Here is a 55,748-nt window from a genome sequence, read left to right as displayed (position 1 = left end):
GTGATCGGCGACTACCTGACCGAGATCAACGTCACCTCGCCCACCGGCATCCAGGAATTGGAACGCTTCGACGGCGTGAACATCGCCGAAAAGATCTGGGAGGCGATCGAGGCGAAATTGGCATGAGCCTGCGCGCGCGGCTTCTCAACGGCTGGCTGCGGCGGGTCGAGAAACCGTTCCTCGCCCGATGTGAAGACCCCAAGCTGCTGCGCAATCGCTTTGAAACGACGGCCAGGCTCCTTTTCCACCCGCCGCGCGGGACGCAGATGCAGTGGCATGTGCTGGAACATGGCCAACGGCGGATCGAGGTGCTCGACGTGGTGCCCCGCGAGTTGGAGAGCGATGGCGTCATCCTCTACCTGCACGGCGGCGGCTTCGTTTTCGGCAGCCCACGCGTCTATGCCGCCATGGCCGCACAGATCGGCAAGCGCCTGAAGGCGCGTGCGGTGCTGCCGAAATACCGTCTGGCGCCGGAGGCCCCGTTTCCGGCTGCATTCGAGGACGTGCGGCTGGCCTGGGATGGCCTGATCGGCAGCGGTGTGCAGCCCGGGCAGATCGTCATCGGCGGGGACAGCGCGGGCGGGGCGCTGGCGCTGGGATTGCTCGGTCAGCTTGTCGCCGAGAAGATGCCGTTGCCCGCTGGCGTTTTCTGTTTCTCCCCGCTGACCGACATGACCTATTCCGGGGAGAGCTTTGCCAAGAACGCCGAAGCAGAGGTGCTTCTCGCCGCAGAGCGGGCGTCGCATATGGCCGAACTCTATCTTGCCGGGCATTCTCACACCGACCCGAGGGTCAGCCCGTTGTTCGCCGATTTTCAAGTTGCGCCGCCGGTCTGGATCAGCGTGGGCGACACGGAGATCCTCTACGACGACGCGCGCCGCATGGCCGCGCGGCTGAAGGAGCAGGGTGTCGCGGCAACCCTGCACGAAGGTCGCGACCTGCCTCATGTCTGGCCGATGTTCCACAACACCCTGCCCGAGGCGCGCGAGACGCTGGATGCGCTTGCCGCCTGTCTCAGGCAACGACTGGCTGCGCCAGCCTGAAGCTCACGGCCTCGGCGACATGCGGTCTTGCCACGGTTCCTGCCCCTTCGAGGTCGGCGATGGTTCGTGCCACCCGCAGCACCCGGTGGTAGCCGCGCGCAGAGAGGTGAAAGCGTTCGGCCACCTTGTTCAGGAGCGCACGGCCCTCACCGTCCGGTGTCGCGATCTCTTCGAGGCAGTCGCCTTCCGCATCGGCGTTGACCTTCGCGCCCTCAACCCCTTCAAAGCGGATCCGTTGCACCTCGCGCGCGGTGGCCACACGGGCCGCCACTTCCGCTGAACTTGGCCCACTCGCGGGCAGGTCGAGGTCGGAGAAGGCCACCGGTGGCACGTCGACGCGCAGATCGAAGCGGTCCATCAGCGGGCCCGAGATGCGGCCCATGTAATCCTCGCCGCACTGGGGCACGCGGGCGCAAGCCCGTTCAGGGTCTGACAAGTATCCGCATTTGCAGGGGTTCGCAGCGGCCACCAGCATGAAACGGCAGGGGTATTTCACGTGCGCGTTGGCCCGCGCGATCATCACCTCGCCCGTCTCTATGGGCTGGCGCAGGGTTTCCAGCACCATGCGCGGAAATTCGGGGAACTCGTCCATGAAAAGCACGCCGTTGTGCGCCAGGCTCACCTCGCCCGGTTTCGCCTGCCGTCCGCCGCCGATGATCGCGGCCATGGACGCGGTGTGGTGCGGTTCGCGAAAGGGGCGCGCGCGGGAAATGCCGCCTTCGTCCAGAAGCCCGGCGAGCGAGTGGATCATCGAGGTCTCGAGCGCCTCGGCCGGGGTGAGCGGTGGCAGGATCGAGGGCAGGCGCGCCGCCAGCATCGACTTGCCCGACCCCGGTGTGCCCACGAACATCAGGTGATGCCGCCCGGCGGCCGCGATCTCAAGCGCGCGTTTGGCGCGTTCCTGTCCCTTGACCTCGCGCAGATCGCGCGCACTGGGGTCAAGCGTGACCTCGCCCGGCTCGGCGGGGGCAAGCGGGTTCTGCCCGGTGTAGTGCCGCACGACATCTCCGAGAGAGGCCGCCGCGATCACCTCTGCCTTGCCGACCCAGGCGGCCTCGGCCCCCGATCCCAGCGGGCAGAGCAGGCTGCGGTTGTGCGTCGCTGCCGCCATCGCGGCGGGCAGGGCACCGACCACCGGCACCAGCGTGCCGTCGAGCGACAGCTCGCCCAAGGCCACGACGCTTTCCGTGACGTCCGCAGGCAGGATGTCGAGCGCGCCAAGCAGCGCAAAGGCGATGGGCAGGTCGAAATGGCTGCCCTCCTTGGGCAGGTCGGCGGGCGAAAGGTTCACCGTGATCCGTTTCGAGGGCAGTGCAATGGCCATGGAGGTCAGCGCCGTGCGCACCCGGTCTCGCGCCTCGGACACCGCCTTGTCGGGCAGGCCTACGATGGAAAAGGCGGGCATGCCTGCCGTGACCGCGCATTGCACTTCGACCATGCGCGCCTCGACCCCCTGAAACGCAACCGTATAGGCGCGCGATACCATCCCGTGCTCCATGTTGAATTGGTTAATCGGTAAGCAGGGTGTGTTTAGGAATGGTTAACGCCGGAGGTTCTCTTCGGAAATGCCGCGTCAGTAGATGAGCCTCGTTGGCTTACGCCTCGGGCCAAGGCTCCGTCTCAAGCCCCATGTCGTAGGGGAAGGGATGGTAGGTCTTTTTCAGGCCCTCGGCACGCCATGCCTTGAATGCCGGGTCGGCGATCGTCGTTTCGCAATAGGCGCGCGCGCTGTCCGATACCGGCAGGGCATAGCCCACGATGCGGGCCGTGACCGGGGCATAGAATGCATCGGCAAGGGTGTAGCGGCCAAAGAGCCAGGGGCCGTCCTCGGTGCGCATCTTCTGCGCATGCTGCCAAAGCGTTTCGATCCGTACGAGATCGGCAAGCACCCCTTCGGACGGCTGAAAGCCCTGGTTCACATGCTGCAATTGCATCGGGCAGGCGCCGCGCAGCGCGCCAAACCCTGCCGCCATCGCGGCGCAGAGCCAGCGCGCGGTGGCCCGTGCCGCCGCGTCCTCGGGCCAGAGGCCAGCATCCGGGTGACGTTCGGCCAAGGTCTCGGCCATGGCCATGGTCTCGCCCACCACGGTGCCCTCGGGGGTGCGCAGCACGGGGACGAGCGTGGCGGGGGCAACTGGCGCAAGGTCCTCAGCCATGGTGCCGGAGTAGAGCCCCACCATGTGCGCCCGGTAGGGCAACCCGAATTTTTCCAGCATCAGCCAGCCGCGCAGGGACCAGCTCGAGAACGTGCGATCGCCGATATAAAGGTCATAGGTCATGGGCCGGACGTTAGCGGCCAGCGTCGCGGGGCGGCAAACGCTATTCTGTGCTGGGGGCAATCACGGAAGGTGATTGATCCGGTCGACATGCCATGCGCCGTCATCGTGGTGCAGCGTGGTCACGGAAAGGTTGTCGATCTTATGCGCCATCGCGTCATAAGCCCCCACGCCAAGGGCGCGCTGGACCTGCGTCAGGATCACGCCGAAATGCGCCACCGCAATGATCTGGGCGCCCGGATGCGTGGCGTTCATCACGTCCACGACCCGGTTCACCCGCGCCGCCGTCTGGTTCCAGCTTTCCCCGCCCGGGGGCTCGATATCGCCGGGTTTTTCCCAGTAGGCACGTGACAATACCGGATCACGGGCGGCGATGTCCTTGAAATGCATCCCGTCCCAGAGACCGAAATGAATTTCTCGAAGGTCCCGATGGTGCGGCAGGCGGCGACGGGTCTGTGTATGCAGCACGTCCGCCGTGGTGACGCAACGGCTGAGGTCGGAGGAGACCAGCAGCGCATCCGCTGGCAGATGCGCGTGCAGCCGGGCGATCCGGTCGGTGTCGGTAAGATCGGCGGGCACGTCGCGCCAGCCGGTAAAGGTTTTCTGATGCGTGGGCCCGTGGCGCACCCAGTGCCATGTCGTCATGGCAGCCGACCTTTCAGCGACTGCGGCAGTCCCGCCACAACCTGGACCACCAGCCCGGCTTGCTGCGCCAGGGCGATATTGAGCCGCCCCTGCGCCTCGCGGAACTGTCGTGCCAGCGCGTTCTCGGGCACGATGCCCTGGCCGACTTCGTTCGACACAATAACCCAGGGCGCGCGGCAGGCAGTCAGCGCCTCGATCAACGCGTCTTGTTCCGTGGAAAGGTCGCTGTCCTGCATCATGTGATTGGTCAGCCACATGGTGGCACAATCGATCAGCACCGCCTGTTTCTCGGACAGGGAGGCAAGCGCCGGCGCGAGGTCAAGCGGTTCCTCGATTGTTTCCCAGCGCCCGTCACGGCGGTTTTTATGTTTCGCCACCTTTGCGGCAACCTCGTCGTCAAAGATCTGGCCGGTGGCAAGGTAAATCATTGGTAAATCATAGGATTCAATGAATTTTTCCGCCCATTCGGACTTGCCCGAAGCGGCGCCACCTAACACGAATGTCGATGCTGGCAACATTTTTTTCACTTTTTTTGGAACCAATGCGCGGGGACGTGCGTACACAAATCAAAGATGCGTCACAAGACGCCTGCACCCAGGGAAAATTGAAGATGACTTTGCAGACGGCACGCGAATTTTCACTCACCCGCACCGCGATGAAGGCAGAATTGCTGGACGCGGACACCGAATTGGAGCTGGCCTACGCCTGGCGCGACAAACGGGACGAGGAAGCGCTGCACCGTCTGATCACCGCCTACATGCGGCTTGCGATCTCCATGGCGGGCAAGTTCAAGCGCTACGGCGCACCGATGAACGACCTCATCCAGGAGGCCGGTTTGGGCCTGATGAAGGCGGCGGACAAGTTTGACCCCGACCGCGGCGTCCGTTTTTCCACCTATGCCGTCTGGTGGATCAAGGCGAGCATTCAGGACCACGTGATGCGCAACTGGTCGATGGTGCGCACCGGTTCGACCTCGTCCCAGAAATCGCTGTTCTTCAACATGCGCCGTGTGCAGGCCCGTCTTGAACGTGAGGCCGCCGCAGCGGGCGAGACGCTCGACAAACACCAGCTGCGCCAGATGATCTCTACCGAGATCGGCGTGCCGCTGCACGATGTCGAGATGATGGAGGGGCGGCTCTCCGGTTCCGACTATTCCCTCAATGCCACCCAGTCGACCGACGACGAGGGGCGCGAGTGGATCGACGCGCTGGTCGACGACAGCGCCCAGGCGGCGGAGCGCGTGGAAGAGGATCACGACAACGAGAAATTGCGCAACTGGCTTGTCGCCGCCATGCAGGAGCTGAACGAGCGCGAGCAGTTCATCGTGCGTGAGCGCAAGCTGCGCGACCAGCCCCGCACGCTGGAAAGCCTCGGCGAAGAGCTGAACCTCTCCAAAGAGCGCGTCCGCCAGCTTGAGGCTGCCGCATTCGTCAAGATGCGCAAGTCGCTCGAGAACCAGTCGCGCGAAGTGATGCACTTCCTTAACTGACCCGTTCCTGCCTCGGGGCTGGTGCGTCCGGCCCCGCCGTCCTATGCTCCGCCGGGATACCTGCGGGACAAAGGGCGCATCATGCTGGCAGGCAAAAATATTCTCCTGATCATCGGCGGCGGCATCGCCGCCTTCAAATCCCTCGACCTGATCCGCCGCCTGCGCGAACGCGGGGCCGAGGTGACCCCCGTGCTGACCCGCGCGGGCGAGGAATTCGTCACACCCCTTTCCGTCTCGGCGCTTGCAGGCAAGAAGGTCTTCCGCGATCTCTTCGACCTCGGGGACGAGGCCGAGATGGGCCATATCCAGCTTTCCCGCGTTGCCGACCTGCTGGTCGTGGCCCCCGCTACCGCCGACCTCATGGCCAAGATGGCGCAGGGCCACGCCAACGATCTCGCCTCTACCCTGCTTCTTGCCACCGACACGCCGGTGATGATTGCCCCGGCCATGAACGTGCGCATGTGGGAACACGCCGCCACCCAGCGCAACCTCAAGACCCTCAAGGCTGAAGGGATCAGCGTCGTGGGCCCCAACGACGGCGACATGGCTTGCGGCGAATACGGACCGGGCCGCATGGCCGAACCCATGGAAATCGTCGCGGCGATCGAGGCGCGTCTTTCGGACGGTCCGCTGAAAGGCAAGCGCATCCTCGTCACCTCCGGCCCCACCCATGAGCCCATAGACCCCGTGCGCTACATCGCCAACCGCTCCTCCGGCGCGCAGGGCACGGCGATTGCCAGGGCGCTTGCAGCGCTGGGCGCTGAGGTCGTTTTTGTCACCGGCCCCGCTGACGTACCTCCGCCCGAAGGTGTCGAAGTGCTCCGCGTGCAAACCGCCGAGGAGATGCTGAAAGCAGTCGAGGAGGCCCTGCCCGTCGACGCAGGCGTTTTCGCCGCCGCCGTCGCCGACTGGCGCGTCGACGGGGCCAGCGACCGCAAGCTCAAGAAATCCAAGGACGGCCTGCCGACCCTCGCCTTCGCCGAAAACCCCGACATCCTCAAAACCATCAGCCAGATGGACAAGGGCCGCCCCGGCCTTGTCGTCGGATTCGCCGCCGAAACCAACGACGTGATCGAGAACGCCACTGCCAAGCGCCAGCGCAAGGGCTGCGACTGGATCGTCGCCAATGATGTCTCGCCTGCAACCGGCATCATGGGCGGCTCGGAAAACGCCGTGACCCTGATCACCGCCGAAGGGGCAGAGGACTGGCCGCGCATGGGCAAATCGGAGGTGGCCACCAAGCTCGCCGCCCGCATCGCCAAGGCGCTGGGCTAGACCATGGTCGCGATCCGATGCTCCTGGGCCAAAGGGGCCGACAGGTCCCTAGGCCTGCCCCGCTATGAGACAGCAGATGCCGCAGGCGCGGACCTGCGCGCCAACCTGCCCGAGGGTCCGGTGACGCTGAAACCCATGGAACGGGCGCTCATCTCCACCGGGCTGCACATGGAAATCCCGGACGGCTACGAGGTGCAGGTGCGCCCCCGCTCCGGCCTTGCCCTGAAACACGGGATTACCCTGCCCAATTCCCCCGGCACCATCGACAGCGACTATCGCGGCATCGTTGGCGTGATCGTCGTCAACCTCGGCTCCGAGGCGTTCGAGATCACCCACGGCATGCGCATCGCGCAAATGGTTGCGGCCCCCGTCGTGCAGGCTACCTTTGCCGAAACCGAGGTTTTGGGCGCCAGCGCCCGTGCCTCGGGCGGATTTGGATCAACCGGGGTCGACTGATGCTGCTGGTATTGCTGTTGGGGGCCGCCATCTGGTTCGGCGGCGGCTGGATGGGCGTGAACCGCGAGGTGCGCGCCACCCTGCTTGCGCTGCTGTTCGTGGCCGTCCTTGGCATTCAGGTGGCTTTCCCCGAAACTCACCCCTTGCGGGTGGCCACCGGGGGCAGCGCTGGCCTCTGGCTGGTGCTGGGCGGTTTTGTCGTGATCTTCTGGGCCTACCGCCAGGTGATCCTGCGCCTGCGCCAGCGCGCCGGATGGGAACGAGAGGCCCCCGTGCCGCAGACCCAAAAGAAGGACGGCTTCACCGACACTGAACTCAACCGCTACGCCCGCCATATCGTGTTGCGTGAGATCGGCGGGCAGGGCCAGAAGGCGCTGAAAGAGGCGAAGGTGCTGGTCGTCGGGGCAGGGGGCCTCGGCGCGCCTGTGCTGCAATATCTCGCGGCGGCGGGTGTCGGCACCATCGGCGTGATCGACAGCGACACGGTCGAGAACACCAACCTCCAGCGCCAGATCATCCACGCCGACGCCAATATCGGCATGCCCAAGGTCTTCTCGGCCCAAGCCCGGATGGAGGCGCAGAACCCTTTCATCACCGTGCGCCCCTACAACCGCCGCCTGACCGAAGAGATCGCGGGCGAGCTGATCGCCGACTACGATCTGGTCCTCGACGGCACCGACAATTTCGACACGCGCTACCTCGTCAACGCCGCCTGCGTCGCGGCAGGCAAGCCGCTGATCTCTGGCGCGCTCAGCCAGTGGGAGGGGCAGATGTCCGTTTTCGACCCCGCCCATGGCGCGCCATGCTACCGCTGCATATTTCCCGAGGCCCCCGCGCCGCACCTCGCCCCAAGCTGTGCCGAGGCTGGCGTGATCGGCCCCTTGCCGGGTGTCATCGGCTCCATGATGGCGGTCGAGGCGATCAAGCTCATCACCGGCGCAGGCACACCCGCGCGGGGCCAGATGTTGATCTACGACGCCCTCTACGGCGAAAACCGCACCATTCAGCTTGAGCGCCGCGCGGGTTGCGAGACCTGCGGCGGCTGATCCGCGCCAATTTTCCGCATCCGATTGAACCCGCCCCACCGCGCCCCTAGCTTGAGCGCAAAGGAGATACCCCGCATGACGAACCCCCTGCTTGCAGACTGGAACACCCCCTTCGGCCTCGCCCCCTTCGACCGCGTCAAGGACGAAGACTTCGCCCCAGCGCTCGACGAGGCCCTCGCCGCCCATAACGCCGAGATCGACGCCATCGCGACCGACGCGGCACCACCCACCTTCGCCAACACGGTCGAGGCGTTGGAGGCCGCGGGCAAGGCGCTCGACAAGGTGCTGGGCGTGTTCTTCACCGTCGCAGGGGCCGACAGCAACCCCGTGCGCGAGGATTTGCAGCGCGCCTTTTCTCCAAAGCTGGCAGCCCATTTCTCCGAAATCTCCGGCAACAAGGCGCTCTTCGCCCGCGTCGCCGCCGTCTGGGATCAGCGTGACAGCCTTGATCTGACCGACGAACAGGCCCGCGTGCTGATGCTCACCCATCGCGGCTTCGTCCGCTCAGGTGCGGCGCTCGAAGGCGAGGCCGAAAAGCGCATGAAAGAGATCAAGGCACGCCTCGCCGTGCTGGGCACCGAGTTCACGCAGAACCTGCTGGCGGACGAACGTGAGTGGTTCATGGAACTCTCCGAGGACGATCTCGAAGGTCTGCCCGATTTCGTCATCGACGCCGCCCGCGCCGCAGGCGAGGAAAAGGGCGCCGCGGGCCCCGTTGTGACCCTCTCGCGCTCGCTCATTGTCCCCTTCCTGCAATTCTCCCCCCGCCGCGACCTGCGCGAACGCGCCTTCAAGGCGTGGGAGGCACGCGGCGCCAATGGCGGCAAGACCGACAACCGCGCGATTGCCGCCGAAATCCTCGCGCTGCGCGAAGAGCGGGCAAAGCTGCTGGGCTACGAAAACTTCGCCGCCTACAAGCTTGAAACCGAGATGGCCAAGACGCCCGAGGCCGTGCGGCAACTGCTCATGGACGTCTGGAACCCCGCCAAGAAACAGGCTGACGCCGACGCGGAGAAACTCTCTGCCATGATGCGCGATGACGGCGTGAACGCCGATCTCGCGCCCTGGGACTGGCGCTACTACGCCGAGAAACGCCGCGCCGCCGAGCATGACCTCGATGAAGCCGCGCTCAAACCGTACTTCCAGCTTGACCGCATGATCGAGGCCTCCTTCGCCTGCGCCAACCGCCTTTTCGGGCTGGAATTCGCGCCGCTCGACGTCCCGCTCTACCACCCCGACTGCCGCGCGTGGGAAGTCACGCGCGACGGCAAGCACGTCGCCGTCTTCATCGGCGACTACTTCGCACGCGGCTCCAAACGCTCCGGCGCATGGTGCTCCGCCATGCGGTCGCAGGCGAAATTCCCCCACGACCAGGCCCCCGTGGTCATCAACGTCTGCAACTTCGCCAAGGGCAGCCCGGCGCTTCTCTCCTACGACGACGCGCGCACGCTCTTCCACGAATTCGGCCACGCCCTGCACCAGATGCTCTCGGACGTGACTTACGAAAGCGTCTCCGGCACCTCCGTCGCGCGCGACTTCGTGGAACTCCCGAGCCAGCTTTACGAACACTGGCTGGAGGTCCCTGAGGTGCTGGGCGAATTCGCCACCCACGGCAAGACGGGCGCCCCGATGCCGAAAGAGATGCTCGAAAAGGTGCTCGGTGCCGCGACCTTCGACATGGGGTTCCAGACGGTGGAATACGTGGCCTCTGCTTTGGTGGACCTCGCCTTCCACGACGGCGCGGCCCCGGCCGATCCGATGGCGAAGCAGGCCGAGGTACTGGCCGACATCGGCATGCCCGACGCGATCCGCATGCGCCACGCCACGCCGCAGTTCGCGCATGTGTTTTCGGGTGATGGCTATTCCAGCGGCTATTACAGCTACATGTGGTCCGAGGTCATGGACGCCGATGCCTTTGCCGCCTTCGAAGAGGCAGGCGGTGCCTTTGACGCGGACCGCGCGAAGGCGCTGGAACAACATATCCTCTCGACCGGAGGCTCTGCCGATCCGGCGGAGTTGTACGTCGCCTTCCGGGGCCGCCTGCCGGGGGTTGAAGCGCTGCTCAAAGGCCGTGGCCTCGCCGCGTAGGATGGGTGCTTGCACCCATCCTGAAACAGGACGTGGATGATGGGTGCAAGCACCCATCCTACCGTGTCCCCGTGGGGACAGATGGGGTTTGTCGTTCTGCTGGAGACAGTTAGGCGCGTCTTAACACTCAAGTAAGATTGGCAAAGCGACATCTGCGTAGGAGGGTATTGCCTAATACCCCGCGTTCCGGTCCACGAGGTTGATGAACGGCTCCCCGGCTTCGCCCCGCCGGATGTTCTCCACGACCACCTGAGACGCCGTTACCGCTCGCGTCTCCGCCGCGATATGCGGCGTGACCGTCACCTTCGGATGCGCCCAGAAGGGATGATCCTGAGGCAAAGGCTCCACCCGGAACACGTCCAGCGTCGCCCCGGCGATCTGCCCCCTATCCAGCGCCGCCAGTAGCGCGGCGTCATCGATCAGCGGCCCGCGCCCCGGATTGATGATGAACGCGCCCTTCGGCATCAGCGCCAGCGTCCCGGCATTTATCACGTTCTCCGTCGCTGGTGTATCAGGAAGCAGCAGCACCGTGATCTCGCCCCGCGCCAGTGCGTCACGCAAACCGTCCTCACCGTGCAGGCAATCGACCCCCGGCACCTGCTTCGGACGCCGTGACCAGCCCGTCACCCGGAACCCCAGCGCCACGAGCGACTCCGCACAGGCCGACCCCAGCGCGCCCGTGCCAAGGATCGTCACGCCGCGCTCCATCGCCAGCGGCGGCGTGCGCACCTCCCACCTGGCATCCGTCCGGCAGATATCCGTATCCATCCCCAGATGATAGCGCAGCACATGCCCCGTGACCCACTCCACCATGCCCCGCGTCAGCCCCGGATCGACCATCCGCGCGAGCGGTATCTTCAGCGTTTCGTTCCCGACGATCTTCTCGACCCCGGCCCAGAGGTTCAGCACCGCCTTGGCCCGGGTATACGGAGTGAAATCCTGCAACTCGGAATTCGGCGCATAGACGATGTAATCAACTTCCTCGGGGGCAATCTCCATCGACAGATGTGCGTCGATCCCCGCCGCATCAAGCGCCGCGCGCAAGGGTCCTTCGTAGGTCTCCCACCGCTCTGCACGGGCGGCGAAAAGGACGTTCACGGTCATCGCTTACCTCGGTCTGTGGACATGGGCCGATTGCACAAGACCAAAGGCCAAGAGCAGGACCAGCATCGCCGATCCGCCATAGCTGACAAGCGGTAATGGCACACCGACCACGGGTGCCAGCCCCATGACCATCGACATGTTGACGGCGAAGAACAGGAAAAAGTTGAGCGCAATCCCCAACGTCAGCAGCGACGAAAACCGGTCCTTGTTCAGGATCGCGGTCACCACGCAGAAGACGATGATCAGCGCATAGAGGCTGAGCAGCGAAAACGCCCCGATGAACCCGAACTCCTCCGCCAATGTCGTGAAGATAAAGTCCGTATGTTTCTCCGGCAGGAAGTTCAGCCGCGACTGCGTTCCCTGCATGAACCCGCGCCCCGTCCAGCCACCCGACCCCAGTGCGATCTTGGATTGCGTGATGTGATACCCGGCTCCCAGCGGGTCAGCGGCTGGGTCGAGGAAGGTGTCGATGCGGCGATACTGATAGTCGTTCAAAAGCTGCCACGAGGTTCCGCGCGACTGGAAGACTGCCGTCACCAGCCCCACACCAGAGGCAATCACGGCGGCGAAATAGGCCCAGTGCACACCGGCCAGAAACATCAGCCCGCCCCCCGCTGTCAGCAACAGGATCGACGTACCAAGGTCAGGCTGTTGCAGCACCATCGCCGTGGGCACGAGGATGATGACAACAGGCAAAAGCACCCAGAACGGGCGCGAGACCTTCTTGGCGGGCAGCCAGTCGTAATAGGCCGCGAGGAACATCACCAAAGTAATCTTCATCAGCTCCGACGGCTGCAGATCAATCGGACCAAGGTCGATCCAGCGCTGCGCGCCCTTGCGCTCATCCCCGAACAGCGCCACCGCCACCAGCAACAGGAGCGTGCCGCCATAAGCGACGCCCGAGAGGTTCCGCCAAAGCCAGATCGGCACCATGGCCACCACCAGCATCAGCGCAAGGCCAAGGCCGAAGCGTTTCATCTGTGGCTCTGCCCAGGGCGAGAACGACCCGCCGGCCACCGAGTAGAGCATCAGAAAGCCCACACCGCAGACCGAGGCCAGGAGCAGGATCAGCGGCCAGTTCAGGTAGAGAATCTTGCGAAAGCCGGTAGGGACATGTTTGACGGAATATTCAAGATAGCTCATGCGCGGTCTTTCCCGTCGATGGCCGCCTGCGGCTGCAGGTCGCGCAGGCGATTTTGCTGCGCCTCAATCCGGTCGCGGTCGCCTGTCGGATAGGCCTCAAGCGGTGGCTCACCGCCCGCCAGCGCCTGCAGCATCACGTCCCGCGCAATGGGGGCGGCCGTGGTCGAACCGCCGCCGCCGTGTTCGACCAGTACCGACACCGCGTAGCGCGGCGCGTCATAGGGTGCGAAGGCGACAAAAAGCGCGTGGTCCCGCCGCTCCCATGGAAGGTCCTCGTTGCGGGTGACACCGCGCGCGCGTTCGGCGGCGGTTATGTTGCGCACCTGGCTGGTGCCGGTCTTGCCCGCCATGCGCCATTCATCCGCGATGATGCGGCTACGGTAGGCCGTGCCGCGCCGGTCGTTGACGACCTCGTACATGGCGCGGCGCATCTTGCGCAGGTTGTTCTCGTTCATGCCGAGCGGCTCGCCCATGCCGAGGGGTTGTTCGACCCCGTCGATCGACTTGATCAGCCGGGGCGTCACGCTGCGTCCGGTGGCGATCCGCGCGGTCATCACCGCGAGTTGCAGCGGCGAGGCCAGCATGAAGCCCTGCCCGATGGAGGCGTTCACGGTGTCGCCCACGACCCATTCCGCCCCGCGCGCGCTGCGCTTCCAGGCCATTGTGGGGGTAAGGCCGGAGTTCACCGAGGACAGCGCGAGATCGTGCCGGATGCCGAGGCCAAAGCGGTTGGCCATGGCCGAGATCTTTTCGATCCCCACCTTCACGGCGAGGTCGTAATAGTAGACGTCGCAGGACTGCTTGAGCGAATTCCCCAGATCGACCCAGCCGTGGCCCGCGCGTTTCCAGCAGTGGAACCTGCGGCCGGCGACTTCGAGGTGGCCGGGGCAATAGACGGTTTCATCCGGCCCGACGATGCCTTCCTCCAGTGCCGCCATCGCCACCAGCATTTTGAAGGTGGACCCGGGCGGATAGGCACCCTGAACGGTCTTGTTGACCAGCGGGCGGTACTTGGAATTCAGCAGCGGGTCGTAATCTTTGGACGAAATCCCACCGATAAAGAGGTTCGGATCGTAACTGGGGGCAGAGGCATTGGCGACCAGATCACCGCTTTCGAGGTCGATCATCACCACGGCGGCGCTTTCTTCGCCAAGGCGCGCCTGCACGTAGCGTTGAAGTTCCGCATCCACGGTAAGCTGGATGTCGGCCCCCGATTGCCCCTCGCGCCGTGACAGCTCGCGCATGACGCGGCCCGTGGCGTTCACCTCCACCTGCTTGGTGCCCGCCGATCCGCGCAGCACATCCTCTGCGCGGGCCTCGACGTTGATCTTGCCGATCTGGAAGCGGGGGATGCGCAGCAATTGGTCGGGAGTCTCCAGCGCGTCGAGGTCCTTCTGGCTGACGCGGCCCACCCGCCCGACCACATGGGCGAAATCCGATCCGCGCGGGTAGACGCGGGTGAGGCCAACCTCGGGTGTGACACCGGGCAGGGCGGGAGCGTTGACGGAAACTTTCGAGACCTCGTCCCAGCTCACGCCCTCGACGATGGTGACGGGCAGAAACGGGGCGGAGCGCTTGAGTTCGGTGAGCGCCCGCTCATAGGTCTCCAGGTCGATCTCGATGATCCGCGAGAGCCGCGCCATCACCTCGTCCACGTCGCCTGCGTCCTCGCGCACCATGACGATCCGATAGGAGGGCACGTTCTCTGCCAATCGCACGCCGTTGCGATCGAAGATCTCACCCCGCGCGGGCGGAATGAGGCGGATGTTGATGCGGTTTTCCTCGGCCAGCAGGCGGAACTGGTCGGCCTGGTCGACTTGCAGATACCGCATCCGCGCCGCCAACCCGCCCATGAACAGCAGTTGCGCACCGCCCAGCAGCGCCGCGCGGCGCGTGAGCTTGGCGTGGCTTGCGTCGTTTTCTGCGCGGTTGCGTCTCATCCCCGCCCCCTCAGACCCGGTTACCGAGCGCGTCGAGCTCGCCCGCTGCGGCCTTGCGCACACCCATGGCGAAATGCGTGATCGCCACAACAGCAGGATAGGCGAGGATCGTCATCCCCAGTTCCGACAGGCTGAGCGTAAGCGACGGCAGTTCGACCAGCGCGATGGCCAGTGCAATCCGGTAGGAAAAGGTGATCGCGATCATGATCAGCCCGACCGTGATCCATTCGGCGGCGAAATTCGCGTCTCTCAGCCCCCGCGCCCGCGACTTGAGGTTCTCGCAGCCGATGAGCGCCAGCATGGCCCAGAGGCCGGGCGGACGCTGCAAGAGCAGGTCCGCCAGCAGAAAGGCCGACGCGAGGATCGGCGCGGGCACGTATTCCGGACGCCGCATGCTCCAGGCAAGGGCGAAGCATAGCAGGATGTCCGGCCCCGCCCAGCGGCGCGGCGTGGATTCCAGCGGCAGCAGGTGGAAGAAAAGGATGAACAGCGTCAGCACCAGGAAAGAGGCGCGCATCAGCCAGAGCCGGGTTTGCGACAGGTCATTCATTCATGACCTCCTCGGCATCTGCCAATGGCCCCTCGGGCGTGATGATGCGGGCGGTATCGCTGACGTTTTCGGTGCCGTAGTGGCGCAGCACGCGCAGGAATTCGAGCCGCTCGTAGTCTGCCGCAAGGCGCACGCGCAGCCGCCCGCCGGGGTCAAGCGCCACCTGGCCGATCAGCAGACCGGCAGGGAAGACGCCGCCGTCGCCGGAGCTGATGACCCGGTCGCCGGGCCGGACGAGGTCGGGGTTCTCGAGAAAGTCGATGGGCGGCGCGGCCGAGTTGTCGCCCGCCACGATGGCGCGCTGGCCCGAGGGCTGGATGGTTGCGGGGATACGGCTTGCCGCGTCGGTTAGCAGGATCACCCGCGCGGTGTTTTCCGCAACGCCCGAGATACGGCCCACAAGCCCGATGCCGTCCATCGTGGCCCAGCCATCCACCAGCCCGTCCCGCGCCCCGACGTTCAAAAGAACCGACTGGCGGTAGGGAGAGCCTGAATCAGCCAGCACCACACCTGTAATGAAGGTCAGGCGAGGGTCGAGGCGCACGTTGTTCAGATCAAGCAGGCGCGCGTTTTCCTGTTCGAGTTGCAGGGCGGCCTCTTTCCATGCCTGCATCTGGCGCAGCTCGCTGCGCAGTTCCTGGTTCTGTTCGGCCAGCCGCTGGTAGGACTGGAAATCGCGCAAAAGGTTTATGGTGCCTGTCACCGGCGCCATGGCCCAATCGAGGTTCGGCACCAGCCGGTCGGTGATCTGTGCACGAAAGCGCTCGACACGGGGGCTGTCGATCCGCCAGAGCAGGAAGGTCGCTCCCAACAGGAGAATCAGCACGGCCAGCAGCAACCGCTTCAGCGGGCCTGTATAGTCGCTGCCGTTGGTGCGGTCTTGTGCCATACCGTTGCGTCCTCGGCCCGCATGGGCTTGGTTGCGAGTGTGCCAGTGCGATGGGTCCCGGATCAAGTCCGGAACGGTTCACATTTGCGCCGCGTCAGCTGTCGTAGTCGATGGCGTGACGCAGCTGTTTTTCGTACTCGAGCGCCTTACCGGTGCCGAGGGCCACGCAGTTGAGCGACTCGTCGGCAATTGAGACAGCAAGACCCGTCTGTTCGCGCAGCGCGAGATCGAGATCGCCCAGAAGCGCGCCGCCCCCCGTGAGCATCACGCCCCGGTCCACGATGTCGGCGGCAAGGTCCGGCGGCGTGGTCTCAAGCGCGGTCATTACCGCTTCGCAAATCTGCTGGACGGGTTCGGCCAGTGCTTCGGCGATCTGGGCCTGGGTGACTTCGATCTCCTTCGGGACACCGTTCAACAGGTCGCGGCCCCGGATCTGCATCGAGGTGCCGCGCCCGTCGTCGGGCATCCGTGCGGTGCCGATGGAGGTCTTGATCCGCTCGGCAGTGGTCTCGCCTACCAGCAGGTTCTGCTGACGCCGCAGGTAGCTGATGATCGCCTCGTCCATCCGGTCTCCCCCGACACGGACCGAGCGGGCATAAACGATGTCGCCCAGCGACAGGACGGCCACCTCGGTCGTACCACCGCCGATGTCCACGACCATGTTGCCGGTGGGATCGGTGATCGGCATGCCCGCGCCGATGGCCGCCGCGATGGGCTCTGCAATCAGCCCCGCACGCCGCGCGCCGGCGGACAGCACGGACTGGCGGATCGCGCGCTTCTCAACCGGGGTCGCGCCATGGGGCACGCAGACGATGATCTTGGGCTTGGAGAAGGTCGAGCGCTTGTGCACCTTGCGGATGAAATGCTTGATCATCTCCTCGGCGGTGTCGAAGTCCGCGATCACGCCCTCGCGCATCGGGCGGATTGCCTCGATCGAGCCGGGCGTGCGGCCCAGCATCAGCTTGGCGTCCTCACCGACGGCGAGCACCTTCTTGACGCCGTCCTTCACGTGATAGGCCACCACTGACGGCTCGGAGAGGATCACACCCCGGCCCTTGACGTAAACCAGCGTGTTCGCCGTGCCGAGATCAATCGCCATATCGGATGAGAACAGCCCACCCAGATTTCCAAACCAGTTCATGACAGCTTGTACCTTGTCGCATACCAACGCGGCCCGCGATTCTCGCCGGGCCCGGATGAGCGCTGTTATAGGGACCGCCACGCAGAGGCGAAAGGGGGTGTTTGGACCGGTTGGGCATCTTGCCGCCTGTGCCCTATATTGCCCGGTAAGTTGACCAAAGGAGACCCTCGCCATGAAGAAGATCCAGACCCTCGGCGTGCATCACATCACCCTCACCGGGGCAGACCGGCAAAGCAGCATCGACTTCTGGGAAGGGGTGCTGGGCATGCCCTTCATCTTCGACCAGCCCAATCTCGACAACGACGACGAGGGGCATCTCTATTTCGATCCCGGCGACGGGCGGCTGATCACCATCTTCACCAACGAGAACCGCAAGCCGGTGCATGACCGCACGCCCACCGATCCCGGTTGCGTGCATCACCTCGCCTTCGAGGTCGATCACGCGATGTTCGACCAGGTGCTGGAGCGGCTGGAAGAGCGCGGCATTCCGAACTCTGGCGTCAAGGACCGGGGCTTCATGCACTCGATCTATTTCAAGGACCCGCTGGGCCTGCTGATCGAGCTTGCCTGCTACAACTTCATCCCGCCGCGCGGAAGCAGCCATGCCGAAGTGATGCTGGAAGCCCACAAGCTGCGCGTGGCGCGCGGTGCCAAGGCCATCGAACGCGAACACCTGGCCGATGCGGCCGTGATGATCGTCGAGCGCTCGCAGCGGTCCCTGAGCGAGGATCGCGGGGCGAAAAACCCCTATAAATAAGACGCCAGAGGCACCGCCCGGCGCGATCCTTTGAAGTAGCGCGGTCTCAACCGTCGGAAATGAGTTGTAATGGAAAGATGAAGCGCAAGGGCGGTCCCTTCATCTTTCCACTACAACTCATTTCCAGACAGTCACGCCAGCGCTGCGGCCCATATGGCGATCCTCATGCTGTAGGTCGGACAAATTTGTCCGACCCACCCTGCTGTCAAACGGGGCTAGCCCACGTCCTTGTAGCTCACCTCGCGCTTGTCGGTGCCACCCTTGGCGCGGCGCACCAGCAGGCGGTTGAGCGCGTGGATATAGGCCCGAACCGAGGCTACGACCGTGTCCGTATCCGCCGACTGGCCGGTGACGATGCGCCCGTCTTCCTCCATCCGCACGGACACCGTGGCCTGTGCATCGGTGCCCTCGGTCACCGCGTGCACCTGGTAGAGTTGCAGGCGCGCGTTGTGGGGCACGATGGCCTTGACGCAGTTGAAGGCCGCATCGACGGGGCCGTCGCCGGTCTGTTCGGTCTTGTGCTCCTTGCCCTCCACCTCCAGCGTCATGCGCGCCTGATTGGGGCCTTCGGTACCGCAGACCACGTGCATCGACACCAGTTTGATGCGGTCCTCTTCGGGGTCGGTCGTGGTGCGCATGAGCGCGATCAGATCGTCCTCGTAGATTTCCTTCTTGCGGTCGGCCAACTCCTTGAACCGGACAAAGACGTCCTTCAATTGGTTGTCGCCCAGCGTAAACCCGAGGTCTTCGAGTTTGGACCGCAAAGCGGCACGGCCGGAGTGCTTGCCCATCACGATGTTCGTCTCGGTCAGCCCCACGTCCTCGGGGCGCATGATCTCGAAAGTTTCGGCGTTTTTCAGCATCCCGTCCTGATGGATGCCGCTCTCATGGGCAAAGGCGTTCTTGCCCACGATGGCCTTGTTGGGCTGCACGAGGAACCCCGAGACGGCCGAGACACGGCGCGAGATGTTCATGATCTTGGTGCTGTCGATACCCGTTCGGTAGGGCATGATGTCATTGCGCACCTTCAGCGCCATGACGACCTCTTCAAGTGCTGTATTGCCCGCGCGCTCGCCCAGACCGTTGATCGTGCATTCGATCTGCCGCGCGCCGGCCTCGACAGCGGCAAGGCTGTTGGCCGTCGCCATGCCCAGATCGTTGTGGCAATGGGTCGCAAAGATCACCTCGTCCGCGCCCGGCACGTTCTCGATCAGTTTGCGGATCAGGTCGGCGCTCTCGCGCGGCGCGGTATAGCCTACGGTGTCGGGGATGTTGATCGTCGTGGCCCCGGCCTTGATGGCGATTTCGACCACCCGGTAGAGGTAATCAAGCTCGGTCCGCGTGGCGTCCATGGGCGACCATTGCACGTTGTCGCAAAGGTTGCGGGCGTGGGTCACCGTCTCGTGGATGCGCTCGGCCATCTGGTCCATGTCGAGGTTCGGAATTGCGCGGTGCAGGGGCGAGGTGCCGATGAAGGTATGGATGCGCGGGCGTTTCGCGTGTTTCACCGCCTCCCAGCAGCGGTCGATGTCGCCGAACTGCGCGCGGGCGAGGCCGCAGATCACCGCGTTCTGAGTCTGCTTGGCGATCTCGGAGACGGCGGCGAAATCGCCTTCCGAGGCGATGGGGAAACCCGCTTCGATGATATCGACGCCCATGTCGTCGAGCAGGCTGGCGATCTCCAGCTTCTCGGCGTGGGTCATGGTGGCACCGGGGCTTTGTTCGCCGTCACGGAGCGTCGTGTCGAAAATCAAGACGCGGTCTTGTTCTTGCTTGGTCATGTCAAAAGTCTTTCGTTCTGCTGTTGTCATCCGTGGCGCGGTGCAAACCCTCTGAGCGGACGCGCCGGGATGGCACGCTCAGAGGCGGATTAGCAGCAGCAGGTTGGCACGCAGCAGGCCCGCGCGGCGGCGCGGGGCGGACAGGATATGTGCGGCGTGTGTCATGGGGCAACTTTATACGCCCGCGATTTCAAATGGGAAGGGGGATGTTTCACTTTTGCTGGTCCCGGTGTTGACCTGTAAAAAAGCAGCATTGAAGCGGGGCAGCGCGCCGCTAGGTCCCTGCCCATGAGCAAGACATTAATACTGGGCGCCTCGGGCGGGATCGGCAGCGCGCTGGCTGCGGCCTGTGCGGCAAAAGGCGAAGAGGTGCTGCACCTGTCGCGCAGCGTGGACGGGTTCGACATCACCGACGAGGCGTCGGTCGCGCGGCATCTGGGCGCGCTGGAGGGGCCGTTCAGGCGGGTCGTCGTGGCGACAGGTGCGCTCGAGATCGACGGGGCGGAGCCGGAGAAGACCATCAAGGCCATCGAGGCCAAGGCGATGATGGACCAGTTCGCCCTCAATGCCGTGGGGCCTGCGCTGGTGCTGTCCCATGCGCATGACCTTCTGCCGCGCGAGGGGCGGTCGGTTTTCGCGGTGCTCTCGGCGCGCGTGGGGTCCATCGGGGACAACAAGATCGGCGGCTGGATCAGCTACCGTTCGGCCAAGGCGGCGGTGAACCAGGTGGTGCATACGGCGTCGATTGAACTCAAGCGCACGCACAAGGAGGCGGTCTGTGTCGCCCTGCATCCCGGCACGGTGGCGACGGCCTTTACCGAGAAATACCTCGGCCGCCACCCGGCGGTGCAGCCCGAGGAGGCCGCGCGCAATCTGTTGGCGGTGATGGACGGGCTAAGTGTCTGTCAGACCGGGCAATTCTTCGACTGGGCGGGCAAGGAGGTGCCGTGGTGAGCCGTCTTGTTCTGGTGCTGGGCGATCAGCTGTCGATGGACCTGTCCGCTTTGAAGAAGGCCGAGAAGGGCAAGGACATCGTGGTCATAGCCGAGGTCTCGGAAGAGGCGGGATATGTCAAACACCACCCCAAGAAGATCGCGCTGATCTTTGCCGCGATGCGCAAGTTCGCCAAGGCTTTGGAGGAGGACGGCTGGGAGGTGCGTTACACCCGGCTGGACGATCCGGACAACGCGGGCTCCATCGTGGGCGAGTTGCTCAGGCGGGCCGAGGAGACGGACGCCCCCGGCGTGATCTGCACCGAGCCCGGAGAATGGCGTCTTATCAATAAGTTGCGCCATGCGCCGATCAAGACGCATATCCTGAACGACGACCGTTTCATCGCCTCCCACAAGGAGTTCGAGGACTGGGCCGAGGGCCGCAAGGCGCTGCGGATGGAGTATTTCTACCGCGAGATGCGGCGCAAGACGGGGCTGATGATGGAGGGCGATCAGCCCGCCGGAGACAAGTGGAATTTCGACCACGACAACCGCAAGCCAGCACCGGACGAGGTGACGCATGAATGGCCTTTGTGGTTCGAGCCGGACGCCGAGGTCGAGGAGGTTCTGGCGCTGGTAGAGGAGCGGTTCGCGGACCACTTCGGGGACCTGCGACCCTTCGGCTTTGCCACCACGCGGGAGCAGGCGCTGAAGGCGCTGGATCACTTCGTGGCCAAGGCCCTGCCCAAGTTCGGGGACTATCAGGATGCGATGATGGAGGAGAGTGCGTTTCTCTATCACGCGGTGCTGTCGCCCTATATCAACCTCGGGCTTCTGGGGCCGCTGGAAGTTTGTCAGGCCGTTGAAAAAGCTTGGAAAAACGGAGATGCACCGATCAATGCGGCGGAAGGATTCATCCGCCAGATCATCGGCTGGCGGGAGTATGTGAGGGGGATCTATTTCCTTGAGGGGCCGGAGTATGCCGGGCGGAACGGGCTGAAGCAGGAGCGCGATTTGCCTGCCTTCTATTGGGGGGCGGAGACCCGGATGAACTGCGTGGCCCATGCGGTGGGCCAGACCAAGGAACACGCCTATGCCCATCACATCCAGCGGCTGATGGTGACGGGGAACTTCGCGCTGCTGGCGGGGGTCGATCCGCACCAGGTGCAAGAGTGGTATCTGGCGGTCTATGCGGATGCCTACGAATGGGTCGAGGCACCGAACGTCGTGGGCATGAGCCAGTTCGCCGACGGAGGCATCATCGCGTCGAAACCTTACGTGTCTTCAGGGGCTTACATCAACCGGATGTCGGATTACTGCAAGGGCTGCCACTATTCGGTCAGCAAGAAAACCGGGGAAGGGGCCTGTCCGTTCAACCTGCTTTACTGGCATTTCCTCGACCGCCACCGGGAGCGGTTCGAGGGCAATCCGCGCATGGCGCAGATGTACCGGACGTGGGACCGGATGGACGAAGAGAGGCGCGAGACGGTGCTGCGCGAGGCAGGGGAGTGGCTGGACCGGCTGGAGGCGGGCGAGACCGTTTGAGGCCAGCGGCAGCGGAATTTGCACGATAGCTTCTCTGGGCTATGTCCTGCGCGCACTTTAGAAGCGGTCCAGAAAGGCGGTTCATTCGGCTTGGCTGAATAAAGGCTTGCCGTTACACGCGTGTCTCACTGCAATGACCGTTTTCCCGGAAAGGATAGCCAGAATGATTGCCTACGTCACCGTTGGTGCTGACGACATCGCGGCCGCGGAACGTTTCTACTCGGCGTTCCTGCCGGCCCTTGGCTACACGTTGGAAGAATATCACGGGGATCTGAGCTACATATTGCCAAGGCAACCGGGCCAATCCATCGCCCTGCCGGATTTCTACGTCAAATCGCCCTTCAATGGAGGCCCGGCCACGGCGGGAAACGGTACGATGATTGCATTCGAGGCGCGCAGTCAGGAACAGGTGCGTGCGCTTCATGCCGCCGCGGTCGCCGCAGGCGGTTTTGACGAGGGGCAGCCAGGCTTCCGCGCTGCTTACGGGCCACATTTCTACGTGAGCTACCTTCGTGACCCTCATGGCAACAAGATCGCATTGTTCTCCAGCAATCCGGACGAACCAGGGCGCGACGATTAACAACGGCTTCCAGGACAGTCCCGCGCGCGGCTTTCCCCGGAACAGCTACAGGCAAAGATGGCGTTCCCGTCACCCGTTCAGATCCTCAAGTAACCGACCGTGGCGCTGGGTCTCTTCCACGACCTGTCCGAAGGTGCGCAGCCCCTTGCCCTCGAGGATCGGCAGGAGAACCACCAGCGCTTCGGCGGTCGCGCGGGCGTCACCCAGCGCGGTGTGACGCGTGTCGGGGGGCAGGTCGACCGACAGGCGCGCGCAGAGGGTATCGAGAGAATGGTCGTCTGTCGTCCCGAAGACCACCGCCGAGAGTAGCACAGTATCCAGCACCGGATGGGACCAGTCCACGCCCATGTCCTTTTCGTGTTTTTGCAACAGGCCGATGTCGAAGGGCGCGTTGTGGGCAACGAGGACGGAATCGCGCGCGAAGTGATGCAGCGCGCGCCCGGCCGCGGTGATATCCGCCGCGCCGATCACGTGATCGTCGGTCACCCGGTGAATCCTTGTCGAGGCCGGGGGGATCGGTCGGCCCGGGTTGACGTAACTGTCGAACACTTCGCCATCCACGATACGCCCGTTGAGGACCCGCACCGCGCCGATCTGAACGATGGCATCCTTTTCCACCGAGAGGCCGGTTGTTTCCGTGTCAAAAGCCACGAAGCAGAGATCCCGCAAGGGCGTGTCCCTGATGTCCTTGATCTCGGCCCTGTTCATCAGGTCGAAGTCAAAGACCAGTGGCCGCGGCGCAAGACGCCGTGTCTGGGCTGGCTTGGAATCGATGAAGATCATGTAGCCATCGTTGCTGAGCGCCTTGAGCCGGGCGTCGAAGCGTTGGCTTCCCGAGCTGTCGCGCAGGGTGACCGGCACCTCGACCGATGCCTCGCCGAGACGTGTCAGCGCTTTATTCAGAACCTCGGTATCGAAGTAATCACCGATTGGCGCGCGCAGCCGCGGGTGCGCGATACTCGACATCACATCGGCGGCCTGCGTGTCGTAGAGCACGATTTCCAGCTTGGAGTTCAGAAGGATCGTTGCCACGGGAGCCTCGGTCAGGACCGCCGTGAGCCTTTCGGATTCGACCCTGAGCCGTTCCGTCTCGCGCGCGATCCGGGTTGCCATGTCGGTGACCGAGGCACTGGCGGTGCGCGACAGCGCCTGTGCCGCTGGGGCGAGATCGCCGAGATAGCGGGCGCCATGAACGTCAAGATCGGTTTGTACGCCGGAATGGGCGCCAAGCCGCAGGTTGGCCGACAGCCGGTCGATGGGCTTGGCGATGTTTTCGTCGAACAGCAGCCAGATGCCCAGAACGAGGCCGGTGTTGAGAAAGGCGAAAACCAGAAAAGCCGTCACGAAGGGCGAGGCAGGCAGGGCCTCTTCCGCGCGGGCCCAGCCAAGGGCCATTGCGCCCGCTGCCAGCGCGCCCCCGGCCAGCGCAAGAAGGGCGAAGAACAGGAAGATACGGAGGCGCAGGCTCAGGGTGGCGAACATAACTAGGTCCCGCACACCAGTTTCAGGATCGGATCGTTTTCGGCCATCGGCTGCCAGTCGGCGTTGACGATCGTGCCATCGGCGGCAAACTCGGCGCCGTCGATTAACAGGGCAGAGCGGGCCCCGGCACAGTCGAAGAGCATCGGCGCCTGGTTAACGGGCGACCAGCGCCCGAAGAAGTAGAGATCGGCAAGACGTTGATCGGGCAGGTTTTCGTGTGTGCGGGCCGTTCCGGTATCAACGGCAACGAAGCGCTTTGTATAGGGCAGCAACTGGGTCCAGGGACGGAACCAGCTTTGCTCTTGCACTGTGGTTGCGACGGCGATGCCTTGGGGCAGCTGGTCCGAGGTCCGATCGAACCAGGTGTATTCATTGTAGATTGTCATTGCGATCATGCCGAGGCCTGCGGCGACCGGCATGACCCACTTGGGAAGGCGGCGGCCCGTCACGATGTTCAGCAGCATCGCGACACCGGCGCAGGCGATCCCGGCAAAAACGGTGGCTATGAGTTCTATGAACATAAGCTTACCCTAACGTGCCTTTGCCGGAGCCCACAGCGGATTGCATGGTTTTCACCACGACGAAGGCGTCGCGCAGGTGGCTGCGCTCGAAATCCGAAAGCTCCGACGGATTGAGATAGTTGCCCGGCTTCCCGCCGGTCTTGATCTGGCTCGCCTGATGCTCAAGCCGCATGGTGGCAATGAGATCATAGGCGTCGAGAAGGTCCGCGCCGCCCGATTTCGACAAGATTCCCGCCTCGATGGCGGCCTCCAGCCGGGCGCGGGTGTTCACAGGGCGCAATTGACCCTGCAGGCTGTATATCCGCGCAAGATCGACAACGGGAACGACGCCGCTGTGCTTGAGGTCAAGGTGGTTGCGGTGACTGCCCGAGCGGATCGTCGCGAGCCCCCGAAGCAGGCCCAGCGGCGGCTGGTGCTTGAGCGAGTTCGAGATCATATGCGCGGTGAAGATCGAATTCCGCGAGGCGGCCTTTAGGGTGTCGCCCTGCAAGCTGTCGAAGAGGTGAGTGTCGCCGCCGATGGGTCTGAGATCGAACATGACCGAGGACAGCATCTGTGCCTCGGGGTTCGGCTTGGCGATCCACGACTGGAAATAGTCGCGCCAGACCCGAAGCGGCTGACACCATCGCGGGTTGGTCGCCATCATGTCGCCGGGGCAATAGAAATAACCGCAGCGGTCAAGCCCGTCGCTGACGAATTGCGCGAGGTTGGCGAAATAGGGCATCTGCGTGTCTGTCACCGCATCGGAGAGGATGAGACAATTGTCCTGATCCGAAACGCCCGTCTGTTCCTGCCGTCCCTGTGAGCCGCAGGCGAGCCAGAGATAGGGCACCGGAGGTGGGCCAAGGCGCGCTTCGGCCAGTGTCAGCAGCCGGCGGGTCGCGGTGTCGGCGATATCGGTAATCAGGCGGGTAACGACCTCGTGGCGGTTGCCGGTATCGACCAGTTGCACCAGCAACTTCGGGATCTCGGCTGTTGCGCGCGCCATTTCCGCGACATCATCCGCCTTGGCGATCCGGCCGACGAGGTCGGCCGAGGACATGGCCTGTGCGCGGGTCAGATCGGTCTGGGTGACGATCCCCATGAGACGGGTCCCCTCGACGATGGGAACATGGCCGATCCCACGTTCGACCATGAGGTGCAGAACGTCCGTGACCAGCGCCTTTGGACCAAGCGTCAATGGATTGGCTGTGATGATCGTTCCAACGGGCGCATCGGGATCGGCGCCATCGACGATCACCCTTCCGTTCATGTCGCGAAGCGTCACGATCCCCGCAAACCGGTCGCTGTCCCCGACGCAGATCGACGAAATGCGACGGTCGCGCATCCGTTCCGCCGCGACACGGATCGGGGTGTCGGGAGCGCAGATAACCGGATCGCGGGTCATCAATTGTTCGACCTGCATCGTGCCGAGGTCTCTGCCTTCAGAGCGCGGGGGACGCCGCCTGTCAAAGAACCTGGCGACCGGCGGATGCGCCTCGATCAGGTCGAAGAAGATTTTTGCGGGCAGGACGATCAGCGTGGCCTGCGCCGTGACAGTGGCGGTGCGCTGCGACAGTTCATTGCGCAGAAGCCCGCGTTCTCCGAAGGAATTGCGGGGCCCAAGGATCGACAGCTGGACGCCGGTGTCGTTGGTGATTTCGATCTCGCCCTCGAAGATGATGTAGAGGGCGGTCACTTCGTCGCCCGTGGCAAAGACAGTGGCGCCAGCGTCGAGCGACCGGGCTTCGCATGTGTCGGTGAGGGCTGCGAAGGCCGCCTGCGGCAACCGGTCGTAGGGGTGCACCGATGCGAGGAACTGGATCAGGTTGTTCGGAAGGGTCATGTCACCGACCTTGAATGAGGTGTCCTGCCCGCAGGAAGGCGGACAGGACGAGCGTAGCATGGGAGACGCCCCCGCGGTTCGCGAGGGGCGTCGCCAGTCTCAGTGGCCCTCGATCGCGGCGCCTGCGCCACGGGGCACACGGACGCTCTCGACGAGGTCCTTGATGTGCTGCGGGGTCTCCTTGGTCATGCCAGAGACCACGTAGGCCACGGCAAAGTTCACCGCCGCGCCGATGGCACCGAAGGAGGTGGACTTGATCGGCCCGAGCAGGGGGTCCGCATCCGTGAACGAATTGGTGTCCGGGATAAAGAACCAGCCCTTGTGCAGGAAGATGTAGAGCAGCGTGACCACCAGACCGGCCAGCATACCCGCAACCGCGCCCGCGTTGTTGATGCGGGTCGAGAAGATGCCCATCATCAGTGCAGGGAAGATCGAGGCTGCCGCGAGGCCGAAGGCCAGCGCCACGGTTTGCGCCGCAAATCCCGGTGGGTTGAGGCCCAGAAGGACCGCGACCACAATCGCCGCCGCCATCGAGATACGCGCCGCCATCAGCTCTGACTTTTCGGACATGTTCGGGGTCAGCTGACCCTTGAGCAGGTCATGGGAGACCGCCGAGGAGATAGCCAGCAACAGGCCCGCCGCCGTTGACAGCGCGGCCGCGAGGCCGCCCGCTGCCACAAGGCCGATCACCCAGCCCGGCAGGTTCGCGATCTCGGGGTTGGCGAGGACGAGGATGTCACGGTTGAAGTTCGTGAGCTCGTTCCCCTGCCAGCCGTTGGCCTCGGCCTTGGCTTGCAGGTCGGCGTTGGCATCGTTGTAGTACTGGATCTTGCCGTCGCCGTTCTTGTCTTCCCAGCCCAGAAGACCGGTTTTCTGCCACGTCGCCATCCAAGCATACTCGGGATCGGATTCGATCTGCTCGACGCTGACCGCTTCGCCGTCCGTGCCATTGGGCCACATCAGCTCGGAGATATTGAGCCGCGCCATGGCACCCACCGCAGGGGCGGTCAGGTACAGCAGAGCGATGAATACCAGCGTCCAGCCGGCGGACCAGCGCGCGTCGGAGACCTTGGGCACCGTAAAGAAGCGCATGATCACGTGCGGCAGACCCGCCGTGCCGATCATCAGCGACAGCGTGAAGAGCACCATGTTGATGGTCGAGCCATGGGCCGCCGTGTATTCGGCAAAGCCGAGGTCGGTGACGATCTGGTTGAGCTTCGCGAGCAGCGGCTCGCCGCTTTCAGTGGACCCAAAGAGACCCAGCGCCGGGATCGGGTTACCCGTCAACTGCAGCGAGATGAAGACCGCCGGAATCGTGTAGGCGGTGATCAGCACGCAGTACTGCGCCACCTGCGTATAGGTCACGCCCTTCATGCCGCCGAAAACGGCGTAGGCGAAGACCACACAGGCCCCGATCAAGAGACCCCAGAAGGCGTCGATCTCAAGGAACCGACCAAAGGCGATGCCCACGCCCTGCATCTGGCCGATCACGTAGGTGATGGAGGCCACCAAGAGGCAGATCACCGCCACCATGCGTGCGGTCTTGGAGTAGAACCGGTCGCCGATGAACTCGCTGACCGTGAACTTGCCGAACTTGCGCAGATAGGGGGCCAAGAGCAGCGCCAGCAGCACGTAGCCGCCCGTCCAACCCATCAGGAAGGAGGAGTTGTCATAGCCGGTGAACGCGATGAGGCCCGCCATCGAGATGAAGGAGGCCGCAGACATCCAGTCAGCCGCCGTTGCCATCCCGTTGGTGACCGGGTGAACGCCGCGACCGGCGGCGTAGAATTCGGATGTGGAGCCCGCGCGGGCCCAGACCGCGATGCCGATGTAGAGCGCAAAGGACGCGCCCACGAACAGCAGGTTGAGTGTAAACTGATCCATTGTGATTATTCCTCGTCCACGCCGTGTTCCTTATCGAGCTTGTTCATGCGCCAGGCGTAGAAGAAGATCAGGATCAGGAAGACGATGATTGAGCCCTGCTGGGCAAACCAGAAGCCAAGGTCGGTGCCGCCCACGGCGATCCCGGCCAGAAGCGGGCGCAGGATGATCCCGAACCCGAATGAGACCAGCGCCCAGATGACGAGACTGATCAGGATGAGACGCACATTGGCTTGCCAATAGGCGTTGGTAGAGTTGCTTTGATCGGACATTGATTTTGTCCCTCCTCCGTTTGTGGCCGGAACCCCGAATGCGGTCCCGGTCATTGATGGCGTCATGCCGTGGCTTGCGACACGACGCTGTTCAGTTGGGCGGCAATCTCGTCGATGGCCCCCATCGCCGGGACGCGGGAAAGCGCCCCTTTGGATTCGTAGTAATCGATCAGCGGCGCGGTCTGGGCGTGGTAGGCCTCGAGCCGCTGCGCCACGGTCTTTGCGTTGTCGTCCGCGCGGCGCTTCATGACGGTCGAGCCGCACTGGTCGCAGGTTCCCGGTTTGGCCGTCGGTTTGAAGCTGTCGTGGTAGCCTTCGCCGCAGCCGCCGCAAGTGAAGCGGCCCGAGATCCGCTCGACCATTGCCGCGTCCTCGACCTCGAGGCTGATGGCGGCGTTGATGCGCTGACCGGTGGCGTCCAGCAGCGCGTCAAGCGCCTTGGCCTGCACGGTCGTGCGGGGAAAGCCATCGAGGATCACGCCGCGGGCGCAATCGGTCTCTGCCAGCCGGTCGCGCAGGATGGCGATCACGATCTCATCGCTGACCAGATCGCCCGCCTCCATAACGGCCTTGGCGCGCTTGCCCGCCTCCGTGCCCGCTGCGACAGCAGCGCGCAGCAGATCGCCGGTGGAAAGCTGTACCAGCCCGTTGGTTTCCTGAAGCATCCGGGCCTGTGTGCCCTTGCCCGCCCCGGGAGGGCCGAGCAGGATCAGAACAGGCGCGGTGGTGGGTGTCGCAGAACCGTCCATCACTGGTCCCTCCGGTTCATGCGGTTGGCAATCAAATCATCAACGACCGACGGGTCGGCCAGCGTCGAGGTGTCGCCCAGCGCGCCGAAATCATCTTCGGCGATCTTGCGTAGGATGCGGCGCATGATCTTGCCCGAGCGTGTCTTGGGCAGGCCGGGCGCCCATTGGATGAGGTCGGGCTTGGCAATCGGGCCAATCTCGGAGCGCACCCAGGTCTCGAGCTCCTTGCGCAGCGCGTCCGACGGCTCCTCGCCGTTCATCAGCGTTACATAGGCATAGATGCCCTGTCCCTTGACGTCGTGCGGGTAGCCCACCACGGCGCTCTCGGCGACCTTGGCATGGGCGACCAGCGCGCTTTCCACTTCCGCGGTGCCCATCCGGTGGCCCGAGACGTTGATCACGTCATCGACGCGGCCGGTGATCCAGTAGTCGCCGTCTTCGTCGCGGCGGCATCCGTCGCCGGAGAAATAGTAGCCCTTGTAGTCGCTGAAATACGTCTTTTCGAACCGTTCGTGGTCGCCCCAGACGGTGCGCATCTGGCCAGGCCAGCTGTCCTTGATGCAGAGCACACCCTCGACACCGTTGCCCTCGATCACCTCACCGCTGGTGGGTTCCAGCACCACGGGCTGCACGCCGAAGAAGGGCTGCTGCGCCGCGCCGGGCTTCAGGGTCGTGGCACCGGGCAGGGGGGTCAGCATGTGACCGCCGGTCTCGGTCTGCCAGAAGGTATCGACGATGGGGCAACGGCCTTTTCCGACCACCTCGTTGTACCAGTTCCAGGCCTCGGGGTTGATCGGCTCACCCACCGAGCCAAGGACGCGCAGGTCGCTCAGATCGTGCTTTTCCACCCATTCGTTGCCCGCGCCCATGAGCGCGCGGATGGCGGTGGGGGCCGTGTAGAACTGGTTGACCTTGTGCTTGGCGCAGACCTCCCAAAAGCGGCCCGCGTCGGGGTAGGTAGGCACGCCCTCGAACATGATCGTGGTCGCGCCGTTCGCAAGCGGGCCGTAGACGATGTAGCTGTGGCCGGTAACCCAGCCCACATCTGCCGTGCACCAGAAGACATCGCCGTCGTGATAATCGAACGTGATCTCATGGGTGAGCGAGGCGTAGACCAGGTAGCCGCCGGTCGTGTGCACGACACCCTTGGGTTGCCCGGTAGAGCCGGAGGTGTAAAGGATGAAAAGCGGGTCCTCGGCGTTCATCTCCTCCACCGGGCAGTCGGCAGAGGCTTCCGCCATCAGCGCGTTGCAGTCGTGATCGCGGTCCGTCCATGTCGTCTGGCCGCCCGTGCGCTTGACGACGAGGCACTGCACATCGTCCTTGCAGTGCAGTAACGCTGCGTCGGTGTTGGATTTCAGCGGGGTTTCTCGTCCGCCTCGGGGCGCATAGTCAGCGGTGATGACAAGCTTGGCGTCACAACCGTTGATCCGCGCCCCGAGGGCGTCCGGGGAGAAACCGGCGAAAACGATGGAATGAATGGCCCCGATCCGGGCGCAGGCCAGCATGGCGTAGGCTGCCTCGGGGATCATGGGCAGGTAGATGACGACGCGGTCGCCTTTCGTAATGCCCAGTCCCTTCAACACATTGGCCATCTTGCAGACCGATGTGTGCAGATCGCGGTAGGAGATGTGCAGCGCCGCGTCCTGGGGGCTGTCGGGCTCCCAGATGATTGCCGTCTGATCGCCGCGCGTCTCAAGGTGGCGGTCGATGCAGTTGGCCGCAACGTTCAGCGTGCCGTCCTCGAACCAGCGGATGTCGATATTGCCGGGTGCGAAGGACGTGTTCTTGACCTTGCTGAAGGGCTTGATCCAGTCGAGGCGCTGGCCCTGCTCGGCCCAGAAACTTTCGGGGTCGTCGACCGATGCGGCATACATCTGCGCATAACGCTCGGCATCGACATGCGGAGCCTTTTCCGGAGCTGCAGAAGACGCAGTCGGCGTATCAATATCTGTGTCTAACATCGGTGTCCTCCTCGCATTGCGCTACCGGACGATCGTTGATGGAACCGGCAGCTGCTGAGGCTGGACATTACAGGCAGTTGTAAAGTTCTGTGCCCGGGACATGCCGGGAGAAGCGTTTTTTTGTAAATTTCTGGTCCAAAACAGTAGAGTTTTCGTTAATAAAATTACACTCGGAAAAATTTTCGAATGATTTCTGTAGATTGCTGCATGCGTGGTCTCATGCGGCCGCCACTCAATGTATACAAAAGTATACATTCTGATCGGCAATACCCTTCTCGACGGGCTGCGACATTTTGGCAGGGCTTGTCCGCCGTCGGGCTTCCGATCGACATAACGAACAGTTTTTGGGTCAGGCGAACCGAATCCCTTGCACTGGTTGAGTATGGGAAACGCCCCCGACTCGGGGCGTTCAGCCTAGTCCGCCGTCAGCCACTCATCGAGCGTGGATTTCACCTCGTCCGGCCAAGGCACCGAGGTGTGCTTGTCGAGGTCAGAGGCCGCCAGCACCTGCGTGGAGTTCCAGCGCTTCTCGCCTTCGCAGCTGATTTCGTGCTTGAGCGTGACCGAGGACCGCCCGACGCGCACGACGCGGAGATCGAAGGTGAGTGTCTGGCCAAAGTAGGACGGCACCGAGAAGTCGCAGCTGAGGTGTACGGTGGGCGTGCCCCAGCGCTCCTTCCAGATGATCTCGTGCCAGGGATAGCCGATGTGTGCCCAGAACTCCTCGTTCACGCCGTTCAGCAGGTCGAGGTACGACGGGAAATAGGCGGTGCCCGAGATATCGCAGTCGCCGAAGCGCAATTCGCGGGTGGTGGTGAAGACTTTGGTCATTGAGATCAGCCGCTGATGTCAGAAGGTCCGGTTTCTTAGCCGATGCGCGGCGTGATTGATAGGCGCGAATGTAGGGATCGGACGCGGATGTGACCGTGTTGCCCCGGCGGGCGCTGCGGCAAGATGGCACGGGCGGATTGGTGCCAAGGGGGTAACAACCCCGTGAGCAGATGTTCATCCCTCGCCGGGCCTGCCTTAGCTTTTCTCCCGAGTAAATGCCTGTGTTATTCTGTGCACGCGCCCGCAGGACGGGTTGGCCCGGCCCGGCGCGAGATGAGGAGTTCAATCCATGTCCATCAAGTTTCCCGCTCGCCGTTCCTTTCTTGCCGGTGCCGGTGCGCTGGCGCTGACCGGCACCTCTGGCCTGCGCCTGCCCACGCGGGCGGCGGGGGTGACGCCGACGCCGACGTTGCGGGGCGGGGCCAACAACTATCGCCCCGGTGCCCCTATCGTGGAGCGGATCGGTGGCGGCGGGTTCTGGATGACCGGGACCGTGCGGCGCGCGGGCGACGGGATGCCGCTGGCGGGTCAGCGTATCCAGATCTGGGCGCATACGACCGAGGGGCATGAGCGTGATCCGCAGAGCCACGGGGCGACGTTGACGGATGCCAACGGGGAATTCCGGCTGGAGATGCCGCAGATCGTGCCGGCCTTTGGGCAGGCGCACGGGCATCTGGCGTTTGATAGCGAAGGGTTCGAGACGGTGTTCCTGCGGCCGGTGATGGACAGCCCCAAGGATACGACGCTGGCGGCGCATTTCGTTCTGAAGCCTGTGTGAGATTGCGGCGGCGATGGCCCGCAGGCTGCTGATCTGGGGCGCGCTGGCGCTGGTGGTGCTGGTGCCGTTGGGGCTGGCGGCGGGGTCACCGCTGCTGGCGTGGCGGGAGCCGGTCTATATCGTGGCGGGCTTTGCCGGGGTGCTGGGCATGGTGCTTTTGCTGGTGCAGCCGTTGCTGGCCGGTGGTTTGTTGCCGGGGCTTGAGGGGCTACGTGGGCGGCGGGCGCATGGGTTTGTCGGGCTCGGGTTGGTTGTTGCTGTCGTTGTGCACGTGGCGGGGCTGTGGGTGACAAGCCCGCCGGACGTGGTGGACGCGCTGCTGTTGCGGTCGCCGACGCCGTTTTCGGTTTGGGGTGTGATCGCCATGTGGGCGATCTTCACCGCCGCCGTGCTGGCGCTGGGGCGGCAGAAGCTGGGGCTGCGGCCCCGCGTCTGGCGGTTCGGGCATACGGGGCTGGCGCTGGTCGTGGTGGCGGGCAGCGTGGTGCATGCGCTGCTGATCGACGGGACGATGGAGAGCATGTCGAAGATTGCGCTGAGCGCGCTCGCCTTGCTTGCCACGCTGAAAGTGGTGGGCGGGCTCTGGATGTTCCTGTTGCGCAGGCGCGAGAGAGCCTGAGCGTCAGCCGTGTGAGGCGCGGCTATCCGCAGGCGCCTCCTCGCGGTCGAACATGCCGTAGTCGCGGATCACATGGGCGATGCGCAGGTGGTAGTCGGTGAGGATGCCCGCGCGGCCCTTGGCCTGCGCCTTGCGGTGCGCGGCGAGTTTGCGCCAGCGGGCGATGGCCTCTTCATCCTCGAAGAAGGACAGCGACAGGAGCTTGTCGGGGTTCGTCAGGCTTTGGAAGCGTTCGACCGAGATGAAGCCTTCGACCTCGTCCACCATGGGGCGCATGTCGGCGGCGATGTCGAGGTATTCTCCCTTGCGGTCGCGGTGGGGCAGGACTTCGAAGATGACGGCGATCATGCGGGGTCTCCATGTGGGGCGGAGGCGAGTTTCAGGAAGGTGCGGTCTTCGCGCAAGAGGAACTTTTCGGATTGGGCGAAGGCGTAGTTTTCCTGTCCCAGCGGATCGGCGGCGAGGCGGGCGCGGTAGGCTTCGTATTCCGCGAGGCTGGGGATGTTGTAGATGCCGTAGGCGAGGGTGGAGGAGCCTTCGTGCGGGGCGTAATAGCCGATGAGGTCGGCACCGCAGCGGGGGATGGCCTGGCCCCAGTTCCGGGCGTATTGCTCGAATTGCGCTTTCTTGGTGGGGTCGATCTGGTAGCGGATGATGCAGGTCAGCATGGGTGTCTCCTTGTCTTTGCTGGCCCTGGTTTAGCGGATTGATCGGCGTGGATGCTTCGGCTAGCATCGAAGTATGAAAGAAGGTCCTGATATCTCCCGCATCGCGGCGCTGATCGGTGATCCCGCGCGCGCCAATATTCTGACGGCGCTGATGAGCGGGAAAGCCCTGACCGCGACCGAGCTGGCGGCGGAGGCGGGCGTGACCGTGCAGACGGCGAGCGCGCACCTGGCCAAGCTGGAAGGTGGCGGGCTGATCGCCATGCGCAAGTCGGGGCGGCACAAGTATTTCCGGCTGGCGGGCGATGACGTGGGGCACGTGCTGGAGGCGCTGATGGGGCTTGCGGCGGGTGCGGGGCATCTTCGGACACGGACCGGGCCGAAGGATGCGGCACTGCGCGAGGCGCGGGTTTGCTACAATCATCTGGCGGGGGAGAAGGGGATCGCAATGTATCGCGGTCTGCTGGCGCGCGGTGTGGTTGTAGAGAACGGCGAGGCGGTGACGCTCACGGACGGCGGTGCGGATTTCCTGCGCGACTTCGGGATCGACGTCGACGGATTGAGCCGGGGGAAGGCGCCGCTCTGCCGGTCGTGCCTCGACTGGTCGGCGCGTGAGACGCATCTGGCGGGGAGCTTGGGACGCGCTTTGCTGGCGCGGATGCAACAGATGGGTTGGGCCGAGCGGGTCGAGGGGACGCGGGTGGTGCGGTTCTCGGACAGGGGGGAACGGGGGTTCGCCGAAAGGTTTGGTTAAAGCTGCCCTGCCTCGACCAGTTCGTTGATCCCGTGGCCTAGGAATTCGGTGCGGAAGGAATGGCCGCCCTCGAAAAGGCAGAGTTGCAGTGTTTCGCCCCCGGCGTTGCTGCGATTGCGGCAGGTCAGCGGGCCGATCTTGTAGTAGGCCGACGCTCCGAAGCCGCCGAATGTCTCGTACATGGAAAGGGCCTCTTCGACTTCGCCCTGATGGGTCTCGCCGATGGGGCGACCCTTGAGCGGGACCGTTTCGTCCTGCGTGCCGTGGATGTGGACGATGCTGGCCACGGGCGCGGCGCAGGCGTCGGGCGGTTTCAGCCAGAAGGTGCCCGAATAGGGGATGAAGCCCGCGAAGAGGCCGGGGCGCGCGCAGGCGAGATTCCAGACCATCATGCCGCCCGCCGAAAAGCCCGACGCGATGATGCGCGCGGGGTCGATGTGGTGGTTCTGGGCGGCGTCTTCCAGGACGGCCTCGAAATAGGCGAACTCGGCCGCGCCGGTGCTGTCAAAGGTGCGGGGGCCGAAGGGCAGGTCCCAGGAGCCGTTTACGCCCTGCGCGGCGATAAGCGCATAGCCCGCGTCGGACAGCATCCGGCGCATCGAGCCGTTGCGCATCACGCCCGCGGCCGAGCCGCGATAGCCGTGGGACCAGACGACGGCGGGCACCATGCTGTTGCCGTCCCAGCCCTCGGGCATGGCGATGCGGTAGATGCGGTCGCCGACCGGGCAGTCGCTGTCGGGGCCACAGGCGAGTGCGGGGGTGGCGAGAGTGAGGAGGAGAGCGAGGAGCAAGCGCATGGGGGGAGGATGGCGCGGCGGCGCGCGCTCGGCAAGTCACTTCGGTGTGGGGCGTGACTGCCTGACGTTGCGCGCGTGGTGAGGGCGGGAGTGGAGTTGTAGTGGAAAGATGAAGCGAGGGGGTGCGCCCGGCAGGGCGGAGGTGGCGCGGGCTGTGGCGGTCAGGGGCGGTGGGTCGCGAGGAAATGACGGGCGGTCTCGGCCAGTTCGACGACGGTCACATCTGCCAGCACCATCTCGGGGACGACCTGATGGACGCCGTTCTGCCTGCCAAGGCTCCAGGACCTCAGGCGCCGCCACGGAGTCTGGCGATCACGAAAAGCGACGGGGTCTTTGAGTGCAAAGCCGAGGAAACCGTTTCGCCGCGAATCCTGAAAGGCGCGCACCTCCGCGATGTCGGCCCATGAGACCGGATCGACGTAGTAGCCGGAAATGCCTTTGTCATCCATGCGCAGGGCGACCGCATTGCGGCGGGCGAGGGCGAAGAAGTAGAGCGCGAACCAGCCGAAGAAGGCGGCGGTCAGCAGGCCTGCTGCGATCAGCCAGTCAAAGATGCCGATGGAGAGTGGGAAAGCGACAAGGCAGAGGACGAAAACCGCGATTGCAGCCAGAAGCGTCTCGAGCAGGACGCAGCGGCGGCGGTTGATGCGGACGAGGACCGGTTCCATCAGCCGCTGGGATCGCGCCAGCGGTTGACGATGGGATAGCGGCGGTCGAGCCAGAAGGCGCCCTTGGTCAGGCGCGGGCCGGGGGCGGACTGGAAGCGCTTGTATTCGGAGATGTAGATCAGGTGTTCGACTTTCTTGGCCGTCTCGCGGTCGAAGCCTGCGGCGACGCAGTCAGCGATGGAGCCGTTCTGGTCGACGAGGATATCGAGAAGCGGGTCGAGGATCGGATAGTCGGGGAGCGAGTCGCTGTCCTTCTGATCGGCGCGCAGTTCGGCGCTGGGGGGCTTGGTGATGATGTTCTCGGGGATCACGGCGCCCTCGGGGCCTTTCATCCAGTCGCGTATGTTGGCGTTGCGCCAGCGGCAGGTTTCGAACACGCGGGTCTTATAGAGGTCCTTGATCGGGTTGTAGCCGCCCGCCATGTCGCCGTAGATCGTGGCGTAGCCCACCGCGACCTCGGACTTGTTGCCGGTGGTCAGGAGCATCTCTCCGAACTTGTTGCTGAGCGCCATGAGCAGGAGGCCGCGCAGGCGAGACTGGATATTTTCCTCGGTGAGATCCGGTTCGCGGCCTTCGAAGAGGGGGGCGAGGGTGTTGGTGATGGCCTTGCGGCCTTCGGTGATCGGGACGAAGTCGTAGCGGCAGCCGAGATTTTCCGCGAGGGCCTTGGCGTCGTCGAGCGAGGCTTGAGACGTGTATTCGGAGGGCAGCATGACGCAGCGCACGTTCTCGGGCCCCAGCGCATCGGCGGCGATGGTTGCGACGATGGCGCTGTCGATCCCGCCCGAGAGGCCGAGGAGGACCTTGTTGAAACCCGTCTTGCCCATGTAGTCGCGCAGGGCCTGTACCATGACGCGGTAGTCGGCCTCGTAATCGTCGGGGAAAGTGGCGAGGGGCTGGTCGGTGATGCGCCAGCCCTCTGGCGTGCGCTCCAAGTCGACGTGGTGGATCATGGCGTCGAAGGCGGGCATCTGCATGGCAAGCTTGCCGCCGGGGTTGAGCCCGAAGGAGCCGCCGTCGAAGACCTGGTCGTCCTGCCCGCCCACCATGTTGAGGTAGATGAGCGGCAGGCCGGTTTCGATCACGCGGGCGACCATCATGTTCATCCGGGTGTCCATCTTGCCCCGGTAGTAGGGCGAGCCGTTGGGGACGAGGAGGAATTCCGCGCCGGTCTCGGCGAGGGTTTCGGAGACCTCGGGGTGCCAGGCGTCCTCGCAGATGGGACTGCCGATACGGGTGTTGCCGACGGAGTAGGGGCCTCCGAGGGGGCCGCTGTCGAAGATGCGGACCTCGTCGAAGACGGTTTCGTTCGGAAGCTCGTGCTTGAGCACGCGGCTGGCGATCTTGCCGTTCTTGAGGATGAGGTAGGCGTTGAAAAGCTCGGTGCCTTCGGCCCACGGCGCGCCGATGGCGAGGGCGGGGCCGTCGGCGCAATCGGCGGCCAGCTGTTCGATGTGCGTCATCACGTCGAGCTGGAAGGCGCGCTTCATCACCAGGTCCTGCGCGTTGTAGCCGGTGATGAACATCTCGGGCAGGGCGACGAGGTCCGCGCCTGCCTCCTTGCCTGTCTCCCATGCCTCGCGCGCGAGGGCGGCGTTGCCCGCCAGATCGCCGACGGTGGGGTTCAGCTGGCCCAGGGTGATGCGGAAACGGTCTGCCATGGGGTGCCCTTGTGCATTGTCCTGCATGCCATGTAGCAGATCGTGCCCGGGGGAAAAGGGGGATTGGGGCGTTGGGCCGCAGGCGCGGGGCTGGTTCCCGCCATGGGGAAGGACCTGTTTTCAAAAGACATTGCCCCCCTTCGCCCCTACGCTTAGGCTGATCTGAGACGTTTTTCGATGCTGATGGGTGGGTTTCAAAAGATGTATCTGCGCGCTGGACTGGTCTGTCTGTTGCTTCTGCCGCTGCAAGCGCTGGCGCAGGACGGCGAGGTGCTGACCAAGCAATACGACGATGGCGGCATTTACGAGGGCACCTTCCGGGGCGGGCTCCAGCATGGGCAGGGGACCTACAAGCTGCCCAATGGCTACGAATATTCCGGCCAGTGGGTCGAGGGCGAGATCAAGGGCGAGGGCGTGGCGCGCTTTCCCAACGGGTCGGTTTACGAGGGGAATTTCGACAAGGGCAAGCCGGATGGGTTCGGCAAGATCACCTTTGCCGATGGCGGCACCTATGAAGGCGAGTGGCAGGCGGGTGCGATCATGGGGCAGGGCATCGCGCTTTATGCCAATGGGGTGCGTTACGAGGGCCAGTTCCGCAATGCCAAGCACCATGGCAAGGGCGTCATGCAGAGCCCCGGCGGGTATGAGTACAAGGGCGACTGGGTGGACGGCGTCAAGCAGGGGGTCGGGACGATCACCTACCCCGATGGTGCGGTCTATGAGGGCGAGATCACCGATGGCAAGCGTAGCGGCAGCGGGACGCTGACCATGCCGGACGGGCTGATCTACGTGGGTCTATGGAAGGACGGGCAGATCGACGGGACGGGCAAGTTGACGCAGCCCAACGGGGACGTCTACGAGGGCCAGCTTGTGAACGGCCGCCGCGAGGGGCAGGGCAAGGTCATCTACCAGAACGGCGATGTCTACGAGGGAGCGTTCAAGGATGACCGCCGCGACGGGCAGGGGACGTTCACCGGCACCGATGGCTATGTCTACAGCGGCTCATGGGTCGCCGGGCAGATCGAGGGGCAGGGGCGGGTGACCTATCCTGACGGCTCGGTTTACGAGGGGGAGTTCCGGAACGATCTGGCAGACGGGCAGGGCAAGATCACCTATCCCGATGGCTCGACCTATGAGGGCGAGTGGAAGGCCGGGGTGATCGAGGGGCAGGGGCGTGCCACCTATCCCAATGGTGTCGTTTACGAGGGCGGCTTTGTGAACGCGCGCAATGACGGGCAGGGGGTGATGACCTATGCCGACGGCTACCGATACGAGGGCGGCTGGAAGGATGGACAGCGTCACGGGATGGGCACGGCGACCTATCCGGACGGAACGGTTTACCAGGGTGAGTTCCTGAACGGGCAGCGCAACGGCAACGGCACGATCCAGATGGCCAGCGGGTTCCGCTACGAGGGTCAGTGGTCCGAGGGCGAGATCGAGGGGCAGGGGACGGCGACCTATGCCAACGGCGATGTCTACGAGGGGACCTTCGTAGACGGCAAGCGGCAGGGCGCGGGGACGATGCGCTATGCCACGGGCGAAGAGGCCAGCGGCGAGTGGGAGAACGGGGCGCTGAGCGAGGGGGGATGACCCGCGCAACAGGGGTATTCATTGCCTGTCGCTCTGATTTCGGTCGCTTCGTCGTCAACGTGAGAAGAGCATGAAGGTCGAAATCTGGTTCGAGTTTGCCAGCACTTATTCCTACCTGACGGTTTGCCGCGCGCCTGCGCTGCTTGAAGAGGCGGGCGTTGATTTCCTTTGGCGGCCCTTTCTGCTGGGTCCGATCTTTCGTGACCGTGGGATGGAAACGTCGCCCTTCGTGACTGACGGGCTTAGAGGGGCTTACATGTGGCGCGACATGGAGCGGCGCGCGGCGCACTTTGGCTTGCCATTCGCACGTCCCGGGACATTCCCCGCCAACGGCCTGCAGGCCGCGCGGGTCATGACAGCAGCGCTGCAGGAGCCATGGTGCGGTGCTTTCGCGCGCGATGTCTTCGCGGCGCAATTCGCGCGGGGGCAGGACATATCGGATGTCGCGGTCTTGCGAGAGGTTCTCGCGGGGCAGGGGGGGGACGCCGATCACTGGCTTGCCCGGTCGCAGCAGGACGATACCAAGGCCGCCCTGAGGCAGGCCACCGACCGTGCGCGGGAATTGGGGATTTTCGGCGCGCCGAGTTTCGTTGTCGGGGACGACATGTTCTGGGATGACGACAGGCTTGAGGATGCGATTGGATGGGCACAGGGTACACCGCATTAGGATTGCCGCCTGTCCGATCCCGAAACTGGCAAAGCGAGGATGAAGGATGGCTAGAACGAATACCGAAAGAGGCGGGGGCGGGCCAATCCTCAGGCTGTTTCAGGTGCAGACCAAGCCGGGGTGCGCCGCCGAATTGCTTGCAAAGTTCGCGACAACCTCGGCAGCGGTCGTGCAGGGTGAGCCGGGCAACCTGGGGTACTTCTTTGGCGGCGGCGTTGAGAGTGACGAGGATTACGTCGTCTTTTCGTCTTTCTGGAAGGACCTCGATGCCGTGAAGCAGCGCTTTGACGCGGATTGGCAGGTGTCTTTCCTGCCGCCCGGGTACGAAGACCTGATCGCGGAATGCTCGGTCCGGCACATTGATCTGTCCGGCGGCTGGAACGTCGATCTGGGCTAGGGGACGGGCCGTCCGGGCGAGGTGACGGGGCAGGAGCGACTTTCGCCGCCCCTGCCCGGTCAACAAAGGCTTAGAGCAGCAGCTGGTAGCTGTGCGGTACGTAGGCGTAGCCGTCGCCGTTCTTTTCGACGTAGCCGAAGGCGGGCCAGGGCATGTGGTAGCCCACGAAGGGGATCGCGTCGGCGGACAGCATGTCGAGCACGCGGCGGCGGGTGGCGGCGGCAGCTTCCTTGTCCATGTCGAACTTTACCTCCCAGTCCGGGTGCGCGAGCGACCAGACGTAGTGGTTGGCGAAATCGGCACCGAGGTAGAGCTGCTTGCCATCGGATTCGATGAGGTAGTTCATGTGGCCCGGCGTATGGCCGAAAGCCGCCATGGCGGTGATGCCCGAGGCCACAGAGCCGCCGTCGCCGAGGAAGGTCATCTTGTCGGCGAGCGGCTTAACCTTGCCGTCAAAACCTTCGTTGCCTGCTGCCGCCCAGTGGTCGTACTCGGCCTGGCCGGTGACATAGCGGGCATTGGCGAAGGTCGGGGCGTCGCCCTGCATCAGGCCGCCGATGTGGTCGCCGTGCATGTGGGTCAGGACCACGATATCGACCTGATCAGCGCTGTAGCCCGCCGCCTGAAGCGCGGCGAGCGTGCCGTCGGGGTTGAGGCCGGTGTCGAAAAGCACCAGTTCGGCCCCGGTGTTCACCACGGTGGGGGTAAAGAAGAACTGAGCGGCGTCGGTGGGCAGGTGGGCGGCGGCGGAGACCTCGTTGAAGGTGTCGGCATCCACGTTCATGCCGAAGATGGTCTGCGGCTCGGGGCGGGTGGCGGTGCCGGCAAGGATGGTGGTCACGTCATAGCCACCCAGCTTGACGCGCTGATAGGGGGCGATGGACATTCCCTGCATCGGCGCAGAGGCGCGCAGGCTTGTGGCGGTGGCAGCAAGGGGGAGGGCGGCGGCACCGGCCAGCGCGGCGCGGCGGGTGATCTTGGTGTTCAGGGTCATTTTCGGTCCTTTCTGCGGAATGAACGCGGCTATGGTAGGGTGGACTTGCTTGACGCCAAGTCAGCCTGGGGTCGTGGGCGATCATTTTTTCGTTAGCGGGAGGACGCATGACGGAGGTTGAGGCATTTCTGGCGGCGGTGGCGCCGCCACGCAGGCACGCGGAGGCCCTGCGGCTCGATGCGTTTTCCCGTGAGGTGACGGGTTGGGCCCCAGTGCTGTGGTCCGGCTCGATGCTGGGCTATGGCAGCTATGACTACACCTATGCCTCGGGCCGGTCGGGGACGTGGTTCGCCACCGGTTTCGCGCCGAGGAAAGCCAAGCTGTCGATCTACATCATGCCGGGATATGCGGATTTCGGGGATATCCTTGGGCGGTTGGGAAAGCACACGAAGGGGAAGTCGTGTCTCTATCTAAACAAGCTGGAGGATGCGGATATGGATGTGCTGGTGGAACTGGTGCGGGCGGGGCTGGAAGATTTGGGGAAACGGTGGGAGGTGAAGGGGAGTTGAGGGGGATCTGTCCGATAGGCGGACTTTGTTGCCTGCCGAGTCTTTCGGATCGATTCTCACAAGTGAAACCGCCCGGCGTAGTCCGGGCATCGCCCGACTCCCCCCGGTAGGGCGATTTTGCAACGTATCAATCAGAATTGACTTCCGAATTTCAGGGGATGTCGAGCGCCGCTCGATCGCTCCAAACACGCTCTAGGTCGGTCGATACCCGGACTGCACCTCATGTCATGAATTGGCTCAAAACCAAACTTTGCCCGACGTTTCGTAGCTGCCTGCGGCTGCCCCTCCGCTGGACAATTCCCCTGCCCTGTGACACTTCACCCCGACTACGAGGAGTCGATGCTTATGTCCCAGACCGTCACCCGTTTTGCCCCTTCGCCCACGGGTTATATCCACGTCGGCAACCTGCGCACGGCGCTGATGAATTACCTCATCGCGCGCAAGGCGGGGGGCACGTTCATCCTGCGGATCGACGACACCGATCCGGAGCGGTCCAAGGAGGCATACGTCGACGGGATCAAGCAGGACCTCGACTGGCTGGGGCTGCACTGGGACCGGGTCGAGCGGCAGTCGGAGCGGCTGGACAAGTACCACGAGGCGGCGGACAAGCTGCGCGAGATGGGGCGGTTCTACGAGGCCTTCGAGACGCCGACGGAGCTGGATCTGAAGCGCAAGAAGCAGCTGAACATGGGCAAGCCGCCGGTTTATGATCGGGCGGCGCTGAGCCTGTCGGAGGCGGAGAAGGACAAGCTGCGTGCCGAGCGTGGGAATGGTGTATGGCGCTTCAAGCTCGACCAGCACCGGATCGAGTGGCATGATGGGATTCTCGGGGATATCTCGATTGACGCGGCGAGTGTGTCGGACCCGGTGCTGATCCGGGGCGATGGGCAGATCCTTTATACGCTGGCAAGCGTTGTCGACGATACCGAGATGGGGGTGACGCATGTGGTGCGCGGCTCGGACCATGTGACCAATACGGCGACGCAAATCCAGATCATGCAGGCGCTAGGGTTCGATCACCCGTCCTTTGCGCATCATTCGCTGCTGACCGGCCCGCAGGGTGAGGCGCTGTCGAAACGGCTGGGCACCCTGGCGCTGCGTGATCTGCGCGAGCAGGGGGTGGAGGCCTATGCCCTGCTGAGCCTGATGGCGCGGTTGGGGTCGTCGGACCCGGTGGAGCTGCGCACGGACATGGAGAGCCTGATCGAGGGGTTCGATCTGTCGAAATTCGGCTCGGCACCGACGAAGTTCGATGTGAAGGACCTGTTCCCGCTCACGGGCCGCTATCTGCAGACGCGGGATTACAAGGATGTCGCGCAGTGGATCGCGGGCCTTGGGGTGCCGGAGGAGAAGGCCGAGGCCTTCTGGTCGGTGACGCGCGAGAATATCGAGACGCTGCACGACCTCAAGGGCTGGTGGGCGATGTTCCGCGACGGGGCAGAGCCGGTTATCGCGGATGAGGACCGGGAGTTCGTGACGGAGGCCATGGCACTGCTTCCCGAGATGCCGTTTGACGACCAGACGTGGTCAAGCTGGACCTCGGCGGTCAAGGACAAGACCGGGCGCAAGGGGCGCGGGTTGTTCCGGCCGCTGCGGCTGGCCCTGACGGGGCAGGAGAGCGGGCCGGAGATGGCGGGAGTGATGCCTCTGTTGCAGGTGGTGAAGGCGCGGGGGTGAGCCCTACGGTTTGTCTTCGAATAAAACTGCGCAGAGCGACAGGTGACAGAGAAACGCCTTGGCTGGAAATCCCGAAAGGAAGAGACAATGCATGACGTCGTCAACCCGGAAACCTATGAAAACCTTGCGATTTCGGAGCGGGATAATGGCCTTTACGTCGTCACGCTGAACCGCCCGGCGAAGCGCAATGCGCTGGATGTGGCTACGATCGAGGAACTGATCCGTTTCTTTAGCGGCGCGCGGATGGCGGGTGTCAGGGCTGTCGTGCTGGCCGGGGCAGGCGATCATTTCTGCGCGGGGCTCGATCTGGTCGAGCACTGGCAGGCGGACCGCAGCCCGGATGAGTTCATGCATGTCTGCCTGCGCTGGCACGAGGCGTTCAACAAGATGGAATACGGCGGCGTGCCGATCATCGCCGCGCTGAAAGGTGCTGTTGTGGGCGGGGGGCTGGAGCTTGCCAGTGCGGCGCATGTGCGGGTGATCGACCCCGGCACCTATTTCGCGCTGCCGGAGGGGCAGCGGGGCATATTTACCGGCGGCGGCGCCACCATCCGGGTGTCGGACATGATCGGCAAATACCGGATGATCGACATGATCCTGACGGGCCGCGTCTATCAGGGGCAGGAGGCGGTCGACCTGGGGCTGGCGCAGTATATCGTCGAGGATGGCGGTAGTTTCGACAAGGCTTACGAGCTGGCCGACAAGGTGGCCCAGAACCTGCCGCTGACGAATTTCGCGATCTGTTCAGCCGTGAGCCACATGAACAACATGTCCGGCATGGATGCGGCCTATGCCGAGGCCTTTGTCGGGGGCATCGTGAACACCCAGCCCGACGCGCGTGCGCGGCTGGAGGCCTTTGCCAACAAGACCGCCGCGCGGGTGCGTCCCAACAGCGAGAGCAGCTAGGGACGCAGCTTTCGGCTTTTGTGGCTGGTGGTCCGGCGCTGGAAGGCGTTAAGCTATGGACGGCTCTTCCTGTTGAGGCTTTTGCCCGGAGAGCTTTTCAGCACCCGGAGAACCAATGGCTGAAGCGAAGTTCCTGAGCGGTAACCTGTTTCGCCATGTGACCGTCATGTCGCTGACGGCCTCCATCGGGCTGATGGCGGTGTTTATTGTCGATTTCGTCGACATGATCTTTATCTCGATGCTGGGCAAGTCGGAGCTGGCCGCCGCGGTGGGCTATGCCGGGGCGATCCTGTTCTTCACCACGTCGTTCGGCATTGGCCTTGCGATTTCGGCGGGCGCACTGGTGGCGCGTGCCTTGGGCGCGGGAGACGAGGCGCGGGAGCGGACGACCCATGCGCTGGCTTACGGGTTTCTGTTTGCTGCCGTCTTCGCGACGGCGGTCTGGCTGTCGTTGGAGACCTTGGTCGCATTGCTTGGGGCGACGGGAGAGACGGCAGCATTGGCGGTGCATTTCCTGCAGATCATCGTGCCGTCGATGCCCTTCCTGATTGTCGGCATGATGGGCGGCGCGGTGCTGCGCGCGCATGGGGATGCGCGGCGGGCGATGATGGCGACGATCTCGGGCGGGGTGGTGAACGCGGTGCTGGACCCCATTCTGATCTTCGGGCTGAACCTCGAGTTGACCGGGGCGGCGATTGCCAGCGTGATCGCGCGGTTCGTGATCTGCGGCATTGCGTTGTGGCCGATCGTGAAGATTTACGGCGGGATCACGCGGCCCCGGCCCTTGGGTATGCTGCGGGACCTCAGCCCTATCCTTGCCATTGCCTTCCCCGCGATCCTTGCGCAGATCGCCACTCCCGTGGGGCAGGCCTATGTGACACGAGAGATGGCAGGTTATGGCGAGGAAGCGGTGGCGGGGATGGCCATTGTCGGGCGGCTGATCCCGGTGGCCTTTGGCGTGATCTTTGCGCTGTCGGGGGCGGTGGGGCCGATCATCGGGCAGAATTTCGGGGCGGGGGATATGGATCGGGTGCGGCGGGGGTTCAACGCGGCGGTGTGGTTTGTGGGGATCGTAATCTTGCTGGTCTCGGCCCTGCTGTTCCTCGCGCGCGGAGCGATTGCGGACCTCTTCGGCGCTTACGGGCTGACGCGGGACCTGATCTATTTGTTCTGCGGGCCGCTGGCGCTGGCGTTTTTCTTTCCGGGCGTGCTTTTCGTCGCGAATGCGGCGTTCAACAACCTCGGTCAGCCGTTCCTGTCGACCTTCACCAACTGGGGGCGCAATGCGGTGGCGCTCATTCCGCTGGTCTGGGTCGGATCGGCGCTGGGTGGGGCACCGGGCGTGCTGATCGGGCAGGCGCTGGCGGGCGTGGTGTTCGGCATCGTCGCCTGGGTGCTGGCGCTGCGGGTGATCGCAAGGGGCGGCACGCCGGAGCGCGCCAGGCAGGAGTTGTTCGGGCGCGAGGGGCGACTGATGACGCTATTTCAGGCGCGCCGATAGCCGCGCGATGTGGTGGTCGACGAGGGCCGTCTCATGGGCGGTTAGCAGTTTGTGCCGGGGATAGCGCGGGTCTGCGCGGTCGTTCAGGATGGGGGTGTCCCAACCGTCGGTGGTGTCGAAGAAGCGTTGCACGCCGTCCTCTCCGTAGACGCGGTAGAAGCCCTGAACGACCACGTCGAGATAGCTGAGCAGGATGACGTGATCGCCGTCCTGGCAGATGTTTTCGGGCAGCACCGCGTAGTGTTCGACCTCGGGCGCGGGATCGAGAGCGTGGTGCACCATGCCCCCCGAGGAGAGCCGGGCATAGCCTGCCTCGCGCAGGTCGAGGGCCGCCCAGTCGGCATCTGGAACGGCGGCGATGAGCCCGTCGATCACGCTGTGCCCGTCCATATGCACCGAGAGAAACACGGTTTCGCGATTGGGCGAGCGCACCCAGGCGCGCCGCCAGCCGCGCAGATGCGCGGGGTGCGTGTTGCCGTAGCTGTGGGTGTCGACGTTCACGAGGCTGCCGTAGCCGAAGAAGTAGGGTGTCATGCCTGCCGGGTTTGCTCTGGTTGCGCAGGCTTAAAAGCAAACTTCGCGGACGGGGACAAGGACGCTTGACGAGGGCGCGGGCCACAGCCTACCAAGATGCCCAGACCACGGGAGAATCGGCTTTGCCGATGCCGAAGGAGCAACCGCCCCGGAAACTCTCAGGCCCAAGGGACCGCGGTCTGCATCGACACTCTGGAGAGTGGTGCCGCAAGGGCACCCGCCGAAGGGATAACGATCTCAGGCGAAAGGACAGAGGGGGCATCTTGGGCCGCTTGTGCGGTGCTATGGTGCCGGTTCGATCCCGTCAGGGAGCCGGTTTGAACGGGGGAGGCAAACCGGATGGATGCGCTGAAACGCACACCGCTATACGATCTGCACGTGGACCTTGGCGCCAAGATGGTGCCCTTTGCCGGTTACGAGATGCCGGTGCAATATCCCATGGGGGTGATGAAGGAACACCTGCACACGCGCACGCAGGCGGGGCTTTTCGACGTGAGCCACATGGGGCAGGTGATCCTGTCTGGCGCATCGTGGGAGGCGGTGGCGCTGGCCTTTGAACGCCTCGTGCCGCAGGACGTGCTGGGCCTTGGGGACGGGCGGCAGCGCTACGGGTTTTTCACCAATGACGCGGGCGGGATCGAGGACGACCTGATGTTCGCCCGGCGTGGCGACGATCTTTTCGTGGTGGTGAACGCGGCCTGCAAAGAGGCGGACGTGGCGCGCATGCGCTCTTCGCTTTCTCCGGAGGTAGAGGTGCGGGAGCTGACCGACAGGGCGCTCATCGCGCTGCAAGGGCCGAGCGCCGCTGCGGTCATCGAGGGGATGGACGCGCGGGCGGCGGGGATTGCTTTCATGGATGTGGCCGATCTTTCGCTCGGTGGCATCGACGTCTGGGCTTCGCGCTCGGGCTACACGGGGGAGGACGGTTTCGAGATTTCGGTGCCCGAGGGGCAGGCGGAGGACCTGGTGCAACTGCTGCTGGCCGAGGAGGGTGTCGCCCCCATCGGCCTTGGCGCGCGCGATTCGCTGCGGCTGGAGGCGGGGCTGTGCCTTTATGGCCATGACATCGACACGGGTACGAACCCCGTGGAGGCGGCGCTGACATGGGCGATGCAGAAAGTGCGGCGCGCGGGCGGTGAGCGGGAGGGGGGATTTCCCGGTGCCGACGTGGTGCTGGCGGCCCTTGCAGAGGGCGTGGCGCGCAAGCGCGTGGGGCTGTTGCCCGAGGGACGCGCGCCGATGCGCGAGGGGGTGGACCTCTTCGATTCTGCCGAGGGCGGCAGTCTCATCGGCCGGGTGACATCGGGCGGTTTTGGCCCGTCGGTCGAAGGACCTGTTGCCATGGGGTACGTCTCGGCGGATCATGCCGCCATCGGAACACCGCTTTGGGGCGAAGTGCGCGGCAAGCGTCTGCCCCTGAGCGTGGCGAAGCTGCCCTTTGTGGCGGCGAACTTCAAAAGATAGACCAACGGGGAAGACCATATGAAATTTACCGAAGAACATGAGTGGCTGCGTGAGGAAGACGGCGAGATGGTGGTGGGCATTACCATCCACGCGGCCGAGCAGTTGGGGGACGTGGTGTTCGTGGAACTGCCCGAGGAGGGCACGACCGTCAGCAAGGACGACGAGGTCGTCGTGATCGAGTCCGTCAAGGCGGCGTCGGATATCCTGGCCCCGGTGGACGGTGAGATCACGGAAGTGAATTCGGCGCTGGCGGACAACCCCGGCATGGTCAACGAGGACCCGCAGGGGGAGGCGTGGTTCTTCAAGATGAAGATCAGCGATCCCAGCCAGCTTGAAGAGTTCATGGACGAGGCGGCGTACCAGAAATTCATCGCCTGAGCGCGCGGTGGCTTCTATGGATGAGTTGTATTGGAAAAGTGAAGCGCTTGCCGTGGCGCTTCGTTTCGCCCGGTGCGCCGGGGTAGCAGTTGGATCAGAATTGGAAAGATGAGGGAGTGTCGCGATGACCTTCAAACCGACGGAATACCTGCCTTATGATTTTGCCAACCGGCGGCATATCGGGCCGTCACCGGCGGAGATGTCGGATATGCTCAAGGTCGTCGGGGCCAAGTCGCTTGCCGATCTCATTGACGACACGCTGCCGAAGGGCATCCGGATGGAAGGCAGTCTTGATTTCGGCAAGCCGATGTCGGAGCGCGAGGTGCTGGAGCACATGCGCATCACGGCGTCGAAGAACAAGGTGCTGACCTCGCTCATCGGGCAGGGGTATCACGGGACGGTGACGCCGCCGGCGATCCAGCGGAATATCCTTGAGAATCCGGCGTGGTACACCGCTTATACGCCCTATCAGCCGGAGATTTCGCAGGGGCGGCTGGAGGCGCTTTTGAACTTCCAGACGATGATCTGCGATCTGACGGGGCTGGAGGTGGCCAATGCCTCGCTTCTCGACGAGGCGACGGCCTGCGCGGAAGCCATGACCATGGCGCAGCGGGTGGCGAAGTCGAAAGCGAAGGCGTTCTTTGTCGATCAGGATTGTCATCCGCAGAACGTCGCGGTGATGAAGACGCGGGCAGCACCCCTGGGGATCGAGGTGATTGTCGGTGATCCGCAGGAGATGGATGCGAGCGCCGTCTTTGGCGCGATTTTCCAGTATCCGGGCACCTACGGGCATGTGCGCGATTTCACGCCGCAGATCGAGGCGCTGCATGCCGCGCAGGCGATTGGCGTGGTGTCGGCGGACCCGCTGGCGCTGACGCTTCTGAAGGAGCCGGGGGCCATGGGCGCGGATATCGCCGTGGGATCGACCCAGCGGTTCGGGGTGCCCGAAGGCTATGGCGGGCCGCATGCGGCTTACATGGCCTGCAAGGATGCCTACAAGCGGTCGATGCCGGGGCGGATCGTGGGGGTGTCCATTGACGCGCACGGGAACCGGGCCTACCGGTTGAGTTTGCAGACCCGCGAGCAGCATATCCGGCGGGAGAAGGCGACGTCGAACGTTTGCACCGCACAGGCTTTGCTGGCGGTGATGGCGTCGATGTACGCGGTGTTCCACGGCCCCGAGGGGTTGAAGGCGATTGCGCAGCGCATTCACCGCAAGACAGCGCGGCTGGCGGAGGGACTGAAGCAGGCGGGGTTCGAGGTGCGGCCTGCGAGCTATTTCGACACGATCACCGTTGAGGTGGGGCCCTTGCAGGCCGCTGTGATGAAGTCGGCTGTGGACGAGGGAATCAACCTGCGCCGGGTGGGCGAGACGCGGATCGGGATCACGCTGGATGAACGCTCCAAGCCCGCGACGATCGAGGCGGTCTGGCGGGCCTTCGGGATTGACCGAAAGGACAAGGATTATACGCCGCACTATCACATGCCGGAAAAGCTGATCCGGACCTCCGAGTACCTGACGCACCCGATTTTCCACATGAACCGGGCCGAGACGGAGATGATGCGGTATATGCGGCGTCTGGCGGACCGGGACCTGGCGCTGGATCGGGCGATGATCCCGCTGGGGTCCTGCACGATGAAGCTCAATTCGGCCGCCGAGATGATGCCGGTCAGCTGGCGGGAGTTTTCGCTGATGCATCCTTATGTCCCCGCCGATCAGGCGCTTGGCTATAAGGAGTTGATCGACGATCTGTCGGCCAAGCTGTGCGACATCACGGGCTATAATGCGATTTCGATGCAGCCCAACTCGGGGGCGCAGGGGGAATACGCAGGGCTTTTGTCCATTGCGGGCTATCATGCCGCCAATGGCGAGGCGCATCGCAACATCTGTCTGATCCCGATGAGCGCGCACGGCACCAACCCGGCGTCGGCGCAGATGGTGGGCTGGAAGGTTGTCGTGGTGAAATCGGCGGCGAACGGGGATATCGATCTGGAGGATTTCCGCACCAAGGCGGAAGCGGCTGGGGAGAACCTTGCGGGCTGCATGATTACCTATCCCTCGACCCACGGGGTGTTCGAGGAGACGGTGACGGAGGTCTGCAAGATCACCCATCAGCACGGCGGGCAGGTCTATATCGACGGGGCCAATATGAACGCCATGGTGGGGCTAAGCCGCCCCGGTGATCTGGGCGGTGACGTGAGCCATTTGAACTTGCATAAGACCTTCTGCATTCCGCATGGCGGTGGCGGGCCCGGCATGGGGCCGATTGGCGTCAAGGCGCATCTCATTCCGCATCTGCCGGGGCATCCGAACGAGGGCGGCAATGCGGTGTCGGCGGCGCCTTACGGCTCGCCTTCGCTGCTGCCGATCTCATGGGCCTATTGCCTGATGATGGGCGGCGAGGGGCTGACGCAGGCGACGCGGGTGGCGATCCTGAACGCCAACTACATCGCCAAGCGTTTGGAAGGGACTTACGACGTGCTCTACAAGGGGCCGACGGGGCGGGTGGCGCATGAGTGCATCATCGACGTGCGGCCCTTCGAGGAGAGCGCGGGCGTGACGGTCGAGGATGTGGCCAAGCGGCTTATCGACTGCGGTTTCCACGCGCCGACGATGTCCTGGCCGGTGGCGGGGACGCTGATGATCGAACCCACCGAGAGCGAGACCAAGGCAGAGCTGGACCGGTTCTGCGACGCGATGCTGGCGATCCGGGAAGAGATCGAAGCGGTGGCGCGGGGCGAGATGGATCGCGAGAACAACCCGCTCAAGAACGCGCCGCATACGGTGGAGGACCTGGTGACCGATTGGGGTGACCGTCCTTATACGCGCGAGCAGGGATGTTTCCCGCCGGGGGCCTTCCGGGTGGACAAGTACTGGCCGCCGGTGAACCGGGTGGACAACGTGCATGGGGACAGGCACCTCGTGTGCACCTGCCCGCCGCTGGAGGATTACGCGGAGGCGGCGGAGTAGCTTTTCTCCTGCCGGCTGGCGCGTGAGGTTTGACCCTGGGTGCAACCGCCCGGCGCAGTCCGGGCATCGCCCCCCCCTCCCTCAGGAGGGCGATTGAGAGGTTGCGGTCAGGACTGCTGTAAGGATGGTGGGGGTGTTCCGAGACGCGGGTCAGTTGCGATTGCCCTCCGGGGAGTGCGATGCCCGAACTGCGTGTGACCTCTCGCTCAGGATCACCTGTGTAAGGTGGGGTTGAACCCCACCTTACGTCAAAAGTCTAAGACCATTGCCAACCGGTTCCACATGGTGCGATCTGTTGCCACCAGCAAATGCTCTTTGTCTCGAGCGGCGTTGTAGGGGCGGCCGTCCAGCATCTCCAAGTGACAGCCCGCGCGCTCCCAGATCAACGCGCCTGCGGCGTTGTCCCAAGGGGGTAGCGATGTGTTCAGCAGGAAATCGGCGTGACCTCGGGCAAGGTGGGGGGAGGGCAAGGGGCTTTCATTCGCGCGAGCGCAGGACTTGCGCGGGGCGTGCGTTGAGGGACCGGAGGGCAAATCCCAGTCCGGCGAGGATCGTAGCGGCGACACCGCCCAGCACGATGAGCACGGCGGAGGACCAGATCAGGGTGAAATCGGTTTCCATGATGTAATGGCTCACCGCCCATCCGCCCATGGCTCCGGCGAATAGGGCGACGGTGCCTGCGAAGAGGCCAAGAAGCCCTGCGCGCAGGACAAAGCTGAGCGCGATCTGCCGGCGGGGGGCACCGAGGGTTTTGAGCACGGCCGCCTCGAAGGTGCGCGCCTCGGCCCCGGCGGCGGCGGCGCCGATCAGGACGATGAAGCCGGTGATCAGCGTGGCAAGCGCGCCGTAGGAGGTGGCGGCGGCGAGGCTGGAGAGGACGGAGGACACCCGGTCGATGGCGTCGCGGACGCGGACGGCGGTGATATTAGGATACTGGCCCGCGAGGTCGCGCAGGATCGCGGCCTCGGCCGCTTCCTCGGCGTAGACGGTGGAGATGAAGGTGTGCGGTGCCCCGGCGAGGGCCGCGGGGTTCATGGCGAGGATAAAGCCGATCCCGGCGGTGGAGAAATCGACTTCGCGGAAGGAGGTGATCGTGCCGGTGATATCACGCCCGAGGATGTTGACGGTAAGCGTGTCGCCCAAGGCGAGGCCCATTTCCTCGGCCTCCTCGGCGGCGAAGCTGATGAGGGGCGGGCCGCTGTAGTCCTCGGGCCACCATTCGCCCGCGGTGATCACGGTATTTTCATCCGGGGTGGCGGCATAGGTCAGGCCCCGGTCGCCCCGCAGCACCCAGTGATCGCCCGCCACCTCTGCCGCAGGTTGCCCGTTGATCTGGGTGATCACGCCGCGCAGCATGGGGGCGCTGTCGATGCGGCTGACGGCGGGGTCGGTTTCCAGCCGCTCGGTGTAGCCGGGCATCTGGTCTTTCTGGATATCGACGAAGAAGTAGCTGGGCGCGATCTCGGGCAGGTTGCCGGAGATCGCCTGCCGCAGGTTGCCGTCGATCTGGCCCACGGCGGCGAGGACCGAGAGGCCAAGGCCCAGCGACAAGACAACGGCGGCGGCGCCTTCGCCGCTGCCCGAGATCGCGGCGAGCGCCCAGCGGAGGCGCGGATAGCCGCGCGTGATGTGCGCCGCCCGGCTGGCGAGCAGGCGGACGAGGACGGCGGCAAGGGCGAGGATCAGGAGCGCGCCCGCGATGCCGCCGAGGGTCCAGAGGGTGAGCCACCAGGAGCCGTTGAACCAGCCCGCGATGGCGATGAGCGCGGCGGCCAGCAGGGCGATGACGACGAGGTAGCGCGCGGCGGGCAGGTGGCGCGCCCCGGCCCAGGCATCGCGGAATAGGGTGGCGGCGCGTACGTCCTCGCTGCGCGCGAGCGGCCAGAGGGTGAAGGCGAGAGCGGTCAGCGTGCCGTAGATCGCGGCCTCGGCCAGCGGGGCGGGGTAGATGGCGAAGCTGGCGGGGACGGGGAGGCGGGCCTCGATGATCGGGGCGAGGAGGAGGGGGAGGAAAGCGCCGAGCGCGAGGCCGATGGTGATGCCGAGGAGCGACAGCGTCCCGATCTGGATGAAATAAGTCTGGAAGATCGTTGCGCGGTCGGCCCCGAGGGCGCGCAGGGTGGCGATGACTTCGGTCTTGCCATGAAGGTAGGCGCGCACCGCTGCCGAAACACCGACGCCGCCGACGGCAAGGCCGGACAGGCCGACGAGGATCAAGAAGGCGCTGAGACGGTTGACGAACTGCGCGACACCCGGCGCGCCGTTGCGGGCGTCGGTCCAGCGCATGCCAGCGTTTTGGAAGGCCGCTTCGGCTTGCGTTTCCAGCGCGGCGAGGTCGGTGCCCTCGGGCAGATCGAGGCGGTACTTGCTGTTGAAAAGCGTGCCGGGGGCGAGCAGGCCGGAGCCGTCGAGCGCATCCCGGAGCAGGAGTGTGCGGGGGCCGAGGGCGAAGCCGCTGGCGGCTGAGTCGGGTTCGCGCAGGATCAGCGCGGTGAGGCGGAAGGTCTTGGTGCCAAGCTGGAACGTATCGCCGGGCGCGATGCCGAGGCGGTCGGAGAGGGCACGCTCCATGACGGCGCCGGGAATGCCGTTATCGGTCGCGAGGGCCGTGTCGAGGGGGATCGTGGGGTCCAGAACGATCTCGCCGATGAGCGGATAGGCGCTATCGACGCCCTTGATCTGGGTCAGCGCGCGGTCGTCTCCCACGACGGCCATGGAGCGGAATTCGACGATCTCGGAGACGGCGGTGGCGCGGTCTTCCATCCAGGCGCGTTCTTCCGGTGTGGCGAAGCGATAGGTGAAGTCGAGCTCGGCATCCCCGCCCAGGAGTGCGGCCCCCTCGCGGGCGAGGCCCGCTTCGATGGCGGACCGGACGGAGCCTACGGCGGCGATGGCGGCAACGCCAAGGGCAAGGCAGGCGAGCAGCAGGCGGAAACCGCGCAATCCGCCGCGCATCTCGCGGCGGGCAAGGCGTGCGGCGAGGCCAAGGCTCATGCCAAGCGCCCGTCGGCGAGGGTGACGGCGCGGTCGCAGCGCTCGGCAAGCGCGGGGTCATGGGTGACCAGCACCAGCGTTGCCCCGTCGCGGTCGCGCAGGTCGAAAAGCAGGTCCATGATCGCCGCGCCGTTGACGCTGTCGAGGTTGCCGGTGGGTTCATCGGCCAAGAGGATCGCGGGGCGCGGCGCGCAGGCGCGGGCGAGCGCCACGCGCTGTTGTTCGCCCCCCGAAAGTTGCGCGGGGTAATGCCCGGTGCGGTGGCCGAGGCCCACGGTTTTCAGCGCATCCTCGGCCTGGTCGAAGGCGTCGTGCATACCTGCAAGTTCCAGCGGCGTGGCGACGTTTTCCAGCGCGGTCATGGTGGGAATGAGGTGGAAGGACTGGAACACGATGCCCATCCGGCCCAGCCGAAAGCGCGCCAGCGCGTCCTCGTTCATCGCTGTCAGGTCCTGCCCCAGCGCGCGCACGGTGCCCCCCGTCGCCTGCTCCAGCCCGCCCATCACCATCAGGAGTGAGGATTTGCCGGAGCCAGAGGGACCGGTCAGCGCAATCGTCTCGCCCGGTTGCACATCCAGGCTGATGCCGCGCAGAATATCGACCGACCCGGCATTGCCCTTGAGCGAAAGCATCACATCTGAAAGGTGAAAGACGGGATCGGACATGAACGGGCCTCTGGCTGCGGTTCATCTGGATATGGAGCGTTGAGTGGTATGCGCAAGGCGTTGACGGGCATTGTTCTGATGCTGGCCGGGATGGCGCAGGCCGAGGAGGTGGTGATTGCTGCATTGGGCGACAGCCTGACGCAGGGATATGGGCTTGTGACCGAAGACGGCTTCGTGCCGCAGCTCGAAGGCTGGCTCGCCGCGCAGGGGGCCGAGGTGCGGCTGATCAATGCGGGCGTTTCGGGGGATACGACGGCGGGCGGTCTGGCGCGGGTGGACTGGACGCTGACCCCCGAGGTCGACGGGGTGATCGTGGCGCTGGGCGGCAACGATGTGCTGCGCGGGCTCGATCCG

General features: G+C 64.6%; 53 protein-coding genes and 1 riboswitch (2 of these 54 running past the window's edge). Of the genes, 25 read left to right on the top strand and 28 right to left on the bottom strand.

The features are described 5' to 3' along the window. Together gshB and AB2B41_RS16580 are read left to right on the top strand one after the other, a co-directional pair. Positions 1-126: the 3' end of a glutathione synthase gene (gshB, locus tag AB2B41_RS16585; RefSeq protein ID WP_367878932.1), read on the top strand. 810 nt of this gene lie to the left of the window's left edge; the window shows 126 of its 936 coding nt (coding positions 811-936); its start codon lies beyond the left edge, outside the window; its stop codon occupies positions 124-126. Further along, a complete protein-coding gene (locus AB2B41_RS16580; protein WP_367878931.1) occupies positions 123-1,043 on the top strand; it encodes an alpha/beta hydrolase in 921 nt (306 codons plus the stop codon). The genes gshB and AB2B41_RS16580 overlap by 4 nt, the downstream gene beginning before the upstream one ends. Here AB2B41_RS16580 and AB2B41_RS16575 read toward each other — a convergent pair. From AB2B41_RS16575 to cobU, 4 genes are all read right to left on the bottom strand, one after another. Then, the gene (locus AB2B41_RS16575) at positions 1,015-2,529 is read right to left on the bottom strand and encodes a YifB family Mg chelatase-like AAA ATPase (RefSeq protein ID WP_367878930.1); all 1,515 of its coding nucleotides are present in this window, start codon (positions 2,527-2,529) and stop codon (positions 1,015-1,017) included. The genes AB2B41_RS16580 and AB2B41_RS16575 overlap by 29 nt on opposite strands. 109 nt (positions 2,530-2,638) lie before the next feature. Further along, positions 2,639-3,322: a glutathione S-transferase gene (locus AB2B41_RS16570; protein ID WP_367878929.1), complete on the bottom strand. Its 684-nt coding sequence runs from the start codon at positions 3,320-3,322 to the stop codon at positions 2,639-2,641. A 60-nt stretch (positions 3,323-3,382) separates the two neighbouring features. Continuing rightward, positions 3,383-3,964 carry a histidine phosphatase family protein gene (locus AB2B41_RS16565; protein WP_367878928.1) on the bottom strand — a complete coding sequence of 194 codons (582 nt, stop codon included), beginning with the start codon at positions 3,962-3,964 and terminating at the stop codon, positions 3,383-3,385. Next, positions 3,961-4,482 carry a bifunctional adenosylcobinamide kinase/adenosylcobinamide-phosphate guanylyltransferase gene (cobU, locus tag AB2B41_RS16560; protein ID WP_367878927.1) on the bottom strand — a complete coding sequence of 174 codons (522 nt, stop codon included), beginning with the start codon at positions 4,480-4,482 and terminating at the stop codon, positions 3,961-3,963. The genes AB2B41_RS16565 and cobU overlap by 4 nt, the downstream gene beginning before the upstream one ends. Positions 4,483-4,574: 92 nt before the next feature. Between cobU and AB2B41_RS16555 the strand changes: the two genes are divergently transcribed. The 5 genes from AB2B41_RS16555 to AB2B41_RS16535 all read left to right on the top strand — a co-directional run bounded on the left by AB2B41_RS16555 (position 4,575) and on the right by AB2B41_RS16535 (position 10,318). After that, positions 4,575-5,453 (top strand): RNA polymerase factor sigma-32, encoded by an 879-nt coding sequence (locus tag AB2B41_RS16555; RefSeq protein WP_367878926.1) that lies wholly within the window; start codon positions 4,575-4,577, stop codon positions 5,451-5,453. A gap of 81 nt (positions 5,454-5,534) precedes the next feature. Next, the gene (gene coaBC, locus AB2B41_RS16550) at positions 5,535-6,728 is read left to right on the top strand and encodes a bifunctional phosphopantothenoylcysteine decarboxylase/phosphopantothenate--cysteine ligase CoaBC (protein WP_367878925.1); all 1,194 of its coding nucleotides are present in this window, start codon (positions 5,535-5,537) and stop codon (positions 6,726-6,728) included. 3 nt (positions 6,729-6,731) lie between these two features. Continuing rightward, positions 6,732-7,184: a dUTP diphosphatase gene (dut, locus tag AB2B41_RS16545; protein ID WP_367878924.1), complete on the top strand. Its 453-nt coding sequence runs from the start codon at positions 6,732-6,734 to the stop codon at positions 7,182-7,184. Then, positions 7,184-8,230, top strand: a complete 1,047-nt coding sequence (locus AB2B41_RS16540; RefSeq protein WP_367878923.1) for a HesA/MoeB/ThiF family protein — start codon at positions 7,184-7,186, stop codon at positions 8,228-8,230. The genes dut and AB2B41_RS16540 overlap by 1 nt, the downstream gene beginning before the upstream one ends. A gap of 75 nt (positions 8,231-8,305) precedes the next feature. Next, a complete protein-coding gene (locus tag AB2B41_RS16535; RefSeq protein WP_367878922.1) occupies positions 8,306-10,318 on the top strand; it encodes a M3 family metallopeptidase in 2,013 nt (670 codons plus the stop codon). A 171-nt stretch (positions 10,319-10,489) separates the two neighbouring features. On the opposite strand, the gene AB2B41_RS16530 is transcribed toward AB2B41_RS16535, so the two are convergent. The 6 genes from AB2B41_RS16530 to AB2B41_RS16505 all read right to left on the bottom strand — a co-directional run bounded on the left by AB2B41_RS16530 (position 10,490) and on the right by AB2B41_RS16505 (position 17,085). Then, on the bottom strand, positions 10,490-11,422 hold the full coding sequence (locus tag AB2B41_RS16530) for a 2-hydroxyacid dehydrogenase (protein ID WP_367878921.1): 933 nt from the start codon (positions 11,420-11,422) through the stop codon (positions 10,490-10,492). 3 nt (positions 11,423-11,425) lie between these two features. Next, positions 11,426-12,565 (bottom strand): rod shape-determining protein RodA, encoded by a 1,140-nt coding sequence (rodA, locus tag AB2B41_RS16525; RefSeq protein WP_367878920.1) that lies wholly within the window; start codon positions 12,563-12,565, stop codon positions 11,426-11,428. Next, positions 12,562-14,505 (bottom strand): penicillin-binding protein 2, encoded by a 1,944-nt coding sequence (mrdA, locus tag AB2B41_RS16520; protein WP_367878919.1) that lies wholly within the window; start codon positions 14,503-14,505, stop codon positions 12,562-12,564. The genes rodA and mrdA overlap by 4 nt, the downstream gene beginning before the upstream one ends. A gap of 10 nt (positions 14,506-14,515) precedes the next feature. Then, complete coding sequence (locus tag AB2B41_RS16515) at positions 14,516-15,055, bottom strand: rod shape-determining protein MreD (protein WP_367878918.1); 540 nt, start codon at positions 15,053-15,055, stop codon at positions 14,516-14,518. Next, complete coding sequence (gene mreC / locus AB2B41_RS16510; RefSeq protein ID WP_367878917.1) at positions 15,048-15,944, bottom strand: rod shape-determining protein MreC; 897 nt, start codon at positions 15,942-15,944, stop codon at positions 15,048-15,050. The genes AB2B41_RS16515 and mreC overlap by 8 nt, the downstream gene beginning before the upstream one ends. Before the next feature lie 94 nt (positions 15,945-16,038). Continuing rightward, complete coding sequence (locus AB2B41_RS16505; RefSeq protein ID WP_367878916.1) at positions 16,039-17,085, bottom strand: rod shape-determining protein; 1,047 nt, start codon at positions 17,083-17,085, stop codon at positions 16,039-16,041. Between the two features lie 172 nt (positions 17,086-17,257). On the opposite strand from AB2B41_RS16505, the gene AB2B41_RS16500 reads away from it, so the two are divergent. Next, complete coding sequence (locus AB2B41_RS16500) at positions 17,258-17,842, top strand: VOC family protein (RefSeq protein ID WP_367878915.1); 585 nt, start codon at positions 17,258-17,260, stop codon at positions 17,840-17,842. Between the two features lie 215 nt (positions 17,843-18,057). Here the strand turns inward: AB2B41_RS16500 and AB2B41_RS16495 are convergent, their stop codons facing one another. Next, a complete protein-coding gene (locus AB2B41_RS16495) occupies positions 18,058-19,623 on the bottom strand; it encodes a 2-isopropylmalate synthase (protein WP_367878914.1) in 1,566 nt (521 codons plus the stop codon). Between the two features lie 288 nt (positions 19,624-19,911). Here AB2B41_RS16495 and AB2B41_RS16490 point away from each other — a divergent pair, with 288 nt between their 5' ends. The 3 genes from AB2B41_RS16490 (at position 19,912) to AB2B41_RS16480 (ending at position 22,680) form a co-directional block, all read left to right on the top strand. Further along, the gene (locus AB2B41_RS16490) at positions 19,912-20,577 is read left to right on the top strand and encodes an SDR family NAD(P)-dependent oxidoreductase (RefSeq protein ID WP_367878913.1); all 666 of its coding nucleotides are present in this window, start codon (positions 19,912-19,914) and stop codon (positions 20,575-20,577) included. Next, on the top strand, positions 20,574-22,100 hold the full coding sequence (locus AB2B41_RS16485; protein ID WP_367878912.1) for a cryptochrome/photolyase family protein: 1,527 nt from the start codon (positions 20,574-20,576) through the stop codon (positions 22,098-22,100). The genes AB2B41_RS16490 and AB2B41_RS16485 overlap by 4 nt, the downstream gene beginning before the upstream one ends. Positions 22,101-22,263: 163 nt before the next feature. Further along, a complete protein-coding gene (locus AB2B41_RS16480; RefSeq protein ID WP_367878911.1) occupies positions 22,264-22,680 on the top strand; it encodes a VOC family protein in 417 nt (138 codons plus the stop codon). Positions 22,681-22,749: 69 nt separating this feature from the next. On the opposite strand, the gene AB2B41_RS16475 is transcribed toward AB2B41_RS16480, so the two are convergent. From AB2B41_RS16475 to AB2B41_RS16440, 8 genes are all read right to left on the bottom strand, one after another. Then, a complete protein-coding gene (locus AB2B41_RS16475) occupies positions 22,750-24,162 on the bottom strand; it encodes a 3'-5' exonuclease (protein WP_367878910.1) in 1,413 nt (470 codons plus the stop codon). A gap of 2 nt (positions 24,163-24,164) precedes the next feature. Continuing rightward, on the bottom strand, positions 24,165-24,683 hold the full coding sequence (locus tag AB2B41_RS16470; protein WP_367878909.1) for a hypothetical protein: 519 nt from the start codon (positions 24,681-24,683) through the stop codon (positions 24,165-24,167). Between the two features lie 4 nt (positions 24,684-24,687). Beyond that, positions 24,688-26,508: a DUF294 nucleotidyltransferase-like domain-containing protein gene (locus AB2B41_RS16465; protein WP_367878908.1), complete on the bottom strand. Its 1,821-nt coding sequence runs from the start codon at positions 26,506-26,508 to the stop codon at positions 24,688-24,690. Between the two features lie 99 nt (positions 26,509-26,607). Beyond that, entirely contained in the window at positions 26,608-28,392 is a 1,785-nt protein-coding gene (locus AB2B41_RS16460; RefSeq protein ID WP_367878907.1) for a sodium:solute symporter family protein, read from the bottom strand. Between the two features lie 5 nt (positions 28,393-28,397). Continuing rightward, positions 28,398-28,661: a DUF4212 domain-containing protein gene (locus AB2B41_RS16455; protein WP_367878906.1), complete on the bottom strand. Its 264-nt coding sequence runs from the start codon at positions 28,659-28,661 to the stop codon at positions 28,398-28,400. A gap of 62 nt (positions 28,662-28,723) precedes the next feature. Further along, the gene (locus AB2B41_RS16450; RefSeq protein WP_367878905.1) at positions 28,724-29,410 is read right to left on the bottom strand and encodes an adenylate kinase; all 687 of its coding nucleotides are present in this window, start codon (positions 29,408-29,410) and stop codon (positions 28,724-28,726) included. Then, positions 29,410-31,374 carry an acetate--CoA ligase gene (gene acs, locus AB2B41_RS16445; protein ID WP_367878904.1) on the bottom strand — a complete coding sequence of 655 codons (1,965 nt, stop codon included), beginning with the start codon at positions 31,372-31,374 and terminating at the stop codon, positions 29,410-29,412. Before acs ends, AB2B41_RS16450 begins: the two co-directional genes overlap by 1 nt. Positions 31,375-31,788: 414 nt before the next feature. Continuing rightward, positions 31,789-32,205: an acyl-CoA thioesterase gene (locus AB2B41_RS16440; RefSeq protein ID WP_367878903.1), complete on the bottom strand. Its 417-nt coding sequence runs from the start codon at positions 32,203-32,205 to the stop codon at positions 31,789-31,791. A gap of 289 nt (positions 32,206-32,494) precedes the next feature. On the opposite strand from AB2B41_RS16440, the gene AB2B41_RS16435 reads away from it, so the two are divergent. Further along, positions 32,495-32,983 (top strand): peptidase associated/transthyretin-like domain-containing protein, encoded by a 489-nt coding sequence (locus AB2B41_RS16435; protein WP_367878902.1) that lies wholly within the window; start codon positions 32,495-32,497, stop codon positions 32,981-32,983. Positions 32,984-32,996: 13 nt separating this feature from the next. After that, on the top strand, positions 32,997-33,602 hold the full coding sequence (locus AB2B41_RS16430) for a ferric reductase (RefSeq protein WP_367878901.1): 606 nt from the start codon (positions 32,997-32,999) through the stop codon (positions 33,600-33,602). A 3-nt stretch (positions 33,603-33,605) separates the two neighbouring features. On the opposite strand, the gene AB2B41_RS16425 is transcribed toward AB2B41_RS16430, so the two are convergent. After that, complete coding sequence (locus tag AB2B41_RS16425) at positions 33,606-33,950, bottom strand: antibiotic biosynthesis monooxygenase family protein (RefSeq protein ID WP_367878900.1); 345 nt, start codon at positions 33,948-33,950, stop codon at positions 33,606-33,608. Continuing rightward, positions 33,947-34,270, bottom strand: coding sequence for an NIPSNAP family protein (locus tag AB2B41_RS16420; protein WP_367878899.1), 324 nt, complete (start codon positions 34,268-34,270; stop codon positions 33,947-33,949). The genes AB2B41_RS16425 and AB2B41_RS16420 overlap by 4 nt, the downstream gene beginning before the upstream one ends. A 73-nt stretch (positions 34,271-34,343) precedes the next feature. Between AB2B41_RS16420 and AB2B41_RS16415 the strand changes: the two genes are divergently transcribed. Further along, on the top strand, positions 34,344-35,021 hold the full coding sequence (locus AB2B41_RS16415; protein WP_367878898.1) for an ArsR/SmtB family transcription factor: 678 nt from the start codon (positions 34,344-34,346) through the stop codon (positions 35,019-35,021). Here the strand turns inward: AB2B41_RS16415 and AB2B41_RS16410 are convergent. The 3 genes from AB2B41_RS16410 to AB2B41_RS16400 all read right to left on the bottom strand — a co-directional run bounded on the left by AB2B41_RS16410 (position 35,018) and on the right by AB2B41_RS16400 (position 38,147). Continuing rightward, positions 35,018-35,818 carry a CE1 family esterase gene (locus AB2B41_RS16410; RefSeq protein ID WP_367878897.1) on the bottom strand — a complete coding sequence of 267 codons (801 nt, stop codon included), beginning with the start codon at positions 35,816-35,818 and terminating at the stop codon, positions 35,018-35,020. The genes AB2B41_RS16415 and AB2B41_RS16410 overlap by 4 nt on opposite strands. A 161-nt stretch (positions 35,819-35,979) precedes the next feature. After that, positions 35,980-36,486, bottom strand: a complete 507-nt coding sequence (locus AB2B41_RS16405; protein WP_367878896.1) for a hypothetical protein — start codon at positions 36,484-36,486, stop codon at positions 35,980-35,982. Further along, the gene (locus tag AB2B41_RS16400; protein WP_367878895.1) at positions 36,486-38,147 is read right to left on the bottom strand and encodes an NAD+ synthase; all 1,662 of its coding nucleotides are present in this window, start codon (positions 38,145-38,147) and stop codon (positions 36,486-36,488) included. Before AB2B41_RS16400 ends, AB2B41_RS16405 begins: the two co-directional genes overlap by 1 nt. Before the next feature lie 201 nt (positions 38,148-38,348). On the opposite strand from AB2B41_RS16400, the gene AB2B41_RS16395 reads away from it, so the two are divergent. From AB2B41_RS16395 to AB2B41_RS16385, 3 genes are all read left to right on the top strand, one after another. Next, the gene (locus tag AB2B41_RS16395; RefSeq protein ID WP_367878894.1) at positions 38,349-39,737 is read left to right on the top strand and encodes an MORN repeat-containing protein; all 1,389 of its coding nucleotides are present in this window, start codon (positions 38,349-38,351) and stop codon (positions 39,735-39,737) included. 70 nt (positions 39,738-39,807) lie between these two features. Continuing rightward, on the top strand, positions 39,808-40,404 hold the full coding sequence (locus AB2B41_RS16390) for a 2-hydroxychromene-2-carboxylate isomerase (RefSeq protein WP_367878893.1): 597 nt from the start codon (positions 39,808-39,810) through the stop codon (positions 40,402-40,404). 46 nt (positions 40,405-40,450) lie between these two features. After that, positions 40,451-40,801: an antibiotic biosynthesis monooxygenase family protein gene (locus tag AB2B41_RS16385; protein ID WP_367878892.1), complete on the top strand. Its 351-nt coding sequence runs from the start codon at positions 40,451-40,453 to the stop codon at positions 40,799-40,801. Between the two features lie 70 nt (positions 40,802-40,871). On the opposite strand, the gene AB2B41_RS16380 is transcribed toward AB2B41_RS16385, so the two are convergent. Beyond that, on the bottom strand, positions 40,872-41,795 hold the full coding sequence (locus AB2B41_RS16380; protein WP_367878891.1) for an MBL fold metallo-hydrolase: 924 nt from the start codon (positions 41,793-41,795) through the stop codon (positions 40,872-40,874). A gap of 107 nt (positions 41,796-41,902) precedes the next feature. Here AB2B41_RS16380 and AB2B41_RS16375 point away from each other — a divergent pair, with 107 nt between their 5' ends. The 4 genes from AB2B41_RS16375 (at position 41,903) to AB2B41_RS16360 (ending at position 46,388) form a co-directional block, all read left to right on the top strand. Continuing rightward, entirely contained in the window at positions 41,903-42,304 is a 402-nt protein-coding gene (locus tag AB2B41_RS16375) for a DUF1801 domain-containing protein (RefSeq protein ID WP_367878890.1), read from the top strand. A gap of 345 nt (positions 42,305-42,649) precedes the next feature. Next, on the top strand, positions 42,650-43,981 hold the full coding sequence (gltX, locus tag AB2B41_RS16370; RefSeq protein WP_367878889.1) for a glutamate--tRNA ligase: 1,332 nt from the start codon (positions 42,650-42,652) through the stop codon (positions 43,979-43,981). Positions 43,982-44,068: 87 nt separating this feature from the next. Then, positions 44,069-44,887, top strand: coding sequence for a methylthioacryloyl-CoA hydratase (gene dmdD / locus AB2B41_RS16365; protein ID WP_367878888.1), 819 nt, complete (start codon positions 44,069-44,071; stop codon positions 44,885-44,887). Between the two features lie 115 nt (positions 44,888-45,002). Then, positions 45,003-46,388: an MATE family efflux transporter gene (locus AB2B41_RS16360; protein ID WP_367878887.1), complete on the top strand. Its 1,386-nt coding sequence runs from the start codon at positions 45,003-45,005 to the stop codon at positions 46,386-46,388. On the opposite strand, the gene AB2B41_RS16355 is transcribed toward AB2B41_RS16360, so the two are convergent. Further along, positions 46,368-46,922: a gamma-glutamylcyclotransferase family protein gene (locus tag AB2B41_RS16355; RefSeq protein ID WP_367878886.1), complete on the bottom strand. Its 555-nt coding sequence runs from the start codon at positions 46,920-46,922 to the stop codon at positions 46,368-46,370. The two genes, AB2B41_RS16360 and AB2B41_RS16355, sit on opposite strands and share 21 nt — an antisense overlap. 98 nt (positions 46,923-47,020) lie before the next feature. Further along, positions 47,021-47,107: riboswitch (glycine riboswitch) on the top strand. A 154-nt stretch (positions 47,108-47,261) separates the two neighbouring features. Here AB2B41_RS16355 and gcvT point away from each other — a divergent pair. From gcvT to gcvP, 3 genes are all read left to right on the top strand, one after another. After that, positions 47,262-48,386, top strand: a complete 1,125-nt coding sequence (gene gcvT / locus AB2B41_RS16350; protein WP_367878885.1) for a glycine cleavage system aminomethyltransferase GcvT — start codon at positions 47,262-47,264, stop codon at positions 48,384-48,386. Positions 48,387-48,404: 18 nt separating this feature from the next. After that, entirely contained in the window at positions 48,405-48,764 is a 360-nt protein-coding gene (gcvH, locus tag AB2B41_RS16345) for a glycine cleavage system protein GcvH (protein ID WP_367878884.1), read from the top strand. Positions 48,765-48,888: 124 nt separating this feature from the next. After that, positions 48,889-51,735 carry an aminomethyl-transferring glycine dehydrogenase gene (gene gcvP / locus AB2B41_RS16340; protein WP_367878883.1) on the top strand — a complete coding sequence of 949 codons (2,847 nt, stop codon included), beginning with the start codon at positions 48,889-48,891 and terminating at the stop codon, positions 51,733-51,735. A gap of 477 nt (positions 51,736-52,212) precedes the next feature. Here gcvP and AB2B41_RS16335 read toward each other — a convergent pair whose 3' ends face one another. Then, entirely contained in the window at positions 52,213-54,729 is a 2,517-nt protein-coding gene (locus tag AB2B41_RS16335) for an ABC transporter permease (RefSeq protein ID WP_367878882.1), read from the bottom strand. Then, a complete protein-coding gene (locus AB2B41_RS16330; RefSeq protein ID WP_367878881.1) occupies positions 54,726-55,394 on the bottom strand; it encodes an ABC transporter ATP-binding protein in 669 nt (222 codons plus the stop codon). Before AB2B41_RS16330 ends, AB2B41_RS16335 begins: the two co-directional genes overlap by 4 nt. A 48-nt stretch (positions 55,395-55,442) precedes the next feature. On the opposite strand from AB2B41_RS16330, the gene AB2B41_RS16325 reads away from it, so the two are divergent. Continuing rightward, positions 55,443-55,748, top strand: the 5' portion of a protein-coding gene (locus AB2B41_RS16325) for an arylesterase (RefSeq protein WP_367878880.1). 336 nt of this gene lie beyond the right edge of the window; the window shows 306 of its 642 coding nt (coding positions 1-306); its start codon is at positions 55,443-55,445; its stop codon lies beyond the right edge, outside the window.

The organism is Sulfitobacter sediminis (assembly GCF_040811725.1).
In the GTDB taxonomy this organism is placed as follows: Bacteria; Pseudomonadota; Alphaproteobacteria; order Rhodobacterales; family Rhodobacteraceae; genus Sulfitobacter; species Sulfitobacter sediminis.
The sequence above is the reverse complement of the archived record's forward strand: the minus strand, read 5'-3'. Positions and strand labels throughout refer to the sequence as shown.

Coding starts and splice junctions, on each gene's coding strand:
- AB2B41_RS16580 (WP_367878931.1), top strand. CDS start 123: ATGAGCCTGCGCGCGCGGCTTCTCAACGGCTGGCTGCGGCGGGTCGAG.
- AB2B41_RS16575 (WP_367878930.1), bottom strand. CDS start 2,529: ATGGTATCGCGCGCCTATACGGTTGCGTTTCAGGGGGTCGAGGCGCGC.
- AB2B41_RS16570 (WP_367878929.1), bottom strand. CDS start 3,322: ATGACCTATGACCTTTATATCGGCGATCGCACGTTCTCGAGCTGGTCC.
- AB2B41_RS16565 (WP_367878928.1), bottom strand. CDS start 3,964: ATGACGACATGGCACTGGGTGCGCCACGGGCCCACGCATCAGAAAACC.
- cobU (WP_367878927.1), bottom strand. CDS start 4,482: ATGTTGCCAGCATCGACATTCGTGTTAGGTGGCGCCGCTTCGGGCAAG.
- AB2B41_RS16555 (WP_367878926.1), top strand. CDS start 4,575: ATGACTTTGCAGACGGCACGCGAATTTTCACTCACCCGCACCGCGATG.
- coaBC (WP_367878925.1), top strand. CDS start 5,535: ATGCTGGCAGGCAAAAATATTCTCCTGATCATCGGCGGCGGCATCGCC.
- dut (WP_367878924.1), top strand. CDS start 6,732: ATGGTCGCGATCCGATGCTCCTGGGCCAAAGGGGCCGACAGGTCCCTA.
- AB2B41_RS16540 (WP_367878923.1), top strand. CDS start 7,184: ATGCTGCTGGTATTGCTGTTGGGGGCCGCCATCTGGTTCGGCGGCGGC.
- AB2B41_RS16535 (WP_367878922.1), top strand. CDS start 8,306: ATGACGAACCCCCTGCTTGCAGACTGGAACACCCCCTTCGGCCTCGCC.
- AB2B41_RS16530 (WP_367878921.1), bottom strand. CDS start 11,422: ATGACCGTGAACGTCCTTTTCGCCGCCCGTGCAGAGCGGTGGGAGACC.
- rodA (WP_367878920.1), bottom strand. CDS start 12,565: ATGAGCTATCTTGAATATTCCGTCAAACATGTCCCTACCGGCTTTCGC.
- mrdA (WP_367878919.1), bottom strand. CDS start 14,505: ATGAGACGCAACCGCGCAGAAAACGACGCAAGCCACGCCAAGCTCACG.
- AB2B41_RS16515 (WP_367878918.1), bottom strand. CDS start 15,055: ATGAATGACCTGTCGCAAACCCGGCTCTGGCTGATGCGCGCCTCTTTC.
- mreC (WP_367878917.1), bottom strand. CDS start 15,944: ATGGCACAAGACCGCACCAACGGCAGCGACTATACAGGCCCGCTGAAG.
- AB2B41_RS16505 (WP_367878916.1), bottom strand. CDS start 17,085: ATGAACTGGTTTGGAAATCTGGGTGGGCTGTTCTCATCCGATATGGCG.
- AB2B41_RS16500 (WP_367878915.1), top strand. CDS start 17,258: ATGAAGAAGATCCAGACCCTCGGCGTGCATCACATCACCCTCACCGGG.
- AB2B41_RS16495 (WP_367878914.1), bottom strand. CDS start 19,623: ATGACCAAGCAAGAACAAGACCGCGTCTTGATTTTCGACACGACGCTC.
- AB2B41_RS16490 (WP_367878913.1), top strand. CDS start 19,912: ATGAGCAAGACATTAATACTGGGCGCCTCGGGCGGGATCGGCAGCGCG.
- AB2B41_RS16480 (WP_367878911.1), top strand. CDS start 22,264: ATGATTGCCTACGTCACCGTTGGTGCTGACGACATCGCGGCCGCGGAA.
- AB2B41_RS16475 (WP_367878910.1), bottom strand. CDS start 24,162: ATGTTCGCCACCCTGAGCCTGCGCCTCCGTATCTTCCTGTTCTTCGCC.
- AB2B41_RS16470 (WP_367878909.1), bottom strand. CDS start 24,683: ATGTTCATAGAACTCATAGCCACCGTTTTTGCCGGGATCGCCTGCGCC.
- AB2B41_RS16465 (WP_367878908.1), bottom strand. CDS start 26,508: ATGACCCTTCCGAACAACCTGATCCAGTTCCTCGCATCGGTGCACCCC.
- AB2B41_RS16460 (WP_367878907.1), bottom strand. CDS start 28,392: ATGGATCAGTTTACACTCAACCTGCTGTTCGTGGGCGCGTCCTTTGCG.
- AB2B41_RS16455 (WP_367878906.1), bottom strand. CDS start 28,661: ATGTCCGATCAAAGCAACTCTACCAACGCCTATTGGCAAGCCAATGTG.
- AB2B41_RS16450 (WP_367878905.1), bottom strand. CDS start 29,410: ATGGACGGTTCTGCGACACCCACCACCGCGCCTGTTCTGATCCTGCTC.
- acs (WP_367878904.1), bottom strand. CDS start 31,374: ATGTTAGACACAGATATTGATACGCCGACTGCGTCTTCTGCAGCTCCG.
- AB2B41_RS16440 (WP_367878903.1), bottom strand. CDS start 32,205: ATGACCAAAGTCTTCACCACCACCCGCGAATTGCGCTTCGGCGACTGC.
- AB2B41_RS16435 (WP_367878902.1), top strand. CDS start 32,495: ATGTCCATCAAGTTTCCCGCTCGCCGTTCCTTTCTTGCCGGTGCCGGT.
- AB2B41_RS16430 (WP_367878901.1), top strand. CDS start 32,997: ATGGCCCGCAGGCTGCTGATCTGGGGCGCGCTGGCGCTGGTGGTGCTG.
- AB2B41_RS16425 (WP_367878900.1), bottom strand. CDS start 33,950: ATGATCGCCGTCATCTTCGAAGTCCTGCCCCACCGCGACCGCAAGGGA.
- AB2B41_RS16420 (WP_367878899.1), bottom strand. CDS start 34,270: ATGCTGACCTGCATCATCCGCTACCAGATCGACCCCACCAAGAAAGCG.
- AB2B41_RS16415 (WP_367878898.1), top strand. CDS start 34,344: ATGAAAGAAGGTCCTGATATCTCCCGCATCGCGGCGCTGATCGGTGAT.
- AB2B41_RS16410 (WP_367878897.1), bottom strand. CDS start 35,818: ATGCGCTTGCTCCTCGCTCTCCTCCTCACTCTCGCCACCCCCGCACTC.
- AB2B41_RS16405 (WP_367878896.1), bottom strand. CDS start 36,486: ATGGAACCGGTCCTCGTCCGCATCAACCGCCGCCGCTGCGTCCTGCTC.
- AB2B41_RS16400 (WP_367878895.1), bottom strand. CDS start 38,147: ATGGCAGACCGTTTCCGCATCACCCTGGGCCAGCTGAACCCCACCGTC.
- AB2B41_RS16395 (WP_367878894.1), top strand. CDS start 38,349: ATGTATCTGCGCGCTGGACTGGTCTGTCTGTTGCTTCTGCCGCTGCAA.
- AB2B41_RS16390 (WP_367878893.1), top strand. CDS start 39,808: ATGAAGGTCGAAATCTGGTTCGAGTTTGCCAGCACTTATTCCTACCTG.
- AB2B41_RS16385 (WP_367878892.1), top strand. CDS start 40,451: ATGGCTAGAACGAATACCGAAAGAGGCGGGGGCGGGCCAATCCTCAGG.
- AB2B41_RS16380 (WP_367878891.1), bottom strand. CDS start 41,795: ATGACCCTGAACACCAAGATCACCCGCCGCGCCGCGCTGGCCGGTGCC.
- AB2B41_RS16375 (WP_367878890.1), top strand. CDS start 41,903: ATGACGGAGGTTGAGGCATTTCTGGCGGCGGTGGCGCCGCCACGCAGG.
- gltX (WP_367878889.1), top strand. CDS start 42,650: ATGTCCCAGACCGTCACCCGTTTTGCCCCTTCGCCCACGGGTTATATC.
- dmdD (WP_367878888.1), top strand. CDS start 44,069: ATGCATGACGTCGTCAACCCGGAAACCTATGAAAACCTTGCGATTTCG.
- AB2B41_RS16360 (WP_367878887.1), top strand. CDS start 45,003: ATGGCTGAAGCGAAGTTCCTGAGCGGTAACCTGTTTCGCCATGTGACC.
- AB2B41_RS16355 (WP_367878886.1), bottom strand. CDS start 46,922: ATGACACCCTACTTCTTCGGCTACGGCAGCCTCGTGAACGTCGACACC.
- gcvT (WP_367878885.1), top strand. CDS start 47,262: ATGGATGCGCTGAAACGCACACCGCTATACGATCTGCACGTGGACCTT.
- gcvH (WP_367878884.1), top strand. CDS start 48,405: ATGAAATTTACCGAAGAACATGAGTGGCTGCGTGAGGAAGACGGCGAG.
- gcvP (WP_367878883.1), top strand. CDS start 48,889: ATGACCTTCAAACCGACGGAATACCTGCCTTATGATTTTGCCAACCGG.
- AB2B41_RS16335 (WP_367878882.1), bottom strand. CDS start 54,729: ATGAGCCTTGGCCTCGCCGCACGCCTTGCCCGCCGCGAGATGCGCGGC.
- AB2B41_RS16330 (WP_367878881.1), bottom strand. CDS start 55,394: ATGTCCGATCCCGTCTTTCACCTTTCAGATGTGATGCTTTCGCTCAAG.